Here is a 57,671-nt window from a genome sequence, read left to right as displayed (position 1 = left end):
GGACGTAGCCGTCGTCGCCCTGCGCGATCGAGAGGTGCGACTGGAGCCCGACGCCGGGGGCGACCAGCTCGGGCCCGGTCCACGCCCCGCCCGGCGCCGACTCGGTCCAGCGGGCGATGCCGCCCTCGGCGGGTGCGTACGCCGTGAGACGGCCGTCCTTGCCGAGCCGCAGCCAGCCGGTGACCGTGGGGCTGCCGTCCTCGGCCGCCACGACGGGGGTGGCCGGCGTCGGCGCGGTCCGGATGGTGCCCGATTTCGCCGGTCCCTGCTGCGATGCCTGTCGAGACCTCAGTGCCATGGCCCGCGACCACCTTTCCCCACCGGTTCCGCGCGAGGCGTCCGGGTCCAGCAAACAAGCGACTTTCTGCGACCATAACACTGCCCACGGCCCCCTATTTCCCCTGGTATTTCCGTCCCGACGTGGGGCTTTTCACCACCTGCGACGAGGCGTCGGAGCCGCCCGGACGAGGTACGCCCGGTCGGGTGAGGTCACCGGGCGCGGACGTAGAACACCGCGCCGTCCACCACCCCGCTCCGGTCGTAGCGTGCGGCGAGGAAGCGGCGCAGGGTGGGGAGCCGGTCGGGGGCGTAGGGCTCGCCGCGGGAGTCGTCCACGACGAGCGCCGGCGGCCGGTCGGCTAGCTCGGCGCGGAAGTCCCGCCAGGCGCCGTCGACGCCGTACTTCTCCCCCACCTGGGGTCCGTCGCGGCCGCCGCTGTAGTTGGTGAGCAGCCCGGCGGTCAGGAAGCGGCTCGCGGGTGCCCGCCCGGCCAGCCAGTAAGTCTCCGGGTGTATGCCCCAGACCAGGACCCGCTCGGCCGGCCCGGTGCGGGCCTCGACGGCGGCGGCGACGCGTTCGGTGTGGGCGAGGTCGGGGCGGGGCGCGAGCAGCCCCCATGCCAGGAAGAGGGCGCAGGCGCAGGTGGAGACGGAGAGCGCGTTGGTGAGCCGGTGGGTCGGCAGGATGTGCAGCGCGCCGGTGGCGAGCAGGACCAGGGGCGGGATGAGCTGGAGGTAGTAGTGGCCGAAGAAGTGGAAGCCGAGCAGGACCGCGCCCGCCGACGCGGCCAGCCACAGCCACAGGTCGACTGCGCCGGTCCGCGCGATCCGCAGGACCCGCACCACCGGTGGCAGCAGGCCCGCACATCCGGCGGCGAGCAGGGCGGTGTTGGCCAACCCCCGTGTCAGGACGTGGAGTTCGGACCCGGTGAAGGAGGCGTACGACGCCGAGCCGGTCACCGTCCAGAACAGGAAGTGGGCGGGCCCGGTGAGCCAGGCCACCGCCACGATCGGCACAGTGAGGCCAATCACCGTACGCAGTAAGGGAGTTCGGCGGGGCCCGGGATGGTGCCACAGGAGCCACAGGACGGGGGCGACGGCGGCGCCGCCGGTCTGTTTGGTGAGGCAGGCCCCGGCGACGGCGAGACCGGCCCGGGTCCAGGCGCCGCGGTCGGCGCAGAGCACGGCTGCCGCCGTGAAGGGCAGCATGAACACCTCGAAGGTGGCGGCCTGGGCGTCCTCGGGGTTGAGACCCACCGAGACCAGCAGGTACAGGACGCCCGCGGCGCGCCCCGCGCGCTCGCCCCAGCGGTGGCGCGCGGTGGCGGCGAGCGCGAGCGCGGTGAGCAGGTGGGCCCCGGCGGCGGCGATCCGCAGCGGGGTGAGGGAGGCGTCGCCGCACAGGGCGAAGACGGCTTCGTAGAGCCAGGGCAGGAGCGGCGGCTTGCGGTCGACGACCGTGGTGTAGAGGGTGCCGCCGCTCGCCAACAGCCGGGCCTGGACGGCGAGATAGCCCTCGTCCGGGTTCCACAGCGGGTGCCGGAAGGAGGGGAGGCGGGTGAGGAGCGCGAGGGCGGCGAGGACCGGGAGCAGCCGCCGCCAGTAGCGGCCTTCGGCGGTGGTGGGCGGCTCCGCGGGGCGGCGGCGCTGGCTCGGAAGGACGCATCCGGTGACGGATCGTAGCGAGGGCGGCGGCTCGGCGAGCATGCGGGCCACCCTATGCGGCCCCGTATGCCCCGATGGGCAGGGACATACGGAGCCGGGAGGAATCGGCGCCGATTACACGGAGTCGCGGTGTCGGGGGGCTTCGAGACGGCTGTGCCTGCGGCCGTACAGGAAGTAGAAGACCACACCGATCACCATCCAGATGCCGAACCTGAGCCAGGTCTCGGCGGGCAGGTTGATCATCAGCCACAGGGACGCGGCGACCGCGGCCGCGGGGACCCACGGCACCAGCGGGGTGCGGAAGGCGCGCGGCAGGTCGGGGCGGGTGTGGCGCAGGATGACCACGCCCACGGCGACGACGACGAACGCGAACAGGGTCCCGATGTTCACCAGGTCGGCGAGTTCGCTGAGGCTGGTGAAGCCGGCGACGATCGCGATGATGACGCCGAGCAGGACGGTCGGGCGGTGCGGGGTGCGGAACCGCGGGTGCACGCGGGAGAAGAAGATGGGCAGCAGCCCGTCCCGGCTCATCGCGAAGAACACCCGGGTCTGGCCGAGCAGCAGGATCATGCAGACCGTGGTGAGGCCGACGGCGGCGCCGAAGCTGATGACGCCCGAGTAGAACGGGTGCCCGGTGGCCTTGAAGGCGTCGGCGAGCGGCGCGTCCACGGAGAGCTGGGTGTACTTCTGCATGCCGGTGACCACGACGGAGACGGCCACGTACAGGACCGTGCAGATGAACAGGGAGCCGAGGATGCCGCGGGGGATGTCCCGCTGCGGGTTCTTGGTCTCCTCGGCGGCGGTCGCCACGATGTCGAAGCCGATGAAGGCGAAGAAGACGACCGAGGCGGCGGTGAAGATGCCCATCACGCCGAAGTTGGTGGGCGCGTAGCCGGACATCAGCTGGATGAGCGGGGCCTTGAGGTCGCTCCCCGCGGTCTGGGGCTGCGCCTTGGGGATGAACGGCGAGTAGTTGGAGGAGGTGATGAAGAAGGCGCCCGCGATGATCACGATCAGGACGACGGTCACCTTGATGGCGACGACGACCGAGGTGACCCGGGCCGACAGCTTCATGCCGAGCACGAGGACCCCGGTCAGGACCAGGACGAGGACGGCGGCCAGGATGTCGAAGCCGAAGCCGTGGGCGCCGTCGCGGCCGCTGAGGGCCTCGGGCAGGTGCCAGCCCGCGTTGTCGAGCAGCGAGCGGACGTAACCGGACCAGCCGACCGCCACCACCGCCGTGCCGAGCGCGAATTCGAGCACCAGGTCCCAGCCGATGATCCAGGCGGGCAGTTCGCCGAGCGAGGCGTAGGAGAAGGTGTACGCGGATCCCGCCACCGGCACCGTCGAGGCGAACTCGGCATAGCAGAGCGCGGCGAGCGCGCAGACGACGCCCGCGACGACGAACGCGATGGAGACCCCGGGGCCCGCGTTCTCCTTGGCGACCTTGCCCGTGAGGACGAAGATGCCGGTGCCGATGATGACTCCGACCCCGAAAACCGTGAGGTCGAGAGCGGACAGGGACTTCTTGAGCGCGTGTTCTGGCTCCTCTGTGTCCTGGATGGACTGCTCGATCGATTTGGTCCTGAACAGGCTGTTTCTGGCCACCCGTGCACCTCCGCTAGCTCATCGTCCTCGCCATGATCGGGAGGAGTGGCGGTACGAGTACCGGGCTGAGCGCGTTTTTCACACGAACGGGCCGGACCGATCACCCGTAGGGGCACATCGGTCCGGCCCGTTGGCCGTAGCCGCTGATCAGTCGCGGGCGGGCTCCACCGCCGCGCGGCTCTCCTCGTACCGTCCGTCCAGCTTGGAGACCAGACCGGTGACCTGACGGGCGATGTCGGGAGCGGTCAGACCGATCTCCGTCATGACCTCGCCGCGCGAGGCGTGGTCGAGGAAGCGCGGCGGAATGCCGAAGTCGCGCAGCGGCACGTCGACGCCCGCGTCGCGCAGCGCCTGGCTGATGGCCGAACCGACGCCGCCCACGCGGCTGTTGTCCTCGACGGTGACCACGACGCGGTGCTTCTCGGCGAGCGGCGCCATCGCCTCGTCGACCGGCTTGACCCAGCGCGGGTCGATGACGGTCGTCGAGATGCCCTGCGCGTCGAGCAGGTCGGCGATCTCCAGGCACATCGGCGCGAGCGCGCCGACGGAGACCAGGAGCACATCGGGACGGACGGCGGCCGTCGAGGGCTCGCGCAGCACGTCCATGCCGCCGACGCGGCCGACGGCCTGGACGGCGGGGCCGACCGCGCCCTTGGAGAAGCGCACCACGGTCGGCGCGTCCTCCACCTGGACGGCCTCGCGCAGCTGGGCGCGGACCTGGTCGGCGTCGCGCGGCGCGGCCATCCTGAGGCCGGGCACGACCTGGAGGAGCGACATGTCCCACATGCCGTTGTGCGAGGCGCCGTCGGTGCCGGTGACACCGGCCCGGTCGAGCACGAAGGTCACGCCGCACTTGTGCAGGGCGACGTCCATGAGCACCTGGTCGAAGGCGCGGTTGAGGAAGGTCGCGTACACCGCGAAGACGGGGTGCAGTCCGCCGGTGGCCAGCCCCGCCGCGGAGACCGCGGCGTGCTGCTCGGCGATGCCCACGTCGTAGACCCGCTCGGGGAACGCCTTGGCGAACTTGTCGAGGCCGACCGGCTGGAGCATGGCCGCGGTGATCGCGACGATGTCCTCGCGCTCCTTGCCGAGCTTGACCATCTCCTCGCCGAACACCGACGTCCAGTCGAGGCCGGAGGACGAGACGGGAAGGCCGGTGTCCGGGTGGATCTTGCCGACGGCGTGGAAGCGGTCGGCCTCGTCGGCGAGCGCCGGCTGGTAGCCGCGGCCCTTCTCGGTGAGGCAGTGCACGATGACCGGGCCGCCGAAGCGCTTGGCGCGCTGGAGCGCGGACTCCAGGGCCTCGATGTCATGGCCGTCGATCGGGCCGACGTACTTCAGACCGAGGTCCTCGAACATGCCCTGCGGGGCGATGAAGTCCTTGAGGCCCTTCTTGGCGCCGTGCAGCGTCTCGTAGAGCGGCCTGCCGACGACCGGGGTGCGCTCCAGGAGGTCCTTGCCCTTGGCCAGGAACCGCTCGTAGCCGTCGGTGGTGCGCAGGGTGGCGAGGTGGTTGGCGAGGCCGCCGATGGTCGGCGCGTACGAGCGCTCGTTGTCGTTGACCACGATCACCAGGGGGCGGTCCTTGGCGGCGGCGATGTTGTTCAGCGCCTCCCAGGCCATGCCACCGGTCAGCGCGCCGTCGCCGATGACGGCCACGACGTGGTCGTCCTTCTTCAGCACCTCGTTCGCCTTGGCGAGGCCGTCGGCCCAGCCAAGGACGGTGGAGGCGTGGCTGTTCTCGATGACGTCGTGCTCCGACTCGGCGCGCGCCGGGTAGCCGGAGAGGCCGCCCTTCATCTTCAGCCGGGAGAAGTCCTGCCGTCCCGTCAGGAGCTTGTGGACGTAACTCTGGTGGCCGGTGTCCCACAGGACCCGGTCCTTGGGCGATTCGAAGACGCGGTGCAGTGCGATGGTCAGTTCCACCACACCGAGGTTCGGACCGAGGTGTCCGCCGGTCTTGGAGACCGCGTCCACGAGGAAGGTCCGGATCTCTGCCGCCAGCTGGTCGAGCTGCTCCGGGCTGAGCCGGTCAAGATCGCGCGGTCCCCTGATTCGGGTAAGCAGCGGCACCCGTGCCTCCTTGCATCCGTGCTGGTCGAGCATGCCGATCCGATGAGTCTAATGTTCCGGCCCCGGCCGCGGTCGCAGGGCGGTGCGTTCTGTGTCACTCATATGGCTGACGTGCACCCGCGACGCAGCCGTGCCCGGCGCCACAGGGGCACCGGGCACGGCGGGAGCGGGGCAGGTCAGGCGCGGCCCGCGGACTTCTGGGTCTTCCGGGTGACGGCGTCGATGATCACGGTGATCAACAGCACGCCACCGGTGATCATCTGCTGGATCGCCGCGGCGACGCCTTCGAGGGCGAGGCCGTACTGGATCGAGGTGATCACCAGCACACCGAGGAGGGCGTTCCAGGTGCGGCCACGGCCACCGAAGAGGCTGGTGCCGCCGATGACGGCCGCCGCGATGGCGTTCATCAGGAGGTCGCCGCTGCCGGCGCCCTGGTTGGCCGCGCTGATCTTGGAGGCGAGGAAGAGGCCGCCGACGGCCGCGAAGGTGCCGGAGATCGCGTAGACCGAGGTGCGCACCAGCACGATGTTGATGCCGGCCCGGCGGGAGGCCTCGACACTGCCGCCGAGCGCGAAGATCTTGCGGCCGTACGAGGTGCGGCGGAGCACGAAGTCGGTGAGGATCAGCACCGCGAGGAAGATCACCACGGCGAGCGGGAGGCCCTTGTTCTGGTTGAACATGTACGCCACCGCGAACGCCACCACGGCGAGCAGCACCGTGCGCAGCGCGATCTCGCTGAGCGGCCGCGAGGGGACACCCGCGGCCTCACGGCGACGGCTGTCGAAGAACGCGGACAGGAAGTACACGGCGACGGCCACCAGCGCGGCGCCGTACGCCACCGCGACGTCACTGAAGAAGTAGTTCGACAGGTTGTAGAAGATGCCCGAGCCGTTGGTGTTGATCGTGCCGTTGTCGCCCAGGATCTTCAGCATGAAGCCGTTCCAGAACAGCAGACCGGCCAGCGTGACGGCGAAGGCGGGGACGCCGATGCGCGCGAAGATGAAGCCGTGGATGGCTCCGGCGATCGTGCCCGTGAGGATGGCCAGGATCAGCGCCAGCCACTCGGGCGTGCCGTGCAGAACGCTGAGCACCGCGAAGGACGCGCCCGCCACACCGCTGACCGAGCCGACCGACAGGTCGATCTCGCCGAGCAGCAGCACGAAGACGATGCCGACCGCGATCATGCCCGTGCCGACCATGGCGACGGAGATGTCGGAGAGGTTGCCCGCGGTGAGGAAGTTCGAGTTCAGGCTCTGGAAGACGATGCAGATGATGATCAGGCCGACGATGACGGGCAGCGCGCCCAGCTCACCGGCGCGCACCTTGCGCTTCAGCTCGCCGAGGTAGCCGCCGAAGCCCTGCTCGCGCACGAGAAGGCGGGGGTCGACCGCGGTGCTTGCGGCGTCCGCGGCGGGCGGCGCGTCGACGGGGGCGGCGGCCGCCTTGCCGAGGTCGGTCGGGGAGGTCTTGTCGGTGCTCACTTCTGAACCTCCGCGTTGCGCGCCGCACGGCGGGTCACGGCGTTGTCCGTGGCCCCGGTGATGGCGGAGATGATCTCTTCCTGCGAGGTGGTCTTCACATCGAAGACACCGTTGTTCCGGCCGAGCCGGAGCACCGCGACCTTGTCGGCCACGGCCTTCACATCGGCCATGTTGTGGCTGATGAGGACGACCGCGTGGCCGCGCTCGCGCAGCCGCTCCACGAGGTCGAGGACCTGCGCAGTCTGCTCGACACCGAGCGCCGCGGTCGGCTCGTCGAGGATGACGAGCTTGGGCTCGCCGAGCATCGAGCGGGCGATGGCCACGGTCTGGCGCTGGCCGCCGGAGAGCGAGGCGATCGGGATGCGCACGCTCGGGATGCGGATCGACAGCGTGGTGAGGAGCTCGCGGGAGCGGCGCTCCATCTCCACCTCGTCGAGGACGCCCCGCTTCTTCAGCTCGCGGCCGAGGTAGAGGTTGCCGACCACATCGATGTTGTCGCACAGGGCGAGGTCTTGGTAGACCGTCGCGATGCCCAGGTTCTGGGCGTCGTTCGGCTTGCCGATCTGGACGGCCTTGCCTTCCCACTCGATGACTCCGTCATCGATGGGGTGCACGCCGGCGATCGTCTTGACCAGCGTGGACTTTCCGGCGCCGTTGTCGCCCACCAGGGCGAGCACTTCACCGGCGTGGACCTCAAGCTCTACGTCGGTGAGCGCCTGAACGGCACCGAACCGCTTGGAGACCCCGCGCAACGCCAACACGGGCGTAGCGGACACGTGAACCATCTCCTTCGCCGCCTGACCGGCGGGGATGCCGCGCCCGGAGGGGTGGGGGCGCGGAGGTCGAGCAGAAGAGAACAGAAACTGCGAGGGGAAACGTTTTCTCCGGCGCCCCCGCCGCAGCGGGGCGAAAGGCGGGCGCGGGGCGCCGGAGGGTTTGGAGGCGGTCAAGCCCCTTGGGTTTCAAGGGACTTGGCGCGACACAGCGTGGGAGGCTACTTGAGGCCCGCCGCGTCGCAGGCGGCCTTGAAGGTGCCCGTGCAGATCTCGGCGACCGTGTAGATCTTGTCCTTGATGACCGTGTCGTTGATGTTGGCCTTGGTCAGCGAGACGACCGGGACGATGTTCGACGGGACGCCCTTGGTGGTCGGCGAGTCGAGCTTCTTCGGGGCGAGCGAGCCGAGGTCCTGGCCCTTGGCGAGCTTGACCGCCATCTCGGCGGCGATCGCGTCCTCCTGCGGGTACGACTTGTAGACGCTCATGTACTGGTCGCCCGAGAGGATCCGCTGCACGCCCGCGAGCTCGGCGTCCTGGCCGGTGACCGGGGGGAGCTTGGAGAGGCCGGCCGCCTTGAGGGCGGTGATGATGCCGCCCGCCATGCCGTCGTTGGCGGAGTAGACGCCGATGACCTTGTCCTTGCCCAGGGCGGAGAGCGCGCCCTCCATGTTGGCGTTGGCGTTCTCGGGCTTCCACTCCTTGGTGTCGTACTCCTTCCCGATGTTCACCTTGCCGTCGAGCTCGGCGTGGGCGCCCTTCTTGAAGAGCGCGGCGTTCGGGTCGGTGACGGCGCCGTTCATCATGACGATGTCGCCGGACTTGGCCTTGTCGCCCAGGGCCTGGAGGAGGGCCTTGCCCTGCACGTGGCCGACTTCCTCGTTGTCGAAGGACACGTAGGAGTCGATGGGGCCCTCGGCGAGGCGGTCGAAGGCGACGACCGGGATGCCGGCGTCCTTGGCCTTCTTGACCGAGCCGGCGATGGCCTTGGAGTCGACCGAGTCCACGATGAGCGCGTCCACCTTGTTGGTGATCATCGTGTCGGCCTGCTGGTTCTGCGTCGTCGCGTCCTGCTTGGCGTTCGCGTAGACGATCTGGCCCTTGCCGTTGGTCAGTTCCTTGACCTTGGCCTCGATCAGCGGCTTGTCGAACTTCTCGTAGCGCGCGGTCTGGTTCTCCGGGAGCAGCAGACCGATCTTGAGGTCGTCGCCCTTCTTGGCGCTGTCGGACGGCTTGGTGCCGCCGCCCGACTGCTTGGCGCTGCCACAGGCGGCGAGTGTGACGGCCATCGCGGTGGCGGCAACGGCAACAGCGGCACGACGCATGTTCGTGTTCACTTCAGAAACCTCCCTGACGAGGCCGCGACGTTGCGGCCGAGGTGGCTGGAAGTCAACTCGGCGTTAAGCCCACCGTCAAGGAGTAAATCCTTAACGAGATGACAACGGTGCCATCCGTTATCTAAGTGAAGACAGGAGCGGAGGACGGCAGGGCGCTGTCCAACAGGGTCGAATCCCCCATTTCGCTCAGGACGAGCGCGAGCGCGCCGAGCACTTCGGCGCGTCCGCCCAGAGCCCCGGGAAGGACCGACAACTGCCGCGCGGCGCTGGGGATCGCGTACCGCGACACCGAGTCCCTGATGGGCCCCAGGACGAGCTCTCCGGCCTCCGCGAGGTCGCCGCCGAGCACCACCCGGCTCGGGTTCAGGAGGTTGCACAGATTGGCCACGCCGCTGCCGATGTGGCGGCCGACGTCGGCGATGACACGGCGGCATCCGGGGTCGCCCTCGCGGGCCATCCGGACTACGCGCTCCATGCTCAGGTCGGCGCCGTGGCTGGATTGCAGCAGCGGCAGCACATAGCGCGCCGCGGTGAAGGTCTCCAGGCAGCCGCGGTTGCCGCAGCGGCAGACCGGGCCCGACTCGTCCAGGGTGATGTGCCCGATCTCGCCCGCGGTGCCGCCGGGCCCGCGGTAGATCTGCCCGTCTATGACCAGGCCGGCGCCCACGCCGCTCGCGACCTTGATGTACGCCAGGTCCCGCACCCCGCGCCCGCTGCCCCACACCAGCTCGCCGAGCGCGCCCAGGTTGGCGTCGTTGTCGACGTACACCGGTACGCCGAGGCGCCCGGAGAGCTCCTCGCTGGGGTTGATGCCGGTCCAGCCCGGCAGGATCGCGGTGGAGCCGAGCGTGCCGGACTCCACGTCGATGGGGCCCGGCACGCCGAGCCCGACGCCGATCACCTTGTCCTGGCCGATGCCGGTGGTCGCGATCAGCCGCTTGACCAGCTCTTCCGCCCGGTCGAAGCCCTGCGCGGACGAGGCGTCCACATCGAGCGGCTCGGCCTCCTCGGCGAGCACCTGGTGGGCCAGGTTGCCGACGGCGACCCGCAGGTGCGTATGGCCGAAATCGACGCCGATCACGATGCCGGCGGAGCCGCTGAGCGAGACGCTGCGGGCCCGGCGCCCGCCCGCGGAGGTGGGGGTGACCTCGACGGTGCCGCCGTCCTTCAGTTCCCGCACGATGTTGGAGACCGTGGCCGCGGACAGGCCGGTCGTTCTGGCGATCTCGGCCTGGGTGAGCGAGCCCGCCATCCGCACGGCGCGTACGACCCGCTCAAGGTTGGCCCGGTGCAGTGACGTCTGCGACCCCGGAGTCTCCATCGACTCATCCACTCCCGCCGTAGGCGGACGGCACGACGGCCGCCCCCGCACGGAGCCGCAGCATTGAGGCCCCGTCTCTTTTCTCCAACATGTGAACCCTAAGCTCAGCCTTCTGGGTGGTCTCCCGTCAAGACCTGAGCGGATGCGGAGCGGATCGGGAACGCGCGACCGCCCGTGGGCGCGGGGCCCACGGGCGGTCGGGAGGTGGAGGTGCGGCGGGGGTGGCGCTACGTGATCGCCCCCGAGGTGCGGGGGTGGCGCTACTTGATCGCCCCCGACGTCAGGCCCGCCTGGACCTGCTTCTGGAAGACGATGTAGACCGCGAGCACGGGCAGCATCGCGATGGACAGGCCCGCGAAGAGCGCGCCCCAGTCACCCTGGTACCCCTGCTGCACAGCGAGGTCCGCGAGACCCTGGGTGAGCACCCAGTTCTTGGTGTCGCCCTGGTTGAGCACCAGGGGCAGCAGGTACTGGTTCCACTGGCCCAGCACATTGAAGATGCCGATGCTGATGATGCCGGGCTTGGCCATCGGCAGCATGATCTGGAAGAAGGTGCGGGTGTGCGAGGCCCCGTCGATCAGGGCTGCCTCGGCGACCGTGGTCGGCAGCGTCCGGAAGAACGCCGTCATGAAGAAGACCGTGAACGGCAGCGAGTACGCGATGTAGATCAGGATCAGGCCGGGCAGCGTGTTGAGGATGCCCAGGTTCTTCGTGACGAAGAAGAGCGGGACGAGCACCATGACCACGGGGAAGGCCATGCCGCCGACGAACAGGAAGTAGATGAACCGGTTGCCGGGGAACTCGAACCGCGCGAGCACATAGGCCGCCATCGAGCCGAGCAGCATGGTGCCGACGGTCGAGAAGCCCACCACGAACGCGGTGTTGAGGAAGTACCGTCCGATGTTCGCCTTGGACCAGGCCCGCGACCAGTTGTCGAAGTGGAGCTCGCCCGGCAGCGACCAGGGGTGGGTGAGGATGTCGCCGGAGGTCTTGAACGAGCTCCACAGGGCCCACAGCAGGGGCACGCCCACCATGAGCGCCCAGACCAGGAGGAACACGTGCGAGAAGGCGTTGAGCACGCCGCCCTCGCTGCTGCGCCACTTCCAGCGGGCGGCGCTGGCCGTCGGCCGGGACGACTGCTCGCCGTCCACCTTCAGGGTTTCGGTCGTCATCGCGCCATCCCTAGAATTCGATGCGCTCGCGGCGCGAGAGCCGCATGCTGAGAATGGCGAACACCAGGGTCACGATCAGCATCGCGACACCCATGGCCGCGGCCATTCCGTACTGGCTGTTGTCCCGGAACGCCGTCTTGTAGAGCAGCAGCGGCACCACGTCGGTGGATTCGTCGGGGCCGCCGACGTTGACGGACATCAGCTGCACGTAGATGAAGGCGTCCATGGCGATGATGCCCATGTAGACCCAGGCGGTGGCCACCGTGTCGCGCAGCAGCGGCAGGGTGATCCGGAAGAACGTCTTGACCCGTGAGGCGCCGTCCAGGAGCGCCGCCTCGTAGATCTCGCCCGGGATGGAGGCCATGCCGGCGGAGAACAGCACGACGTAGAAACCGACGTTGGCCCACACCATGACGACCATGATGCAGATCAGCGCGATGCTGGAGTCGCCGAGCCAGGACTGCTGGAGCGAGCTCAGACCGATGCTCGAAAGCAACGAGTTGAGCATCCCGTTCTCGGTGTCGGGGTTGTAGATCTGCTGCCACAGGATCGCGATGATCGTGATCGAGAGGACCTGCGGGAAGAAGAAGATCACCTTGTAGAGGCCGGAGCCCCGCACGCCGGCGACCCCCGCAGAACCCCTGCGACGGCCGCCGACATTGAGCATGAAGGCGAAGAAGAGACCGAAGGCCAGCGTCACGACCGGCACGCAGAGGAGCAGAAGGACGTTGTGCCACAACGCCTTCCAGAAGAGGTCGTTGTGGATCAGCTTCTGGTAGTTGTCAAGACCGATGAAGTTCTTCTCGGGGGTCAGTCCGCTCCAGCTCGTCATCGAAATCTGGAAGTCCTGGAGGAACGGCGAGATCACGAGGACCCCGTAGAGCGCCAGGGGAATTGCCAGGAATCCGATGATGAACCGGTACTTGCCGTGTCGCATGTCGCCGGTCGCTCTCGTCTCAGCCAGTGGGGTTAAGCAGCCTCGTCAGAGGTGCTTGAACTTCGGGACGGAGGAATCCTTCTTGGTGTCGTCCGAGGCCTTCTGGGCCTTGTCCATCCACTCGGTGGCCTTGATCTTGCCGGTGAGCAGGTCCAGGGTCAGGTTGCCGATGGTCTCGTTGTTCAGCTTCTTGTACCAGTCCTGGATCCGTGCGTTGAGGACGTTGGGGCCTGCCGCCTTCAGCGCGGCGTTCGCCGAGGTCAGGCCCGGTGTCAGGGTGAGGCCGTCGGCGGCGCCCTGAACACAGGTCAGCGACTTGACGGCGTTGGTGAAGTTGGTGGTCTGCTTCTTGCTGAGCATGATGCGCAGCAGTTCCATGCCACCGGTGGGGTTCTTGCCGTCCTTGGCCACGATGAAGGGCTCGCCGGCCGCCGCGTACAGGGTACCGAAGGGCAGCTTGTCGCCCGGGCCGGAGCCGATGAGGGAGCCGACCGCGAGGTCGAAGTCCTTCGGCATGGTGGGCGCGGCCTCGTTCTCGACCCAGGAGCCGTCGGCCACCATCGCGGCGCGGCCCTGCGTCCAGGCGGTCTGCATCTGGATGTGCGTCATGCCCTCGGAGCCCTGCAGGAAGTACTTCTGCCCGGCGAGCTCCTCGTAGTACGAGACGACTTCCTTGACCGCGTCGGTCTTGAAGGCGCCGTCGTCGAGGTTGTCGATCGCGTTGAGCGCCTCCTTGCCGCCGACCTTGCCGATCTGGTGCAGCAGGTCGAACAGCACGTAGTACGGGTACTTGCCCGGGTACGTGAAGGGCGCGATGCCCGCGGCCTTGATCTTCTTGCAGAGCGCCAGCATGTCCGAGAAGGTCTGGGGGTACGTCCAGCCCTTGTCCTTGAACAGCTTGTTGGAATAGAAGGTGCCGTAGACCGTGAACGCGTAGTTGAACGCGTACATCTCCGGGGAACCGAACTGGCCCTGCTCGATGGTGCCGGCGATCAGGACGTCGCGGACCTTCTTCGAGGGGTCGTCGATGGTCGGCGCGTCCAGGAGCGGGGTGAGGTCCTGGAGCTTGCCGGTCTTGGCGAGGGCCGCGGTGTCGAGGTTGTCGGCGCCGGAGTTGTCCATGAAGTCCGGCGGGGTGCTGCCGGCGAAGCGCGGCTGGAGCTTCGGCCCGATGGCCTGCGTGCCGGTGTGCTTGACCGTGATGCCGTACTTGGCGTTGTAGTCGGCCTCGGCGGACTTGATGTAGTCGTCGCCGAAGCCGCCCTTGAAGACGAACGCCTCAAGAGCCGTGCCCTTGTTGACACCCAGCGGGTTGTCCGCCGACTTGGTCCCCTGCGAGCTGGGCTTCTTGGTGGTGTCACCGCTGTCGGAACTGGCACACGCGCTCAGCAGTGACGTCGCCGGCACTGCCAGCAGACCGATTGCCATGGCCCGCTTGAGTGCGTCACGGCGGTTGATCTCGGATCCCATGCTCAAGTCCTCGCCTTCTCCAGGACTCATGCGGTGCAGCGGAATCCGCCGGCGCCCGCGAACAGTTGAAGCGTGAGTGATGACGTACATCCATCGCGGAGGCTGCCCGGTCCCGGGCCGACCGGCCCGCACGCGGTTCCCCCCGCCCGCGTTCAGCGGGTTGCCCGGACGCCGACAGGTATAGTCCACTTCCCGTCAACTGAGCAAGATCGAAAGCAGGGTTGGCCGTCAGTCTTTCCCGAGTTGAGACCTCGCGGATATATCCGTTGGTACGTACCAATGCGGATGAGGGTGCTCCTTTTGCCGCGCATTACACACCTTGACGCCTGCATTGCCCCGTTGATTCAAGCCACCCATTCCGTCTCAACGCCCTTGACACCGCCTGGCACTTGCCGCGCTACTGGATCCTGCGTTTTCACTCTGACAACGTTGTCCACCTCGCATCCGCCGGTCACCTCCGGCGTGCGTCGAAGGAAAGGGCCCGCATGCTGCCCAGATCCCGGTACCGCCGAGGACCGGCGGCCGCCCTCGTGGCGGCCTCGTTCCTGCTCGTAGTGACGGCGCAGTCGGCCGTCGGCGCGCCGTCCGCGACGGCCCGGCCGCCCGCCGACGGCCGCTTCAGCACCTCGTTCGAAACCGGCCAACCCCAGCCCGACTGGACCAATTCCGTCGATACGGACCGTGCCGGGAACAAGCGGGCGTCGGGTGTCGACGGCGGCTTCGCCAGCGGCATACCGGGCAATGTGACCGACAAGGTCACCGCCGTGCGGGCCAGCGCCGAGAACACCGACGGCGGGGAGGTGAAGGAGAACCTCATCGACGGTCAGGCCGGCACGAAATGGCTGGCCTTCCAGCCGACAGCTTGGCTCGAATTCGATCTGTCCGAACGGGTGAAGACGGTCGCCTATGCATTGACGTCCGCCAACGACGCGCCCGAACGCGACCCCAAGAACTGGACCCTCCAGGGCTCGCTCGACGGCAAGGAGTGGAAGACCCTGGACAGCCGCACCGGCGAGAGCTTCAAGGACCGCGGCCAGACCACGACGTACGACGTCGCCAACACCACCGCGTACGACCACTACCGCCTGGAGATCACCGCCAACGGCGGCGCGCCCATCACCCAGCTCGCCGATATCCAGTTCTCCAACGGCGATACCAGCACCCCCGTCCCCCCGGACATGCTGACCGTCACCGGCCGCGGGCCCGGCGGTTCCCCCACCGCCAAGGCGAACGCGGGGTTCACCGGTGTCCGCGCGCTGCGGTACGCCGGTACCCACAAGCCCGGCGGCCGCGCCTACTCGTACAACAAGGTCTTCGACGTGAACACGCGCGTCGGCCGGGACACCGAGCTCGACTACAAGATCTTCCCGTCGATGACGGAGACCGACCTCACCTACCCGGCCACCAACGTGTCCGTGGACCTCGCCTTCACCGACGGCACCTATCTGAGTGACCTGAAGGCCGTCGACGCGCACGGCGGCCTCCTCTCCCCGCAGGGGCAGGGCACCGCGAAGACGCTCTACGTCAACCAGTGGAACCAGGTGTCCTCGGTGATCGGCGCCGTCGCCGCCGGCAAGACGGTCGACCGGATCCTGGTGGCGTACGACTCCCCCAAGGGCCCCGCCAAGTTCCAGGGCTGGCTCGACGACCTCTCCATCGCGCCGAAGAAGACCGAGAAGCCGCTCGCCCACCTCTCGGACTACGCGCTGACCACCCGCGGCACCAACTCCAGCGGCTCCTTCTCGCGCGGCAACAACTTCCCCGCGACGGCGGTCCCCAACGGCTTCAACTTCTGGACGCCGGTCACCAACGCGGGCTCGCAGGACTGGCTGTACGACTACGCCCGGCGCAACAACGCCGACAACCTGCCCACGCTCCAGGCGTTCAGCGCCAGCCACGAGCCGAGCCCCTGGATGGGTGACCGGCAGACCTTCCAGGTCATGCCGTCGGCGGCGGCCGGCACCCCCGACGCCTCCCGGACCGCCCGCGCGCTGCCCTTCCGGCACGAGAACGAGACCGCCAAGCCGTACTACTACGGCGTCACCTTCGAGAACGGCCTCAAGACCGAGATCACGCCCACCGACCACGCGGCGATGATGCGGTTCACCTATCCCGGTGACGACGCGAGCATCGTCCTCGACAACGTCACCAACCAGGGCGGCCTCACCCTGGACCCGGCGACCTCCTCCTTCACCGGCTACTCGGATGTGAAGAGCGGCCTGTCGGCCGGGGCCGGACGGCTCTTCGTGTACGGCGTCTTCGACGCGCCCGTCACCGCGAGCGGCAAGCTGCCCGGCGGCGGGGGCGCCGACGTCACCGGCTACGCGCGCTTCAAGCCGGGCAAGGACCGCACCGTCACCCTGCGCCTGGCAACCTCCCTCATCAGCGTGGACCAGGCGAAGGCGAACCTCGCCGCCGAGATCCCCGCGAAGGCCCGCTTCGACACGGTCAAGGACCGGGCACGGCAGGCCTGGGACACGATCCTCGGCCGCATCGAGGTCGAGGGCGCCTCGCACGACGAGCTGACCACCCTCTACTCCTCGCTCTACCGCCTCTACCTCTACCCCAACTCCGGTTCGGAGAAGGCCGGTTCGAAGCTCCAGTACGCCAGCCCGTTCGTACCGAAGACCGGCGAGGACACCCCGACCCACACCGGGTCGAAGGTCGTCGACGGCTCCGTGTACGTCAACAACGGGTTCTGGGACACCTACCGCACGACGTGGCCGGCCTACTCGCTGCTCACTCCCAAGAAGGCCGGCGAGATGGTCGACGGCTTCGTGCAGCAGTACAAGGACGGCGGCTGGATCTCCCGCTGGTCCTCGCCCGGTTACGCGGACCTCATGACCGGCACCAGCTCGGACGTGGCCTTCGCCGACGCCTATGTGAAGGGCGTGAAGTTCGACGCGGAGGCCGCCTATGAGGCGGCCCTGAAGAACGCCACGGTGGCGCCGCCCTCCTCGGGCGTGGGCCGCAAGGGCATGGACACCTCCCCCTTCCTGGGCTACGCCCCGACCTCCACACCGGAAGGCCTGTCCTGGTCGATGGAGGGGTACGTCAACGACTACGGCCTGGCGAAGATGGGCCAGGCGCTGTACGAGAAGACCCAGAAGCCCCGCTACAAGGAGGAGTCGGCGTACTTCATGGGCCGCGCCCAGAACTACGTCAAGCTCTTCGACGCCAAGGCCGGGTTCTTCCAGGGCAAGGACGCGAACGGCAAGTGGCGTCTGGGCAGCGCCAGTTACGACCCCCGCGTATGGGGTTACGACTACACCGAGACCGACGGCTGGGGTTACGCCTTCACCGCCCCGCAGGACTCCCGGGGTCTGGCCAACCTCTACGGTGGCCAGGACGGTCTCGCCAAGAAGCTCGACACCTACTTCTCGACGCCGGAGACCGCCTCGCCCGAGCTGGCCGGCTCCTACGGCGGCGTCATCCACGAGATGACCGAGGCGCGGGACGTGCGGATGGGCCAGTACGGCCACTCCAACCAGGTCGCGCACCACGTCACGTACATGTACGACGCGGCGGGACAGCCCTACAAGGCGCAGGAGAAGATCCGCGAGGTGTTGCGGCGCCTCTACAACGGCAGTGAGATCGGGCAGGGTTATCACGGCGACGAGGACAACGGCGAGCAGTCGGCCTGGTATGTGTTCTCCGCGCTCGGCTTCTACCCGCTGGTGATGGGCAGCGGTGAGTACGCGATCGGCTCGCCCCTGTTCACCAAGGCGACCGTGCATCTGGAGAACGGCCGCGACCTGGTCGTGAAGGCGCCGAAGAACAGCACGTCCAACGTGTATGTGCAGTCCCTGAAGGTGAACGGGAAGGCGTGGAAGTCCACGGCGCTCCCGCACGACCTACTGGCGCGCGGCGGCACGCTCGACTTCACGATGGGCCCGAAGCCCTCGGCGTGGGGCACCGGCAAGAACGCGGCTCCGGTCTCCGTCACCCAGGACGACAAGGTGCCCACGCCGCCAGGCGACGCGATCACCGGCTCCGGCCCGCTGTTCGACAACTCATCGTCCACATCAGGTGAGGTGACCTCGGTGGAGCTGCCGGTGGCGGGGCCGACGCGGGCGCTCCAGTACACGCTCACCTCGGCGGACCGCGCCAAGGCACCGGCCTCCTGGACGCTGCAGGCATCCGCCGACGGCTCGACGTGGAAGGACGTCGACCGGCGGTCGGGCGAGTCGTTCGGCTGGGACCGCCAGACCCGGGTCTTCTCGGTCCGCTCCCCCGGCGCGTACCCGCACTACCGGTTGGTGAGCGGGGGCGGCGCGGCGACGCTCGCGGAGGTCGAACTGCTGTCCTGACCCGTCGCACGGCGTTCGCACCGCGTTCGCACACCTCATCTCCCTTGTGTCCCAAAGCGGTTGAGTTGTGAAGATGCCGTGCGGTGCAGGCGGTGGTGCGGTACGACTCATGGGTCGTACCGCATTCAACCGTGATGCGCTTTTCACCGAAGGAGCACTACGTGGCCCACCTCAAGGTCCGTACGAGTGGCAGGGCACTCTCCCGCTTCGCCGCGGCCGCGATAGCCACCGCCCTGGTCGCCGCGGGCGCCGGCGCGGCGTCGGCCGACGGCTCCGCCCCGGCCCACCCGCTGCCGAACATGCCGGCACTCACCGTCCCGCACGCCAGGAGCCTCGCGGTCGCGGCCGATCCGGCCCCCGCCGCGAGCCCGGTCTTCCCGCTCCTCGGCTTCGACAACACCGGGGACGAGTGGGCGTACGGGCCCGACGGCAACGGCGGTCTGACGGCCCGGGTGGAGGAGGGCAGCCTGCCGAACGTACGCAACGACGCGTTCGTCGACAACAACGCGGACGGCTACCTCGACGGCGAATGGCAGTGGAACAACGACGGGACGCTGCACTACCTCGTCGACTACAACACCCCGGACCAGCTGATCGGCGGCGGCTGGAACATCTACGACACGGAGCTCTCCCCGGGCAACCTCGGCGGCGCCCAGGGGTACGACATCATCGCGCGGGACAGCGCGGGCGTCCTGTGGATCTACCTCGGCTACGGCGACGGCACCGTGACCAGCCGCACCAAGGTCGGCGCCGGCTGGGACGCCTACACCCAGATCGCCGGCAAGGGCGACCTCGACGGCGACGGCAAGGCCGACATCGTCGCCCGCGACACGGCGGGCGTGCTCTGGTTCTACAAGGGAACGGGCAACTACAACGCGCCCTTCGCGCCCCGTACGAAGATCGGCGCCGGGTGGAACATGTTCAACACCCTCGTCTCCACCGGCGATGTGGACCTGGACGGAAAGACCGACCTGCTCGCCCGGGACACCAACGGCGGCCTGTGGCTCTACAAGGGAACCGGCAACGCCGCGGCCCCCTACCAGCCCCGCGTACAGATCGGCACGAGCTACAACATCTACCGTCTGATGACGTCCTGACGCATCGGCGCACCCGCACACCCACAGACGGCAGGGCCGCACCCCCACCCGGGAGTGCGGCCCTGCCGTCGTCAGGCCGGGCGGGGGTGACTACCACGGTCGCGGAGCCCGAACCGCCGCTCCGGCCCCTCATGCAACGTGTTAAACATCCAATTTCCTTGCACCTTAAACCCGTTGACTAGTGAAGATGCTGTGCAACGATCAAGGCGGTGCGGTGCGGCTTTCGGGGCGTACCGCATCCATGGTTGATGCGATCCATTGAAGGAGCATTTTCGTGGCCAAACTCAAGGGCCTCAAGCGCGGCAAGGCGCTCTCCCGCTTCGGCGTGGCGGCGATAGCCGCGGCGCTGGTCACCGCGGGCGCCGGCACGGCGTCGGCCGACGGCGTCTCTGCGGCTCACTCCCTGCCGAAGGCGCCGTCGCGCGCCTCTCAGGCCCCGCACGCCAAGAGCCTCGCCGCCACGGCCGCGGCGGCGAACGCCTCCAACCCGGTCTTCCCGCTGCTCGGCGTCGACAACGCCGGGGGCGCCTGGGCGTACGGTCCCAACGGGACCGGCGGCCTGGGGAGTCGTGTGTACGCGGGCTCCATGCCCTACCTCGTCAACGACGCGTTCGTCGACAACAACGGCGACGGCAACCTCGACGGCGAATGGCAGTGGGCCAACGACGGAACGCTGATCTACTTCGCCGACGAGAACGCCCCCGCCAAGGTGATCGGCGGGGGCTGGGGGATCTACAACAAGGAGCTGTCCCCCGGCAACCTCGGCGGCGCCCAGGGGTACGACATCATCGCGCGTGACAGCGCGGGCGTGCTCTGGCTGTACCTCGGCTACGGCGACGGCACCGTGACCAGCCGCATCAAGGTCGGCGCGGGCTGGGACGCCTACACCCAGATCGCCGGCAAGGGCGACCTCGACGGCGACGGCAAGGCCGACATCGTCGCCCGCGACACTGCCGGCGTGCTGTGGTTCTACAAGGGCACCGGCAACGCCACGGCACCCTTCGCATCCCGCACCAAGATCGGTGCCGGCTGGAACATGTTCAACACCCTCGTCTCCACCGGCGACGTCGACCTCGACGGCAAGACCGACCTCATCGCCCGCGACACCAACGGCGTTCTGTGGCTCTACAAGGGAACCGGCAACGCCGCATCCCCCTTCCAGCCCCGCGTCCAGATCGGCACCAGCTACAACATCTACCGCCTGATGACGTCCTGACGCCGAGGCTTCCTGACGCCATGGCGTCGTGATGCTCTGGCGCTTCGGCGTACATGCGGCAGGGCCGCACTCCCCAACCCGGGGGGTGCGGCCCTGCCGTCGTTCTGTTCCTGACTGACTGACCGGCTCGGCTGACTGACTGACTACCAGTCAGCCGGACCTGCCTGGCCCTACTTGCGGATCAGGCTGCGCAGCACGTACTGCATGATGCCGCCGTTGCGGTAGTAGTCAGCCTCACCGGGGGTGTCGATGCGGACGACCGCGTCGAACTCCACGCCCGTGTCAGTGGTGACCTTCACGGTGCGCGGGGTCGAGCCGTTGTTCAGCTCCTCGACACCGGTGAAGGAGAAGGTCTCCTCGCCGGTCAGGCCGAGCGAGGAGGCGGTGGCGCCCTCGGGGAACTGGAGCGGCAGGACGCCCATGCCGATGAGGTTCGAGCGGTGGATGCGCTCGTACGACTCGGCGATGACGGCCTTGACGCCGAGGAGCGCGGTGCCCTTGGCTGCCCAGTCGCGAGACGAGCCCGAGCCGTACTCCTTGCCCGCCAGGATGACCAGCGGGACGCCGGCGGCCTGGTAGTTCTGGGAGGCGTCGTAGATGAAGGAGACCGGGCCGCCCTCGACGGTGAAGTCGCGGGTGAAGCCGCCCTCGGTGCCCGGCGCGATCTGGTTGCGCAGGCGGATGTTGGCGAAGGTGCCGCGGATCATGACCTCGTGGTTGCCACGGCGCGAGCCGTAGGAGTTGAAGTCACGGCGCTCGACGCCGTGCTCCGTGAGGTACTTGCCGGCCGGGGTGTCGGCCTTGATCGCACCGGCCGGGGAGATGTGGTCGGTGGTGACCGAGTCGCCCAGCTTCGCGAGGACGCGGGCGCCGGAGATGTCGGAGACCGGGGTGGTCTCCATCGTCATGCCCTCGAAGTAAGGGGGCTTACGGACGTACGTCGACTCGGCGTCCCACTCGAAGGTGTTGCCGGTCGGGATGGACAGCGACTGCCACTGCGCGTCACCCGCGAAGACGTCCTGGTAGGACTTGTTGAACATGTCCTCGCCGATGGCGTTGGCCACGACGTCGTTGACCTCGGCCTCGGTGGGCCAGATGTCCTTGAGGTAGACCGGATTGCCCTCGGTGTCGTTGCCGATCGCCTCGGTCGTGATGTCGACCTTCATCGAACCGGCGATGGCGTACGCGACGACCAGCGGCGGCGACGCCAGGTAGTTCATCTTGACGTCGGGGTTGATCCGGCCCTCGAAGTTGCGGTTGCCGGAGAGCACCGAGGTGACCGCGAGGTCGTGCTCGTTGATCGCCTTCGAGATCTCCTCGTCCAGCGGACCGGAGTTGCCGATGCAGGTGGTGCAGCCGTACCCGACGAGGTTGAAGCCCATCTTGTCGAGGTACGGGGTGAGGCCGGCCTTGTCGAAGTAGTCGGTGACGACCTTCGAGCCCGGGGCGAGGGTGGTCTTGACCCACGGCTTGCGGGTCAGGCCCTTGTCCACGGCCTTCTTCGCGACGAGGGCCGCGGCGACCATGACGTACGGGTTCGAGGTGTTGGTGCACGAGGTGATCGCGGCGACGGTGACCGCGCCGTGGTCGATCTCGAAGGTGGTGCCGTCGGCGAGGGTGACCGGGGTGGGGCGGCTCGGCACGCCGTTGGTGGTGGCCGGGGCGTCGGAGGCCGGGAAGGACTCCTTGCCCGCCTCGTCGTCGTCCTCTACGTAGTTGCGCACGTCCTGGCCGAAGCGCTCGGCGGCGTTGGCGAGGACGATGCGGTCCTGCGGGCGCTTGGGGCCGGCGATGGAGGGGACGACCGTGGAGAGGTCGAGCTCCAGCTTCTCGGAGAAGTCGGGCTCGGCGGCCGGGTCGAGCCAGAGGCCCTGCTCCTTGGCGTACGCCTCGACGAGCGCGACCTGCTGGGCGTCGCGGCCGGTCAGGCGCAGGTACTTCAGCGTCTCGTCGTCGATCGGGAAGATCGCGGCGGTGGAGCCGAACTCCGGCGACATGTTGCCGATGGTGGCGCGGTTGGCGAGGCTCGTGGCCGCGACACCCTCGCCGTAGAACTCGACGAACTTGCCGACGACGCCGTGCTTGCGCAGCATCTCGGTGATGGTGAGGACGAGGTCGGTGGCGGTGGTGCCCGCGTTCAGCTCGCCGGTCAGCTTGAAGCCGACGACGCGCGGAATGAGCATCGAGACCGGCTGCCCCAGCATCGCGGCCTCGGCCTCGATGCCGCCGACGCCCCAGCCGAGCACACCGAGCCCGTTGACCATCGTGGTGTGCGAGTCGGTGCCGACGAGGGTGTCGGGGTAGGCCTGGCCGTTGCGGACCATGACCGTACGAGCGAGGTGCTCGATGTTGACCTGGTGGACGATGCCGGTGCCCGGCGGGACGACCTTGAAGTCGTCGAACGCGGTCTGGCCCCAGCGCAGGAACTGGTAGCGCTCCTTGTTGCGCCCGTACTCCAGCTCGACGTTCTGCGCGAACGCGTCCTTGGTGCCGAACTTGTCGGCGATGACGGAGTGGTCGATGACCAGCTCGGCCGGGGAGAGCGGGTTGACCTTCGCGGGGTCGCCGCCGAGCTCCTTGACGGCCTCACGCATGGTGGCGAGGTCCACGACACAGGGCACACCGGTGAAGTCCTGCATGATCACGCGAGCCGGCGTGAACTGGATCTCCTCGCTGGGCTGGGCCTGCGAGTCCCAGGTACCGAGCGACCGGATGTGGTCGGCGGTGATGTTCGCGCCGTCCTCGGTGCGGAGCAGGTTCTCCAGGAGAACCTTCAGGCTGTAAGGGAGGCGTGCGGAGCCCTCGACCTTGTCCAGCTTGAAGATCTCGTACGACTCGTCGCCCACGCGCAGCGTGCTGCGGGCGTCGAAGCTGTTCGCCGACACGACAGTCTCCTTCATTGATGTGCGCGTTCCACCACAATCCTGCCGCCACGACGTGTTGTCGATCCGCTGAGGTAAGGCTAAGTTAGGTAACCCTTACCGAGCGTCGGCTGCGATGGGCCCGCGGGGTGCCCCGTAGATATCTCGATGTCGAGATAACTCTAGTACATGGCCGCGGGTAGGTCATGCGCGGGCGAGCCGTACCGCTCCCGCGCGGGGCCCTGGCGGCGCAGGGGGGCCGCTCGGCTCGGCTCGATACGACCGCCGCCGCTCACCCGCGGTCGGCCGTGTGCGGCTGCCGCATCGCGTGCGAAGGCGCACGAGGCGCCCGCGGGCCCGGCCAGGCTGGCCCGGCCAGGCCGGCCTGGCCGCGCGCGCCTGCTGCACCGCGCACGAAGGCACACGGCTGGGCGCCGGGGGCGCTTTCGGGGCCCCGATTGGGCGCACCCGGCCGGGGAGGGCGGCCGGAAGCCGCGCATCGACCCCGTGATCCACTGCCGCTCATGCCACTCCTGCTGCTCGACCTCGACAACACCCTGGTCGACCGCGACGCGGCCTTCCGCGCAGCCGTCGCCTGCTTCCTCGCCGAGCACGGGCTGCCCGCCCGCGACCTCACCTGGGCGATGGACACCGATGCCGGCGGCTACACCCCGCGTCACGAAGTCGCCGACGACGCGGCCGCGGCGATCGAGCAGGCCGTGCGGGCGTCGCGATAACGCCCAGCCGGCCGCACCGGGGCCCCCGCCGAACCAGCCGCACCGGCCGTACCCGGCCCTCCGCCGAACCGGCCGCCCCCGGCCGCACCCGGACCCCCGCCGAACCAGCCGCACCGCCCGCACCGCCCGAATGCACCCCCCGCCCGCCCGCTTGACGGATCGACACGCCTCCGAGCCGGCCACGCGGACACCTCGCGTGCGACACGTACGACACGCCCAAAATCCGTAAAACATCTCATCCCGAACGGACCACTCCATTTGCCGCCCCCGCAGGGAAAGCGCAGGATCGGAGGTGACGGGCCCTCACCCCGATGGCCCAGCCCGGCGCGAGCGGCATCTCATATCTGAGATAACCTGCCCCTATGGCAGACGACTACCTCGTACGCATCGGCAAGCTCATCCGTGACGCCCGGCAGCACCGGGGCTGGACACAGACACAGTTGGCCGAGGCTCTGGGCACCAGCCAGAGCGCCGTGAACCGCATCGAGCGGGGGAATCAGAACATCAGCCTTGAGATGATCGCGCGCATCGGGGAAGCGCTCGACAGTGAAATCGTCTCGCTCGGCTACGCCGGCCCCATGCACCTGCGGGTCGTGGGCGGCCGCCGCCTGTCGGGCTCGATCGACGTCAAGACGAGCAAGAACGCCTGTGTCGCGCTCCTTTGCGGCTCGCTGCTCAACAAGGGCCGCACCGTGCTGCGTCGCGTGGCCCGCATCGAAGAGGTCTACCGGCTCCTGGAAGTCCTCAACTCCATTGGTGTGCGCACCCGTTGGATCAACGAGGGCACCGACCTGGAGATCGTGCCGCCGGCCCGGCTCGACCTCGACGCGATGGACGCGGACGCGGCCCGCAGGACCCGCTCGATCATCATGTTCCTCGGCCCGCTGCTGCACCGCGAGGACCGCTTCCGGCTGCCGTACGCCGGCGGCTGCGACCTCGGCACCCGCACCATCGAGCCGCACATGATCGCCCTGCGCCGGTTCGGCCTCGACATCACGGCGACCGAGGGGATCTACCACGCCGAGGTGGAACGCACCGCACCCGACCGCCCGATCGTCCTGACCGAACGCGGCGACACCGTCACCGAGAACGCGCTGCTCGCGGCCGCCCGCAACGCGGGTGTCACGGTCATCCGCAACGCGTCCTCCAACTACATGGTCCAGGACCTGTGCTTCTTCCTGGAGGCGCTGGGCGTTCGGGTCGACGGCATCGGCACCACGACGCTGACCGTGCACGGCATCGCCGACATCGACGTGGACGTCGACTACTCCCCCTCGGAGGACCCGGTCGAGGCGATGAGCCTGCTGGCCGCGGCCGTCGTCACCGAGTCCGAGCTGACGATCCGCCGGGTCCCGGTGGAGTTCCTGGAGATCGAGCTCGCGGTCCTGGAGGAGATGGGCCTCGACCACGACCGCACCGAGGAGTACCCCGCCGACAACGGGCGCACCCGCCTGATCGACCTCACCGTACGGCCCTCCAAACTGGAGGCGCCGATCGACAAGATCCACCCGATGCCGTTCCCCGGCCTCAACATCGACAACGTGCCGTTCTTCGCGGCGATCGCGGCGTCGGCCCAGGGCCAGACGCTCATCCACGACTGGGTCTACGACAACCGCGCGATCTACCTCACGGACCTCAACCGCCTCGGCGGCCGTCTCCAACTCCTCGACCCGCACCGCGTCCTGGTGGAGGGCCCCACCCGCTGGCGCGCCGCAGAAATGATGTGCCCCCCGGCCCTGCGCCCCGCCGTGGTGGTCCTCCTCGCCATGATGGCGGCCGAGGGCACGTCGGTGCTGCGGAACGTGTACGTCATCAACCGCGGCTACGAGGACCTGGCGGAGCGCCTCAACTCGGTGGGCGCGCAGATCGAGATCTTTCGCGACATCTAGGGAACTGGACATCCCCAGAAAATCGCGATCATTCGCTTTGAGTGTGCAACGCGTCCTCTGACCTGCGCAGACGCCTGCTCCTGGTATCCCGTGGCCAACCCCGCCCAGGAAAGCACTCCGTGAAGACCGCGAAGTAACAGATCCTGCGTAAAAACCGGCGGAGATATCCACAAGGACGTCTCCGCCGGTTTTGTGTGCCCCGTCTGCGGCTGAGGAAGGATCACGAAGGGCAGGTCGCCGGCCTCGGCCCTGTCCTGGCCGATGGACAGACCGCCGTAATTGTCAATGGCGGTGAACCGAACAGGGGGGCACCCGTTCGAATAACTCTGCTTCGGGAAACGACACAGGTACAGGCCATACGAGGCGCCCTGTACAGGGGTTTGCGCGCCTCTTAATCTGAGGCAGAACCCCACGAAGGAGACGCAGATGCGCCGGAAGATCGCCTCCACGCTCGCCACGCTCGCCCTGCTGGGGGGCGCGACCCTCGCCACCACTACCCCGGCCCACGCCGCCAACTGCGGGTACTTCGTAAGCTACGGCAACTCGTACTACAACCACTGCACTTCGGACGGCAGCATCATCGACATTCACATCGATGTCGTCCTGGGCTGGGACAAGAACCGCTGTGTCTCCCCCGGCGTGACCTACCTCGGCCCGGCGACGAAAATCCGCAACGCCTGGTACACCGGCCACCTCTGCTGATGGCTCCCGCGCCTTAACGGGCGGCGCACGTCGAACGGCGGCCGGGACTACCGGCCCGACCAGGTGACGGCCAACGCCCAACCCGACTGGTACATGGGCTACTCCGAAGGTCTGATCCGCATCATGCCGGGCTGGGAGATCAACCTCTGGGGTCATACTCTCCAACTCGGCGTGTTCATCCCGCTGATCATCTTCCCGACCATCCTTCTGACGCTGTGGCTGTATCCGTTCCTTGAGGCCTGGATCACCGGCGACCATCGCGAACACCACATCACGGAGCGCCCCCGCAACAATCCGACACGTACCGCGTTCGGTGCTGCCTGGACCGCCGAATACCTGCTCCTGCTGCTTGGCGGCGGCAACGACTTGCTGGCGACGCACGTCCACCTCTCGATCAACGTGATCACGTGGGCCGCCCGGATCGGCTTCTTCGTAGTACCGGTCCTGACGTTCGTCATCGCCAAAAGGGTCTGCCTCGGGCTCCAGCGCCGCGACAAGGAAAAAGTGGAGCACGGCCGGGAGACCGGCCGCATCAAGCGCCTGTCGCACGGCGAGTTCGTCGAGCTCTACTTCGGTGACGAGTCCCAGATCACCAAGACCACTCCTGAGCAGTACAGGAAGCACGTCACCAGCGATCACCACTGATCGAACACCACACGTGGTCGAGCCCGGGGCGCCGAAGACGACCTGCGTAACCTCGGCGTACCACGGGCAGCCGTGACAGCCGGCGGCCGCTCGGCGGAGCGCGGGATGCCGCCGGGCGCAGGCACGGAGGGGCGCGCCCCTCCGGCTTCGTCCTTGTCCGGTTCCGTCACGGCGCCTCCTCCTCGAAGCAGCTTCGCACCGCTCCGGGACAGGGGCATGGGAGGCCCCACCGAGCTCGTCTGACGAGTTCGGGCTCGCCGAAGCGCCGCCGCTCCCTGGGCGGCTGGGGCCTGTCCGCGGAGGCCTACGCCATGGCGGCGCCCCAGCCGGGCGGCCTCGCGCAGCGGCGGCGAGGCCACGCGAATCCACCTTGACCAGGCCTCTTGCGCGGGCGATAGTTGCGCGCCGAACCGAATCGAGCGGTCGGTGGATTCATCTGGGGTGGGGAAACCATGCAGGCCGAGCACGACATAGTCATGTCCGCGTACGCGGAGGAGCACCTTCGGGCGGGGCGGTTCGCCGCGGCGCGGCGCGTCGCCCGGAGCGCGCTGACCGCGGAGGGGCCCGACGCCCGGCTGTTCCTGGTGCTCGGCCGGGCCCACGCGGGCGAGAACGACGACGAGCACGACGACCGGGCGGAGGCCGCCTACCGCGAGGGCCTGGAAGCCTTCCCTGACGACCTCGACCTCTTGGCCGCCTACGCCGAACTGTGCCTGGCCAGCGACTACATGGACCGTCCCGTCCGGCATCGGCGCGGCCCCGAACTGGCCGCCCGTATAAGCGAGTTGGCTCCGGGCTCGGCCCAGGCGCTGCGCGTGGAGCAGCGCGGGCCAGGGGGCCGGGGCCCGAGGCCGCCGTCGGCGTCGCGGACGCAGCTGCATGACGTCCGTCTGGCCCTGGCCGCCGTCGGCGACCCCGCCTCGGCGGCCGCGCGGGCCGCGATCCAGGCGCAGGCCCGCCCCGGGGACGACCGCCTGGCCGTTCTCGCCGAGACCCTCGCCGCGCTCGACCGCCCGGGACGCGGGCCGCTGCGCTGGATGGTGCGGGCCCCCGTGCGCAGGGCACTTGTGCACGGCGCCTGGTGCATCGCGTGGCTCCTGGCCGTCCCGGCGCTGCACCTTCCGGGCTGGACGAGACTCGCCGTCTTCGCCTTCCTCCCGGCGACCTTGTCACTGAACGCCCTCCTGCGGGGCGCCCGCGCCCGAGCGGCCGCCCGTCCTCCAACGCCTGCGGCCGACACCCCCGTGGCCCCGGCGTTCCCCGCGTTGCCGCCCGTCCCGACGTACAGCCGGCGTGAACTGACGGCCGGTATCGCGATCCTCGTCGCCGTGGTGGCGACGGGCACGGTGTCGGGCATCTGGAGCTACCGGCAGTACGCCGCATACCCCCGCTACACCGTGTCGGCGCCCGACCGCTTCCAGGGGGTGGAGCGCCAGGACACGAGTCCGGCCCGCGTCCGCCTGCAGGCGATCGCGCCGGATCTGGCGGAGGGCGGCGGCCAGTCGTTCGCCTACGTGTACGGGCCGGATCCCGATCAGCCGGCGCTCATGGTGTGGGGTGCGACGGGCGACTTCCACGACGCACCCGCCGACACGTTCGGCGACATGCAACGGTTCACGGACGCGACCGGGCGCCCGGTGCACGCGACGTGGACCGCCGACCCCGGCCGCCTCGGCGGTTCGGTGCGGTGCGTCTCGTACGACGTGGCCACCAGCCCCATGGTGAACTGCACCTGGGTGGACAAGGGCAGCGTGGGCGCCGTGTACTTCGCCGACGAGGGCCTGTCCCACGAGGCGGCGGCGGCGCTCGCCCGTTCGGTGCGCGAGGCCGTCCTGCATTTGGAGTCCGACAGCGGGACCGAGGCGTAGCCGCCCGCCCGGTGAAGGCGCGTGCGGCGAGGAGGCGCGCGGGGCACCAACAGCTGGCCTACATTAGGTTAGGCTTAGCTAAGTTACGCGGCGGGCTTTCCGCGCTCCTGCGTCGGTGAACCCACAGAATGGACGAACATGACCGTACGGGTCGCGGTGGCCGGGGCCAGCGGATACGCGGGAGGGGAGCTGCTGCGCCTGCTGGCTTCGCACCCCGGCGTCGAGGTCGGCGCGGTGACCGCGCACAGCAGTGCGGGGCGCCGACTCGGGTCCGTACAGCCGCAGTTGGCGGAGTTCGCGGATCGGGTCCTGCTTGACACCCACGCCGAGTCGTTGCGCGGGCACGACGTCGTCTTCCTCGCACTCCCCCACGGCCAATCCGCCGCTCTGGCCACCGAGTTGGAGCCCAGCACGCTCATAGTGGACTGCGGGGCCGACTTCCGGCTGCGCGACCCGGCCGCCTGGGAGCGTTTCTACGGCTCCGCCCACGCCGGGACCTGGCCGTACGGGCTGCCCGAACTCCCGGGCGCCCGGGCCGGGTTGCGCGGTGCTACGCGCATCGCGGTGCCGGGCTGCTATCCGACCGCCGTCACCCTGGCCCTGTTCCCCGCCTTCGCCGCCGCCCTCGTCGAACCCGAGGCCGTCGTCGTGGCCGCCAGTGGGGCCTCCGGCGCCGGGCGTTCGCTCGCGCCGCACCTGCTCGGCTCCGAAGTGATGGGCTCCATGAGCCCGTACGGAGTCGGCGGCGGCCACCGGCACACCCCGGAGCTGGCGCAGAACCTGTCGCTCGCGGCCGGCGAGCCCGTGACGGTGTCCTTCACCCCGACCCTGGCTCCCATGCCGCGCGGCATCCTCGCCACCTGCTCGGCCCGGCTGCGCCCCGGAGTCGCCGCGTCGGGACGGGACGACGAGGTGCGCGCGGTGTTCGAGGCCGCGTACGCCGACGAGCCGTTCGTACGGATGCTGCCGCCCGGCCAGTGGCCCTCCACCGCCGCCGTCCTCGGGTCGAACACCGCCCAGGTGGCGATCGCCGTGGACCCCGACGCCCGCAGGCTGATCTGCGTGAGCGCCATCGACAACCTGACGAAGGGCACCGCCGGTGGCGCCGTGCAGAGCATGAACATCGCCCTCGGCCTGCCCGAAGAGCTGGGCCTGCCCACGAATGGAGTGGCTCCGTGAGTGTCACCGCCGCCCGCGGATTCCTCGCCTGCGGAGTACGCGCAGGCCTGAAGGAATCCGGTGAACCGGACCTCGCCCTGGTCGTGAACCGGGGACCCGCACGCGCCGCGGCCGGTGTCTTCACCTCCAACCGCGTGCAGGCCGCACCCGTCCGCTGGTCGCGCCGCACGCTCGCCGCCGGCCGGATATCCGCCGTCGTGCTCAACTCCGGTGGCGCGAACGCCTGCACGGGGCCCGGTGGAGCCGACGACACCCGGCTGATGGCCGAACGGACCGCGCACGAGGTGGGTGTCGACCCGGACGAGGTCGCGGTGTGTTCCACGGGCCTGATCGGGGTCCGGCTTCCCATGGACCGGGTGACGGCCGGCATCACCACCGCCGCGACCCGGCTCTCGGCGCGGGGCGGCGAGGATGCTGCCGTCGCGATCAAGACGACGGACTCCGTCCACAAGACCGCGGTGTCCACGGGCGACGGCTGGACGGTGGGCGGCATGGCGAAGGGCGCGGGCATGCTCGCCCCTGGCCTGGCCACCATGCTCGTCGTCCTGACCACGGACGCCGACGCCGGCGCCGACGTCCTCGACTCGGCACTGCGCGAGGCGGTACGCACCACCTTCGACCGGGTCGACTCCGACGGCTGCATGTCCACCAACGACACCGTGCTGCTGCTCGCATCGGGCGCCTCGGGCGTCACGCCCGATCCCGTGGCGCTCACCGCGGCCGTGCACTCCGTCTGCCAGGACCTGGCGCGTCAGTTGATCGCGGACGCCGAGGGCGCGTCCAAGGAGATCGAGGTGGCGGTCGTCGGCGCGGCATCGGAGGCGGACGCCGTCGAGGTGGGCCGCTCCGTGGCCCGCAACAACCTTCTCAAGTGCGCGTTGCACGGCGAAGACCCCAACTGGGGACGGGTGTTGTCCGCCATCGGCACGACGTCGGCGGCCTTCGACCCGGACCGCCTCGACGTGGCGATCAACGGCGTGTGGGTGTGCCGGGACGGCGCCGAGAACGAACCCCGCGACCAGGTCGACCTGACCGGCCGTCACATCGGCATCACCGTGGACCTCCGCTCCGGCGACTCATCGGCCGTCCTCTGGACCAACGACCTGACGGCCGAGTACGTCCACGAGAACAGCGCGTACAGCTCGTGAGCGGGACGGGGACGGCGAAGCCCGCCGCCATACCTGGTGCCAAGCCCGGCATACGGGCTCTCGCAGCCGAGGCGTCGGCGCCGGCGCCCGGGTTGTCGACAGCGATCGCGGCGCCGGCGCCCGCGCCGGACGCACCCGCCATGCCATGGCTGGAGGAACTCCAGGGGCGCACGGTCGTCGTGAAGTTCGGCGGGAACGCCATGGTGGACCCGGCGCTGCACCGTACGTTCGCCCAGGACGTGGTGGAGCTGTGGCACGCGGGGCTGCGGCCCGTGGTGGTGCACGGCGGCGGACCGCAGATCAGCGCGTTGCTCGACCGGCTCGGCCTGGAGGTCCGCTTCGAGGCGGGGCTGCGGGTGACCACGCCGGAGACGATGGACGTCGTCCGCATGGTGCTCACCGGCCGGGTCCAGCGGGATCTCGTCGGAGCCATCAACGCCCACGGACCGTTCGCCGTGGGCCTGTCGGGCGAGGACGCGCACACGATGACCGCCGTGCGCCGGGCGGCCCTGGTGGACGGCCGGCCGGTGGACATCGGTCTGGTCGGCGACATCGTGGCCGTGGAGGCCGCGACGATCAGCACGCTCCTCGAACAGGGCCGCATCCCCGTCGTCTCGCCCGTCGCGCGCGGCGAGGACGGTCAGATCTACAACGTCAACGCCGACCTCGCGGCCTCGGCGCTGGCCGTGGCCCTCGGCGCGGACCGGCTGATGGTCATGACCGACGTCGAGGGTCTGTACGCGGACTGGCCGCACAGCACCGACGTCGTCGGCCGCCTGAACGCGACCGAACTGGCCGCGCTGCTCCCGGAGTTGGCCAGCGGCATGCTGCCCAAGATGGAGGGCTGCCTGCGGGCGGTCCGGGCGGGGGTCGGCCGTGCGCAGGTCATCGACGGCAGGGTGCCGCACGCGCTGCTGCGCGGCCTCTTCGCCGAGGACGCACCCGGCACCACGGTGGTGCCGGACGAAGCCGCCGGGCCCGAAACACCACACGGCGAGCAGAAGCCCAATCGTGCAGGTCCGGGCGCCAAGCACAGGCCCGGCCCCACAAGGCCGGGCGGTAAGCGGGGCGGCGCGTGACCACCGACCGCACGACCGCGCTCACCGACCGCTGGCGCGCGGTGATGATGGACACCTACGGCACGCCGCCGCTCGCCCTCGTCCGGGGTGAGGGCAGCACGGTGTGGGACGAGGCCGGCCGCGCGTACACGGACTTCACCGGCGGGATCGCGGTCAACGCGCTCGGGCACGCCCACCCCGGTCTGGTCGCCGCCGTACTGGCCCAGGCCGCCCGGCTCGGACATGTGTCGAACCTGACCCAGCGACGGGCAGTCTGCTGGTGCTCGACGAGGTGCAGACCGGGATCGGCCGCACCGGCCACTGGTTCGCGCACCAGGTGGAGCCGGGCCTGGAGCCCGACGTGATCACGCTCGCCAAGGGCCTCGGCGGTGGCCTGCCGATCGGCGCCACGATCGCCTTCGGCGCCGCCGCCGAGCTGCTGACCCCCGGCCAGCACGGATCGACCTTCGGCGGCAACCCGGTCGCGTGCGCGGCCGGGCTGGCCGTACTGGACGCGATCGGGAAGGAGAGGCTGCTCCCCCGGGTCACACGGGTGGGCGAGCGGCTGCGCACCGGCATCGGCAAGCTGGAGCACCCCCTCGTCCGCGAAGTGCGGGGCGCGGGGCTGCTCCTGGGCATCGTGCTCGCCGAGCCGTATGCCGCACACGTCCAACGAGCCGCACAGGACGCCGGGTTCCTCGTGAACGCGGCCGGCCCCGGAGTCGTACGCCTCGCCCCCGCACTCAACATCCCCGAGGAGAGAGCCGACGCCCTCCTCGCAGCCCTGCCCTCGATCCTCGACGCCGCGTACGGCACCGGCGGCGCGGCCTGATCGCGCGCGGGAGCGGTCGTGTCGAAAGGGGCGGGCCCTGTGCGGGGCCCGCCCCTTTCCCTTGCGGGGCTTACGCGATCTACAGGGTGCGGGCCAGGACGCGCGCACCACGGCCGGGGTCCAGGGTGCGCGCCCAGGCGGCCGGGGCTAGGTCCGGGCGGGACGGGACGAAGCCGTGGCCGAGGAAGAGCCGGCCGCTCCCGGTCGTCGCGGTGAACAGCATCGTCAGCGCACGGCCGCGGGCCCGGACGAAGGCCGCCTGCAAGAGGCGGCCGCCCATGCCGGAGCCCTGCCGGTGCGCGGCGACGCAGAAGTTGTAGAGGACGCCGTCCGTGGAGTGCCGGCTCAGGCCGAGACTGCCCTCGATGGTGCCGTCGGGGGCCTGGGCGACGAGGAAGTCGGTCGCCCGGGACAGGTACAGGGACAAGGGGCGCTCGCGGAGCGCGCCCAGGCGGACGAAGGGCCGGGAGAGGGCGGCCAGCGCGGGGCCGTCGCTCGCACACGCCGGCCGCACCATGAAGTCGGCGGATTCCCGCCGTCGGACGGCGTGGGTGCGGTGCGGCAGCGCGGCGAGGGCGGCAGGGGGCAGCGTGGCCGTGGTCAAGGCGTTCCTTCCTGGGGTCGCACCGTTCACGGGCGCGGGGCCGCCCCGGACGCGGCAAGGTCCAGGTGGCCGCAGTGTGCCGCCGCCCCGAGGGAACCTTCGAAGTGGGGCGGCTACCTGATCAGATGGCCAAGCCGGGTGCAGGGTTCCGGCAACGAGCGAGCTCGGCGCGGTCAGTGACGGGCCGTCAACTCACCGCACTCTCGCCGGGGTTACCCGCACGGGCGCCCGGGGTAGACGTGCGTCTCCGGGGTGCCGGCCTCGCGCATGCGGCGTACCACCTCGCCCAGCATCGTCCCGTCCACGTCACCCGCCTCATCGACGTCGTACGGAACGTTCAACTCCCGGTCGAAGACGACGCATTCGAAGGGTTCGGAGGTTTCGGCCGTGGCCCGGTGCCAGATCACCCAGCGCGTCGGGGCGTCGGCCGCCCCCCACAGCGGGGAGAGGCGTTCCAGGGTGTCCGTCCGACTGCTCACAATTTTTGTGCCTCCATTGCTTCTTGTCCCCGGGCGAAGGTCGCCACGGTCTCGATACCCCCCGATCCGATGGATCCTGGGTTGCCGGACGTGCGACACGTCAGGGCCACCGGACCCGTCATGCGCACCCGTCGGCGCCGGGCGTCAGGCGTCGACGGCCGTCGCGAGGGAGCGCGGGCGCAGGTCGGTCCAGTTGGACTCGATGAACTCCAGGCACGCGTCACGGCTCGACTCCTCCTTCGCGATCGTCCACCCTCCGGGGACCGCCGCGAAGGACGGCCACAGGGAGTGCTGGCCCTCCTCGTTCACGAGGACCAGAAAGCGGCCGTCGGCGTCGTCGAACGGGTTGGTGCTCATACGGGGTTCCTCCTGGAGCCCGGTGGGACCCGGCCCGCGGCCCGGACGCAGATGCGTATCCGGGCGGCAAGGGCCGCGCCCGTGGGGATGGTTGGTCGGGACGAGGTCGACCCTACGGCGAGCAACACTTAGGTTAGGCTCACCTAATAGTGGAGTTTAACGTTTCCCCTTCGTCGTCACAAGGAGGCCCCGATGCACGCACCCGGACCACGGCCGCCGAGCCCGGGCCCGGCCGAGGTCGCGGCCGACGTCGCGGCTGGCGTCGCGGCTGACGTCGCGGCTGACGTCGCGGCTGACGTCGCGGCCGGTTCCCCGGCCGGCCCGGAAAGCCCGTTCGACGCGTACGGTCTGCCCGGCCGGCCCGGAACCGATGCGTTCTGGGCGGCGGCGACCCCCGCCTATGTGCCCTCCGGCGACGGTGGTTGGGTCGCCCTGTTCCGGTGGCGGGGCGGCCCGGCGGTCGTCGAGTTCGAGAGCTGGTCGGATCCGGTGCCACTGGTGCGGTGGCGCTCCACGGAGTGCTGGTACGCCGAGGTGCGCATGCCCGCCCGGCTCCGGGTGACGTATCGGTTCCGGACGGACGACGGATCGTACGCCGACCCGTACAACCCGGCCGGGGCCGGCGGCGAGCGGTCCGTCACCGCCACCCCGGACGCGCCGCCGCAGCCGCACTGGCCGGCCGTCGACGCCGACGATGTGCTGCCGCTGCCCCGCGCCCGTCTCCGCTGGGCCAGTGCGCGGCTGGGCGGACGGCGCACCGTGCGGGTCCACCCGGTGGGCGGCGGCGGGCCTGCGGTGCTGCTGCTCGACGGGGACGACTGGCTCCATCTGCACCCGGCGATGACCGCGTTCGACACCGCTTTCGCCGCCGGCGAGATGCCCCCGGCCACGCTGGTCTTCGTGCCGGCCAAGGACCGGCTCGCCGAGTTCGGGTGCCGGCCGGAGTGGTGGGAGGCGGTACGGGACGAGCTGCTGCCACTGCTGGCAGAGGCCGAAGTCCCTGTGGATGCGGGCAAGTTGGTGGTTGTCGGGCAGAGCCTGGGGGGCCTGAGCGCGATGTACGCGGCGCTGGAGTTCCCGGAGTTGGTGAACCGTGTCGCCTGCCAGTCACCGTCATTCTGGTGGGCCCCCGGGGCCGAGAACCTGCCGGATCCGCTGGGCGGCCCGGTCGGCGGCGCCATCGCCGCGCGGCTGCGGGAGCGTCCCGCCCCGGCCGGGCTGCGGATCGCCTTCGACCTGGGCGAGCACGAGACGCGTATGCGGCCCCACTGCGAGCTGGTCGAGGCGCTCACCGAGCGGGCCGGGGCGTCCGTACGGATCTCGCGGTCGGCGGCGGGCCACGACCGGGCGGGCTGGCGCCAGGCGCTGCTCAGGGACGTCGCCTGGGCGCTGGGCTGACGAGCGGTCACGCTTGCAGCCTTGAGGGAGTTTGAGGACGAGCGCCCTCAAGGCGCGAACGGGGGTCCGGGGCGGAGCCCCAGGCAACCCCGTCGGCTACCGCGTCACCGCCAGACCGTACGCCTCGTCCGTCGCCAGCAGATTACGGTGGGTACCCTCGGCCGTGACGACTCCGTCGTCCACGACGAGGACCCGGTCGGCCGCGTCGAGGAGGGCCGGACTGCTGGTGATCACGACGGTGGTGCGGCCCCGGCGCAGCTCGGCGATGTTGCGGGCGATGAGCTGCTCGGTGACCGCGTCCACCGCCGTCGTCGGGTCGCGCAGCACGAGCACGTCCGTGGAGGCGGCCAACGCCCGCGCCAGGGACAGCCGTTGGCGCTGGCCTCCGGAGAGGTTGGAGCCCCGGTCGCGTACCTCGTAGTCGAGGCCCTCGCGGTGCAGGGCGACGACATCGGTCAGCAGGGACGCCCCGACCGCCTCGGGCAGCGTCCGGCTCGTGCCCGACGGGTCGATGTTGGAGCGGAGGGTCCCGGCGAAGATCTCCCCGTCGTAGGGGTTCACCAGGAGGTGCTCGCGGACCGAGTCGACCGTAAGACCCGCGAGCGGGCGGCCGCCGACCCGCACCACACCCTCGTACGCTTCCGGCGGGACCCGCACGGCGAGGATGGCGGCGAGGTCGGCCGCAGCGCGGGGCTCATACGCCGCGATCGCCGTGAACTCCCCCGCCGGGACATGGAACTTCAGCCTCTGCAAGGCCCCGTACCGGACGCAATCGATCTCCAAGTCCCCGCCCGGAGTGGCTTGTTCCGTGCCCGGCGCCGCCACCTGCGGGGCGGCGAGCACCAGGGCCATCCGCTCGGCCGACGCCCGCGCCATCATCACGTACTTCGGCATGTCCGAGAACTGCTTCAGCGGCTCCATGATGAACTGCGCGAGGCCCACCGCCATGACGAGCTGTCCCACGTCGATCCGCCCGTCGAAGGCGAGCCAGCCGGCCGTCAGGGTCACCGAGACGGCGAGGACCGCGTTCAGGCCGAGCGCGGTGCCCGCATACACGCCGTTGACGCGCGCGACGGTGATCGACTGCTCCTTGGCCTCCGTGCTGACCGTCCGGTACGAGCGGAACGCGGCGTGGTTGCCGCCGAAGCCGTGCAGCGGGCGCAGGCCGGTGATCAGGTCGGCGACCTTCGCACCCGCCCGGGCCACCCGGGCCTGCTGCTCCTTGGTGCTGCTGCCGATCCGCCGGGACATCAGGCTGAGGACCGAGAGGATCGCGACGGTTCCCACCATGACGAGCAGTCCGAGCCGCAGGCTCGCCGTGCCGAGCGCGACCGCCGCGATGACCAGCGAGATCATCGAGCTGACCAGGATCGGCACCACCTCCACGATGTCGGCGGTCTGGTCGGCGTCCTCGGTGGCGATGGTGAGCACCTCGCCGGACTTCAGACCGGTGTCCCGGGCCACCGGCTGGAGGCCGCAGGCCGCGACCCGCACCCTCCAGCGGTGCGCCTCGGTCGTGTTGGCCTTCTGCAGGATGCGCATGCCGAACCGCCACGACAGGGACACCGTCGTGATGATCACGGCGAGCGCGCCGATGGACAGGGCGAGCGACGTGGTGCTCCGCTCGCGCATCGTGTGCTCGACGATGAGCCCGAGCGCGATCGGGAAGGCGGTCTCACCGGCCTGGTAGAGGCTCATGAGGACGGTGCCCCAGGCCATGGCGCCGATGTTGCGGCGGATCGCCGTCCGGAGGATGCCGGATCCCGGGCGGCGGGATCGCTGGGCGTCAGGCATTGTCATCAAGGTGGCGGGCTATCGCTTCCGGGGTTCGCAGGGTCAGCAGATCACGGATCGTGATGACGGGGCCGAACTCCCGGCGCAGGAGCCCGACGAGCCGTACGGCCAGCATGGAGTGGCCGCCCAGGGAGTGGAAGTCCCCCACCGCGCTCACCTCGTCGTCGTCCAGGTCCAGGGTCTCGGCGAAGTACGCGCAGACCACGGTCTCGGTCTCGGTGTCCGGGCCGCGCTCACCGCCGGTGGTGAGCGCTCCCAGCGGCTTGGGTTCGGGAAGGGCCTTGGTGTCGGCCTTGCCGTTCACGGTCAGCGGGATGGCGTCCACCTGGGCGTAGTGCGTCGGGCGCAGGAAGTCCGGGAGCCCCGAACCGACCTCGGCCGCCACATCCGCGAGGTCGGCGCCGTCGAGCACGAGGTAGGCGGCCAGCCGGTGGGCGCCGTCGACCTGCGGGTCGCGCTGGGCGACGGCGGCGGCGAACCGGACCGCCGGGTGCGCGGCGAACGCGGCCTCGACTTCGCCCAGTTCCACCCGGTGCCCGCGGATCTTGACCTGCTGGTCGGTGCGGCCCAGGTACAGCAGGTTGCCGTCGGGGCGCCGGATCACCAGGTCGCCCGTGCGGTACATCCGCTCGCCGGGCTCGCCGAAGGGGTTCGCGACGAACCGGTGCGCGGTCTGGGCGGACTGCCCGAGGTAGCCCCGGGCGATGCCGATGCCCGAGACGTAGAGCTCGCCGGGCACGCCGTCCGGAAGGGGCCGCAGCCACGGGTCGAGTACGTACACGTCGGTGTTGTCGATCGCCACGCCCACCACCGGGTCGTGGCACTCGAAGGTGCCGACGCCCAGGGTGTTGATGGTGTATTCGGTCGGGCCGTACAGGTTGTAGCCCATGGTCCCCTCGGTGGCGGCGAGCCGATGCCACAGGGCCGGGGTGACCGACTCGCCGCCGAGCAGCACCAGCGCGGGGCGCCGGGCCGGGTCGGCGAGCAGGCCCTCCGCCACCAGTTGCTGGGCGTAGGTCGGGGTCACGTTGACGACGTCGATGCCGTGCTCTCCGCAGTACTCGACCAGGGCGGGCGCGTCGCGGCGCAGTTCCTCGTCGCAGATGTGCACCTCGTGGCCGTCGGCCAGCCACAGCAGCTCCTCCCACGACATGTCGAAGGCGAACGACACGGTGTGCGCGATCGTGAGGGTGCGGTGGCCGTGCTGGGCCAACACCGGTTCGAAAATGCGCTGCTGATGGTTGATCAGCATGTTGGTGAGTCCGGCGTACTCGGTCACCACGCCCTTGGGCTTCCCCGTCGAACCGGAGGTGTAGATCGTGTACGCGGGGTGGCGCAGACGGTGCGGGTCGTGGGGTGCGAAGGTCGTGAACGGCTCGGCCGCCGGCAGCGGCCGGTCCAGTTCGATCAGCTCACCGGTGAGCCGTCGCGATACGGCGCTGACGGTGAGGACCACGTCCGGGCGGGCGTCCTCGACGATCGCGGCGATCCGCTCGTCGGGGTGGTCCAGCTCCAGGGGTACGTAGGCGGCTCCCGTGCGCAGCACCGCGAACAGCGCCACGATCGAGTCGAGGGAGCGCGGGACGGCGATGCCGACGGTCCGCTCGGGGCCGATGCCCCGCCCTGCGAGCACACCCGCCAACTGGCGGCTGCGGTCGCGGAGTTCGGCGAAGGTCATACTCCGGCCGTGGGAGACGAGCGCGGTGCGTCCGGGGGCCTTGTCGGCGGCCAGGTCGAAGCGGTCGACCACGGTGTCGGTGCCGATGTCCGTGCGGACGGCGGGCTCGGGTGACGCCCCGAGGCCGGGGAGCGCGCCCACCGGCCCGGTCGATGCGGCGAGGTCCGCGAGGACGCGCACATAGTCGTCGAGGAGGCGGCGGGCGCTGTCGCTGTCGCCGTGGCGGTGCTCCAGTTTGACCGTGAGGTGCTCGCCCGGGGTGACGACCCAGGTGAACGGGTAGTGGGTGGAGTCGTCGGACTGCACTCCGGTGATGCCGTGGTGGGCGTTCATCTCGGCGAACGCGTCCATGTCCAGGAAGTTCTGGAGCACGAAGAGGCTGTCGAACAGGGTGTCGTGGCCGGCGGCCCGCTGGATCTCGCCGAGGCCGAGGTGCTCGTGCTCCATGGCCGCGACGCGGGCGCTCTGCACCGCCGTCAGGTACGCCCGGACGGTGTCACCCGGCCGGGGCCGCGTCCACATCGGCACCGTGTTGAGCAGCACGCCGACGACGTCGGACAGGCCCTCGCCCTCACGGCCGGAGACGGTCACGCCGAACACCGCGTCACTGCGGCCCGTATGCGCGCCGAGGAGCAGTCCGAACGCGCCGGTCAGGACGGAGTTCAGGGTGACGCCGTGGGTCTTGGCCGCCTCCCGCAGGAGGGCCGACTGCTCGGCGGAGAGGGTGTGGACGAGCGCGGGCGGCAGATCGTCGCGGAGGGCCGGCGCCGGCCCGGCGAGCAGGGTCGGGCCGGAGAGCCCGGCCAGGTGGTCGGCCCAGAACCGCTCCGAGACCACCTGGTCCTTGGCGGCGATCGCCCGGGCGTACTCCTCGAACCCGGGCGTCGCGGGATCGGTCACCGCCCGCTCGCCGGCGAGGACGGCCTCGTACGCGGTGAACAGGTCACGCAGCACGATCTCGCGGGACCAGCCGTCCCACAGCAGCAGGTGGTAGCTGAGGAGCAGGCCGTCGCGGCCGTCCGGGAGCCGGATCACGGTCAGCCGGATCAGCGGTGGTTCGGCCGGGTCGAATCCGGTGGCGCGGTCGCGGACGCGCAGGGCCGCCACGTCGGCGTCGGTGGACAGCTCGACGGTGTGGACGTCGATGCGCCGGCCCGCCGTGAGGAGCTGGACCGGGTTGCCGTCGGCGTCGGTGCCGAAGCCCGCGCCGACCACCGGGTGCCGGGCGATCACCGCGGCCATGGCCTCGGCGAGCGCGTCGGTGTCCAGGCGCCGGTCGAAGGCGAAGTAGCTCTGCGCGACGTACTGTCCGGCCGAGCCCGCGAGCTGGGCCTGGAAGTACAGGCCCCGCTGGAGCGGGGTGACCGGTGCGGTGCGCTCGGCGGTCACGGCCCGGCCCGCGATGGTCTCCAGGGCGCGCGTCCAGTGCGCGGTGATCGCGTCGGGAATCTCGTCGGCGAGGGTGAAGGCGGCGTGCAGGCTGCCGGTGGCCGCGTCGGTCCAGGCGTTGACCTCCACGGCGTACGGGCTGCCCTGATCGCCGCCGGTGATGTGGGGTACGTCCGATTCGCCGCCCCGGCCGAGGTAGTTGAACAGCACTTGCGGGCGGGCCGTGAGGAGCGGCGCGGTCTGCGGGTTGAGGTGGCGCAGCCGGCCATAGGCGAGGTGTCCGGCCTCGTCGGGCTGGCGCTCGGCGAGTTCGCGGGCGGCGGCGACGGGGTCGGTGTGCGCGGTGAGCCGGACGGGCGCGATGGCGGTGAACCAGCCGACGGTACGGGTGTAGTCGTGGTGCTCCGCCACCGGCACGCGGCCGTGCCGTTCCAGCTCGATCGCGAGGTCGGAGGGTGTTGCCTGGACCTCGGTCAGGGCGGTGCGCAGGGCGCCGCACAGCAGCTCGGTCGGAGCCACGCCGAGGGCGGCGGGCGCGGTACGCGTCACCTGGTCGCTCACCTCGGGCCCGAGCACCACCGTGGTGGAGCGCAGGGCGCCCACCGAGGGCAGCAGCGCGGGCGCCCGGAGCGTGTCGATCCAGTGCCCGAGGTCCCTGGTGTCGGCGGCGGCGCGCAGGGCCCCAGCCTCGGCGTACTCGGCGTAGGAGGTGGTCGCAGGGGCGAGGGGCTCCCCGCGCAGGGCGGCGGCCATGTCGTCGAGCAGGATCAGCCAGGACACCGCGTCGACCGCGATGTGGTGGACGGTGATCACGAGGGTGCCGGTCGCGGTGAGCCGGGAGAACGCGATGACGTTCCCCGACTCGGGGTCGAGGGTCGCCGCGGCCTCGTTGGCGGCGGTGTCGGCGTCCGCCGCGTCGGTGTCGACGAGGACAGCCGCACGGGCGGGTTCGGTGCGCAGGCTCCACACGCCGTGCTCGGTGGTCAGCCGCATCCGCAGCGCGGGGTGGGCGGCGAGGACCGCGGTGGCGGCGCGCTCGATGTCGGCGGGCGTGGTGCCCTCGGCGGGCTCCAGCGTCCGGGCCTGGGCGAACCGGTCGAGGGAGCCGCCCAGTTCACGCTGGCGCAGGATGATCGGCGTGGCCGGCAGCGGGCCGTCCTCGCGGGGCGCGGGCCCGGCCGGGGCCTTCTGCGGGGTCCGGGTGCCGAGGAGCTCGGCGAGAGCGCGCGGCGTCTTGTGCAGGAACACGTCGCGGGGCGCGATCGGCAGGCCGAGCGCCCTGGCCCGGTTGACCACGGTGATGGCGACGATGCTGTCGCCGCCGGCGCCGAAGAAGTCGGTGTCGGCGTCCGCGCCCGGGTGGTTCAGCGTGTCGGCGAAGACGCCGACGAGCACGGACAGGGCGGAGGCGGCCAGGACGGAGTCGCGGACGACGGAGGCGGGCGGGGCGGAGGCGGTGCCGACGGAGGCGGGCGGGGCGGAGGCGGTGCCTGCCGCCGGTGTCCCGCCACCGACCGCCGGTGTCCCGTCACCGGCCAGGAGTGGCCCGTCGCCGGCCACCGGCGTCTCGGCCCGTGCGGCCCGCGCGGCCCGCGCGATCAACGCCCTGCGATCGAGCTTGCCGTTGACGGTCAGCGGCAGCGCGTCCAGCCTCAGGACCCGGCCCGGCACCATGTGCACGGGCAGCTTCGCGGCCAAAAGCGCGGAGAGTTCGCCCGGCACCCGGCCCACGACATGCGCGACCAGGTGGTCGCCGCTGTCCGCGACGGTGACGGCCACATCGGTCACGCCCGCGAGGCCGCGGATCGCGGACTCGACCTCGCCGAGTTCGATGCGGAAGCCCTTGAGCTGGACCTGGTCGTCGGCGCGGCCGATGAACTCCAGCCGGCCGTCGAGGGTGCGGCGGGCCAGATCACCCGTGTGATACATGCGGGTGCCGTCGTTGGTGAACGGGTTCGCCACGAACCGGCCTGCGGTGAGGCCCGGCCGGCCCAGATAGCCGAGCGCCACCTGGTCGCCCGCCACGTAGATGGCGCCCTCCTGCCCCGGCGGCACCGGCGCGAGCCGGTCGTCGAGAAGGTGGGTGACCAGGCCCGGCAGGGGGCCGCCGATCGGGCTGACGTCGTGACCGTGCGCACAGTCCTCGCCCTGTACGAAGCCCTGGCCGTGCACGGAGTCCTCGCTGTGCACACCGTCCTCGCCGCGCACGCAGCCCTCGCCGTGCGCGAAGTCGTCGTCGGTCAGTACCCGGTGGGTCACATGGACGGTGGTCTCGGTGATCCCGTACATGTTGACGAGTTCGGGCGAGGCGGTGCCGTACCGCTCGACCCAGCCGCGCAGCCGCCCGAGATCGAGGGCCTCGCCGCCGAAGACGACCCTACGCAGCCGGGTGAGGAGTTCGGCGGCGAGCCGGTCGGCCTCGATGAACTGGTAGAAGGCCGACGGGGTCTGGTTGAGCACGGTGACGCCGCGTTCGCGGACCAGGCGGTGGAAGTCCACGGGTGAGCGGGTCAACCCGTAGTCCGGAACGAGCAGTTCGGCGCCGCGGGCCAGGGCGCCCCACAGCTCCCAGACCGCGAAGTCGAAGGAGTACGAGTGGAACTGCACCCACACGTCACCCGGGCCGCAGTCCATGTCCGGCCGGGTGTTGGCGAGCAGGGTCACCACGCTGGAGTGCGGAACGACAACGCCCTTGGGCCGGCCGGTGGAGCCGGAGGTGTAGATGACGTACGCCGGGTCGTGCCAGGTTACGGAGGGAGCTGCCAACTCCGAGTCGCCGGACGGTACTTCATCGCCCTGCACCAGGACACGGGCCGTGACGCCGGCCTTCGCCAGGAGTTCCGTGAAGCGTTCCCGCTGCTCCGGGTCGACGAGGACGACCTGCGGCGCGGCGTCCGCGAGGACGTACGCGAGGCGCTCGTCCGGGTAGGCCGTGTCGAGCGGCACGTAGGCGCCGCCCGCGCTGACGATCGCGACCAGCGCGGTCACCTGCTCGATGGTGCGCGGGACCGCTACGGCGACCCGCCGGCCGGGCCGGACGCCGGCCGCGCGCAGGGTGGCGGCCAACTCGTCCTTGGCGGCGGCGAGTTCGCCGTAGGTCAGCGACCGGGTGGCGCCGTCGAGCGCGCACTGGGTGACGGCGGTGGCGGCCGGGTCGCGGCGGGCCGCCGCGTCGAACAGCTCCCCGAGCGTGGCCGGGGGGACCCTCGCCGGGCTGCGGGTTCCGCTGGGCACGAGGTCGGCGGCCGGTGCGTCGGGCCGGTCGAGGAGGCCGGTGAGGGTGTCACTGAAACGGCGGAGGATGTCCTGCGCCGCGCCCTCCCGCAGTAGTGCCCCGTCGTAGATCAGGTTGAAGCGGGGCCGCCCGTCCAGGGCGCGCTCCACGACCAGTGTGAGCGGGTAGTGCGGGGCCCCCTCGTTGACGAGGCCGGTGACGGCGAGGGTGTCGCCGGGGCGGCGCAGGGCGGTGACGTCGGTCGCCACGTCGAAGACCACGAGGGTGTCGAAGAGGGAGCCGACGCCGGCCTGCCGGCCGATCCGGGCCAGCGAGACGTGCTGGTGGGCCACGACCGCGCCCTGGTGGTCGCGCACCGAGGACAGCAGCTCGCGTCCCGTGGTGTCGGCGTCCCAACGGGCGCGCAGCGGAACGGTGTTGATGAACAGGCCGACCATCTCGCCGATGCCGGGTACGTCCGCGTCGCGGCCGGAGACCGTGGAGCCGAACAGCACGTCCGGGGAGTTCAGAAGGGAGCCCAGGGTCAGGGCCCAGGCGCTGTGCACGGCCACGCTCAGCGTGACGCCGGCGGCCCGGGCGGCCGCGTCGACGTCGAGCGCCGGCTCCACGCATGTGTCGGCGAACCGTTCCGAGGGGGTGTGGCCCTTCGCGACGAGGGAGGGGCCGGTCAGCTCCGCGAGTTCGGCGGCCCATGCGCGGTCGCTCTCGTCGGCGTCACGGCCGGCGAGCCAGGCGACGTAGTCGGGGAAGCCGCTCAGCGGGTACGCGCCGCCCGGCGTGTGGTACTCGGCGAGCAGCGCGCGCAGCATCGGCGGCACCGACCAGCCGTCGGCGATGATGTGGTGCACGGTCTGCACCAGGACGGCGCGGCCCGCCGCCGGGTCGCGGAAGAGCGTGAACCGCATGAGCGGGCCGGTGGCCAGGTCGAAGCCGGCCCGGCGGTCCCGCTCGGCGTGCGCGCGGATCTCGTCGTCGGTGATGCCGGGGTGGTCGATCGTGGTGAAGGGTGCCTCTGCGCCGCCATCCAGGACGGAGACGACACGGCCGTCGGCGAGCGCGGTGAACCGTGCGGCGAGGTTGGGGTACAGGGCGAACAGCCGGGTCGCCGCCGACGCGAGGCGGCCGGTGTCCACTTCGCCTTCCAGCGTGAGGAGTTGCTGTTCGACGTAGCTGCCGGAGGAGTCGTCGTCGAAGACCGAGTGGAAGTACAGGCCTTCCTGGAGCGGGGTCAGCGGAAGGACGTCGCGCAGCTCGGGTCCTTCCAGGGCGTCGACGTCGGCCTGGCTCAGCCGGACCAGCGGGAAGTCGCTGGGCGTGTGGCCGCCCTGGTCGAGCGCGGCGAGACCGGCGAGGGCGGCCCGGTAGTGGCCGCCCAGCGTTTCCACGTCCGCGTCGTCGAACATCCCCTCGGGCCAGGAGACGGTGGTGACGAGTTCGTACGCTCCGCAGGCGGCGGGCTCGGCGATGGCGTTGAACTCCAGGGCGCGCGGCAGGCGCATCCGTGGGTCGCGCTTCTCACCCAACTGGCCGGTGGCGGCCGCCGGTTGCCAGTCCTGGGCGGTGCCGGCGTCGAAGCGGCCCAGGTAGTTGAAGAGGATCTGGGGGGCGGGGGTGGTGAAGGCGGCGCCGGCCAGGTGGCGCAGGACCCCGTAGGAGAGGCCGTTGCCGGGGACGCGCGCGAGGTCCTCCTTGACGGCCTTGAGGGCGGCGGCGAGGTAGTCGGGGGCGGTGAAGTCCTCGGTGGCGCCCGGGTCCACGGTCACCGGGAAGAGGGTGGTGAACCAGCCGACGGTCCGCGACAGTTCGGGTTCCACGCCGGCGGCGGCCGTCACGGGGCGGGTTTCGCGTCCGTGGCCTTCGAGTTCGATGTGCGCGAACGTCTGCTCCTGCCCCCGGTCGCGGCGCCATCGGGCGAGGGCGACGGCGAGCGCGGTGAGCAGCACGTCGTTGACGCCCGCGTGGAACCTGGCGGGGACCTCGCCGAGCAGCGCCGCCGTGGGGCCGGCGCCGAGCGTGAACGTCCGCTCCCGCTCCCGTGCGACGGTGTCGGTCTCGGCCGGCTCCCGCCTGCCGAGCCGCTCGTCCGGTCCGGGCAGGGGGCGCTCGTAGAAGGAGCGGTCCTCGTCGAAGGACGTGCTTTCCAGGAGCTGGGTCCAGCGCCTGAACGACGTTCCCACCGGGGGCAGTTCGATGGCCTCGCCCGCGGATGCCTGACGCCAGGCCGTGGCCAGGTCGTCCATCAGGACGCGCCAGGAGACCCCGTCGATCACGACGTGGTGGACGACGACGACCAGCTGGCGTGCCGCGCGGCGCCAGACGGCCCGCAGCATGACGCCGTGGTCCGGGTCGAGCCCGGCGGCGGCGAGGGCCACACAGGCGTCGAGCGGGCCCTCGCTCTGCTGCCAGTCGGCCTGCGCACCGTCGGCCGCCGGGATGTCGAAGCTCCAGTGGTCCCCGCGTACCAGGCGGGCGCGCAGCATGTCGTGCCGGGCCACGACGGAGGCGAGGAGGGCGTCGAGGGTGTCGGCGGTGAGCTCCGCCGGGGTGTTCAGGACGACCGACTGGACGAAGCCGTCGATGGCGTCGGTGGTCTCGCCGAGCCACCGCACGATGGGCGACCCGGTCACGGGGCCGGTGGCCACGTCGTCGTGGTCCACGCGCGCCGTGTCCTCGCGGCCGGCGACCGCGGCGAGGGCGCCGAGGACGCTGTTGGCGAAGATCTGCCCCGCGGAGACGTAGAGGCCCGCCTCGCGCAGTGTGCTCAGGAGGGAGATCGCGAGGATGCTGTCGCCGCCGAGCGCGAAGAAGTCCTGGTCGACGCCGACTTCGTCGAGGCGCAGGACGGCGGCGACGGCCGTGCACACGGCACGTTCGTTGTCGGTGGAGGGCCGCAGGGACGAGCCGGTGCCGATCTCGGGTTCGGGCAGCGCGCGCCGGTCCAGCTTGCCGTTGGCGGTGAGCGGGAACTCCCTCATCACGACGATGTGGGCGGGCACCATGTACGCGACCATGTGGCCGGCGGCCCAGTCCTTGAGCTCGTCCGCCCGCAGCCCTTCGCTGCCGGCGGCGGGGATCACGTACCCCACGAGGTAGGTGCCGCCCGCACTGTTCTGTTTCGCTACGACACAGGTGTGCCGCACGCCGGGGTGCTCGGCGAGAGCGGCCTCGACGTCTTCGAGTTCGAGGCGCATGCCGCGGATCTTGACCTGGTTGTCGGCGCGGCCGAGGAAGTCGAGGGAGCCGTTCGGGGCGTACCGGGCGAGGTCGCCGGTCCGGTAGAGCCGCGAGCCGTCGTCGGCGAAGGGGTTGGCCACGAAGCGTGCGGCGGTCAGGCCCGGTGCGTTCACGTAGCCGCGCCCCAACAGGAAGCCGCCTACGTAGAGTTCGCCGCCGACGCCGACCGGGACCGGGCGCAGCTCGTCGTCGAGGACGTACAGCTGGGTGTTGGGATTGGCCTTGCCGATCGAGGTCGACAGGCGTTCCGCCGTGTCCCGGTAGATGACGTGGGAGACGCCGATGGTCGTCTCGGCCGGCCCGTAGCCGTGGTACATGGGGATGCCGAGGCGGGTACGGAAGCGTTCGTACAGCTCGGGGGTGAGCACTTCGCCGCCGCACCACACGTGCCGCAGGCTGTCCAGGCGGCCGGAGTCGCCCGCGATCTCCAGGAGGACGTCGAGCATGGACGACACGAGGTAGGTGAAGGTGACGCGCTGCTCGGCGATGACGCTCAGCATGTGGTGCGGGTCGCGTTCGCCGCCGGGGCGCAGGACGACGAGACGGCCGCCGCACACCAGCGGCAGGAAGATCTCGTTGATGGATATGTCGAAGGACAGCGGCGCCTTGAAGAGCGAGGCGTCGTCGTGGCCGAAGCCCAGGATCTCCTCGACCTGCCACAGCAGGCGCTCGCTGATCGCCTCGTGGCGGATCATCGCGCCCTTGGGCCGGCCGGTCGAGCCGGACGTGAAGATCACATAGGCGAGGGCGTCACCCCGGACGGCGATCTCGGGGCCCTCGGCGGGGTGGTCGTCGTAGCGCCACTCGTCGAGGTCGACGGCCGCGGCGGCCGGTTCGGCGGGGTCGTGGTCGCCGGTGGCGTTGAGCTGGAGCGCGACGCGCGCGTCGTCGATGACGACGGCGCGGCGGGCGGCCGGCCACTGCGGATCGAGCGGTACGAACGCGCAGCCGGCCTGCACCACACCGAGCAGGCCGATCACCATGTCGGCCGAGCGGCCGAGCGAGATGCCGACGACCTGCTCGGCACTGAGCCCGCGCCCTCGCAGGTGGTGAGCCAACTGAGCGGACTTCTGCGCTACTTGACGGTACGTCAGTGAGCGGCGCTCGTCGACGACGGCGATCGCGTCCGGCCTCAGCCGGGCCTGTTCGCGGAACATCTCCACGATGGTCGGCCGGACCCGGTCGGCATCGGTGTCGTTCCACCGGGCGAGGGTGGTGAGCCGCTCCCGCGCATCGCAGGGGCCGATGGTGCCCAGGGACCGGTCCGGGAAGTCGGCCAGGTCGTCGAGGGCGAGCTGCGCTTCGGAGACCGGGATGCCTTCGGGGACGGTGATGCGGATGCCGTCCGGGGTGGGCTTTCCGACCTCCCAACCGCCGGGCGCGGCGCTGCCGTTGTCGACCCAGCCGATGAGGTCCGTGAACAGTGTGCCGGGTGCGAGCTCAAGGCCCTCGGGGCTGCGCCCCGTCGCCCAGTACGCCAGGCCGATGGCTGCCGCTTCGGCGATGGTCCGGTCGGGGATGGTCCGGTCGGGGATGGTCCGGTCGGCGAAGGTCCGGTCGGCGAAGGTCCGGTCGGCGAAGGTCCGGTCGGGGGTGGTCTCGCCGGCCAGGCCCGGGCCGGCCACGGCCCCGTCGGCCGCGGCCCGGTCGGCGTGGCCACCCAAGCGCCGTTGCACGTCAGCCAGGCGCGCGGGAGAGAACAGCACGAGACGAGCGCTCGGTTCCATCATCGAAGACTCAACACCCTTCCAAGGCACGAAGGTAACCCTAACCTAAATTAGGGTTACCTAACTACCCTCTCTCCAGGCCCTCCAGAGGCGCGCGTAGCGGCCACCCAGGGCCACCAACTCCGCGTGTGTGCCCTGCTCCACGACCCGCCCCGCATCCAGCACGGCGATCCGGTCGGCGGCCATCGCCTGGGTCAGCCGGTGCGCGACGAACAGCGTGGTGCGGCCCGCGCAGGCCGCCCGGACGGCGCGTTCCAGTTCGGCGGCGCCCTCACTGCCGGCCTCCGCGTTCGACTCGTCGAGCACCACCACCGGTGTCCGGCCCAACACGAGCCGGGCCAGGGCGACATGGGCGACCTGCATGCCGTCCAGGCGCTCACCACCCTCGCCGACCGCCGTGTGCAGCCCGTCGGGCAGCGCCTGGACCCATCCGTCGGCGCCCACCGTGCGCAGCGCGTCCACGAGTTCGGTGTCGCTCGCCCCCGGTGCGGCGAGCCGCAGATCGTCGGCGAGGGGACCGGAGAACACATGCGTCTCCTGGGTGAGGACGCTCACCAGGGCTCGCGCGCCCACCTCGTCGAGATCGGCGAGGTCGGCCGGTCCGATGCGCACGGAACCGGAGTTCGGGGTCTCGATGCCCGCGATGAGCGCGGCGAGGGTCGACTTGCCCGCGCCGGTCGCACCCACGAGAGCCAGCGATCCACCGGCCGGGATCGTCAGCGTGACGTCCCGCAGGACCGGTTCGCCGGCGCCGGGATAGGAGAACGTCAGCCCCTCCACCGTCACCGGGTACGACGTGCCGTCCGGCGGGGCCGCGTCGGCCTGCCCCACCAGGCGCTCGGCGGCCGGCTCGGTGAGCACCCCCACGAGCCGGGTCAGGCTCGCGCCCGACTTCTGCGCCTCGTCGAAGGTGAACATGATCGCGCCGAGCGGCGTGAACAGCCGGTGGAAGACGAGCGGGGCCGCCGATACGTCGCCGAGGCTCGCGGACCCGGTCTCCAGGAGGACGTAACCGACCACGAGGATCAGCACCAGGCCGATGAACTCCGCGCGGTTCTCCCGGCCGACGAAGCGGCCGAAGAAGCGGAACACCTCGATCCCGTAGTCCCGCACCCGCCGCGAGTCGCCTGCGACCTGCTCGCGGAACGCCCCCTCCAGGCGGTACGCGCGCACCGTGTCGATGCCGTTCAGGCCGCTGATCAGCGCCTGCGCGCGATCGGCCTGGGCGAGCCGCTGCTTGCGGTAGAGGGGAGCCGAGCGCGGCAGGTACCAGCGCAGGGCCAGCGCGTAGGCGGGCAGTGCGCAGGCGCCCGCGAGGCCGAGCCGCCAGTCGAGGCCGAACATGCCGATCGTGGCGACGGCGACCAGGACGCCCGCGGAGAACACCGTGGGGATGGCCGAGCGGATGCCCTTGGACAGGACGGCCACATCGTCGCCCACCCGGGACAGCACATCGCCCCGGCCGACTTGTTCGACCCGGGCGATGGGCATCCCGAGGACGGCCCGGACGGCGCCTTCGCGCAACTGGGCCAGCAGGTCGGCGCCGAGCCGCCCGATCAGATAGGTCGACAGGGCGGTGGCCGCCGCGCCGAGAAGCGCGGCGGCCACCATCACCACCCCGGTCGTGAGCAGGGCCGAGCGCTCCTCGCCCGACACCACCGCGTCGACCACCCGGCCGAGCAGCAGCACCGGAAGCATCTGGAGCGCGGCCCCGGCCACCGTGCTGGACACGGTGGCCGCCGTCAGCCACGGCATCGTGCGGCAGTGCGCCGCCACCCACCGGGCCGCCTCGCGGCCGCCCGTGGTGCGCAGGGCGGCCGGGGCGGCGCGCGTTTCGGTGGCGCTCACCGCTAGCCGGCCGACTTGACGAGCTGGTCGATCGCGTACGGCAGGGAGAGCAGCGTGGCCTGCGACATCGCCGCGCCGGCCGCCGGGCCCTCGCTGTCCAGGAGGTAGGACACCTTGTTCGCCTTGGTGACCTTCAGGTTGGTGAAGAGCTTGTCCTTCTTGAGGGCCTCGGTGTCGGCCTTGTCGTTGATGGCGAAGACACGGTCCACGTCGACGAGATCCATGCGCTCAGGGGAGAGCTGGGTGGAGAAGTTGGAGCCGGCGATCTTGTCGATCTCGCTCTGGCCCTTGAAGCCCATGCCGGTCAGGAGCTGACCGCGTACGTCGGTGGTGGTGAACGGCGTGACCGAGTTCTTGTACCAGGACAGCGCGACAGCCGTCTGCCGGGCGAACTCCGGGTGTGCCTTCTTCACGGCGGCGAGCTTGTCCTGGATGCCCTGGACCATCTGCTTGCCTTCGTCGGCCTTGCCGAGCGCCGTCGCGATCTGGAGGGCGTTGTCCTGCCAGGGAGCGCTGAACGGCTCCTTCTCGGCCTTGGTGCGGCCGACCGTGGGGGCGATCTGGGAGAGCTTGTCGTAGGCGGCCTTGTCGATCTCGGAGTAGACCGCGACGATCAGGTCGGGGCGCAGGGCCGCGATCTTCTCGAAGTTGGGCCCGGCGTCACCGTTGTTCATGATGACCTCGGGCTTGGCGCCGCCCCACTTGTCCTTCACCCAGGGCCACTGCGTGTTGACGTCGGGGCTGTGGCCGGGCGGGTTGGGGTACTGGTCGACCATGCCGACGGGCTTGATGCCGAACGCGAGGACTTCCTGGTCGTCGGTGTAGCCGACGGTCACGACACGCTGGGGCGCCTTGTCGATCTTCGTGGATCCGAACGCGTGCTCCACGGTGACCGGGAACGCACCCGAGGCGGCCGGGGTGTTGGCGCCGTCGCTCGCGTCCTTGTCCGACGCGTTGGAGCCGCACCCGGCGAGGAGCCCGACGCCGAGTGCCGCGGCGGCCGCCGTCGCCGCCAGGCGCCGCCAGGGCTTCATACGTGTCGTTCGGTCGAGGAGCATCCGGGATCCCTTGCTTTCGAACAGGCCGCCGCGCCCCCGCATCGGGGCAGGCCGGGCTCAGGTAAGTAAGGTAAGCCTAGCCTAAGTTCCAGGAGAGGGGTACGTCAGCCGTCCAGGCCCGGTACGTGGGTGCGGCCGATCGGCACGATGAGCGGCCGCTCCCCCACCGGATCGTCGACCACATGGGCCCGGAGGCCGAATGCCTCGTGGAGCAGTTCGGGGGTCACCACGTCGCGCGGGTGGCCCTGCGCGAGGACCGAACCCGCCTTCATCACGATGAGGTTGTCGCTGTAGCGCGTCGCCAGGTTCAGGTCGTGCAGCACCATGACGACCGTGCAGCCCGACTCGTGCAGATCGTCGACGAGGTCGAGTACGTCGACGGCGTGCGCCAGGTCCAGGTAGGTGGTGGGCTCGTCGAGCAGCAGGAGGTCGGTGCCCTGAGCGAGTGTCATCGAGATCCAGGCGCGCTGGCGCTGGCCCCCGGAGAGCGAGTCGACGGGCCGGTCGGCCAGGTCGGAGATCCCGGTCAGAGTCAGCGCGCGCTCCACGACCGACACGTCGTCCGACGACCACTGGCGCAGCCAGCTCTGGTGCGGATGGCGGCCCCTGGCGACGAGGTCCGCGACGGTGAGGCCCTCCGGTGCGACCGGCGACTGCGGCAGCAGACCGAGCTCCTTGGCCACCTCGCGGGTCCTGAGCCGGGCGATGTCCTCGCCGTCGAGGACGATCGACCCCGAGGTGGGCTTGAGCAGCCGCGTCAGGGTCCTCAACAGGGTCGATTTTCCACACCCGTTGGGGCCGATGATCGTTGTCACCACGCCCGGCGGGATCGTCACGTCGAGGGAGTCGATGACGGTCCGGTCGCCGTACCCGACCGTGACGCCCCTGGCCGCGAGGCGCGGAACGCCGACAACCCCGGGCTCGGTCGCGGTGATGGACTCGACGGCCATGACTCCCCCTCTGTTAGGTATGCCTAACCTTTCTATCATTAGGGGGTGCCGTGCCAGACGCCGCGTCCCCGGCCATGTTCCGCCAGACACCTCCTAACGGCGATTGGCCCGCACGAGGAGGTGGATGAGGAAGGGACCGCCGATCGCCGCGGTGACCACGCCCACGGGCAGGGTGACGGGCAGGGCGGTACGGGCGACGAGGTCCGAGCCGAGCAGCAGGAGCGCCCCGGCCAGGGCCGAAGCGATCAGCGGCGGCGTCGGATGCTTCGTCAGACGCATCGCCACCTGCGGCGCGACCATGGCGACGAACGGGACAGGTCCCGCCGCGCTCACGGCGAACCCGGCGAGCAGCACCGCGCACAGCAGCAGGACCGCGCGCACCAGGGCGTGCCGGACGCCGAGCCCCGCCGCGACGTCGTCACCAAAATGCAGCGGCTTGAACTGGAAGGCCGCGCAGCCCACGACGACCAGGACGGCGAGGGTGCCCCAGAGCGCCACCCACACGTCGTCCCACGACCGGTTGTCCAGCGAACCGACCAGCCACGCCTGGGCCCTGGCCACGTCCTTGATGTCGGCGGTGACGAGCAGCCAGGTCGTGATCGCCTGCATCACGGCGCTCACCGAGATGCCGATGAGGATGAGCCGGAACCCGTCGACCCCGCGCCGCCACGCCAGGAAGTAGACGAGCAGCCCCGTGGCGAGGCCGCCTAGGAGCGCCGCCCCGGACAGGCCGACGGAGCCGGTGACGGCGGTGGCGGCGCCGCCCGACACCGTCACGAGGAACACCGCGACCGCGCCGGCGCCGCCGGTGATCCCGAGGATGTCCGGACTGGCCAGCGGATTGCGGGCGATGGACTGGGTGAGCGCCCCCGACACCCCCAGGGCGATGCCCACGACGAGCCCGGCCAGGGCCCGCGGCATGCGCAGGTCCATGATGACGAAATGGTCGACCTGTGCGCCGCCTCCGAAGAGCGAGGCGATCACCTTGGGCACGGCAAGGGGGAAGTCCCCGAGGGACAGGGAGAGACAGAACAGGAAGAAGACTGCGGCCGCCATGAGCAGCGTGACCAGGACGACCCTGGGCCGCCAGACGAACGACACGCGGCCGATCCGCACACCCGGCGCCACCGCCGGCTTCACCACCGTCATGTTCACGCGCTCCTGACCTTTCCCCGCCACACCAGGACCGCGAAGAACGGGGCACCGATGAGGGCGACGAGGACGCCGGCGTCCAGCTCGCCCGGCCGCACCACGACGCGCCCCACGATGTCGCAGACGAGGAGGACGACCGCGCCGAGCAGTCCCGCGTACGGCACGAGCCAGCGGTAGTCGGGTCCGGCCAGGTACCGGGCCACGTGCGCCACCATCAGTCCGAGGAAGGCGATGGGGCCGCACGCCGCGGTCGCCGCGCCCGCGAGCAGGGTGACGGCGACGATGCCGGCGGTCCGGATCAGGGTGATGTGCACGCCGAGCCCCCGCGCCACGTCGTCCCCCAGGTTGAGCAGGTTGACCGAGGGCAGGACGGCCAGGGCCAGGACGAGGCCGACCACGATGAAGGCGGTCATCGGCCAGATGACGCGGAACGGGACACCGGCCACCGAGCCTGCGTTCCAGAACCGCAGGGCGTTCAGGGCCGCCTTGTCCGACAGGGCGACCGCCGTCGTCATCGCCGCGAGGAACACCGCGACGCCCTGCCCGGCCAGGGCGAGGGTGAGCGGGTTTCCGGCGCCGCGGCCGATGCTGGAGAGGCCGAACACGACGCCGCCGGCGAGCGCGGCCCCGAGGAAGGCGAACCACAGGTACTGGAACGGGTCGCTGAGCCCGAACACGGATATCGCCGTCACCACGGCGAACGAGGCGCCGGTGTTCACCCCCAACAGGCCGGTGTCGGCGATGGGGTTGCGGGTGAAGCCCTGGATCAGCGCGCCGCCGACGCCCAGCGCGATGCCGGCGACGATCGCGAGCACCGTCCGCGGCAGCCGCACGGTCTCCACGATGAGTCGGATGTCCGTCGCCTTCTGGTCGTGGCCCTGCCCCGCGAACAGGCCGTGCCACACCTCGGCCGGGGTCAACGCCCGCGCGCCCACGGCGATGGAGACCACCGAGGCGACGACGAGGACCGCGAGGACGGCCGCGAGCCCGCCGATCCGCCGTCGCCGTGCGCCGGTGATCCGGGACGGCGCCGGTCGTTCCACCGCGATCGCGCCCACGCCGGCCGGGGCCACCCGGGCCGGGGTGCCGCACGGCCGGGGCATCCTGCCCTTGCCGGGGGGAGGTTCACCGGTGGGGCGGCGCGTACCAGGGAGCACAGGCCTTTCCTCTCTCGTGTCTCACGCGTACCGCTCTCATGGCTCACGCGTACCGCGGACGCGCCGCCGCCGCGCCTGTACGGAGCGAACGCCCGGCAGGCACGGCGGCGGTGCGGTGGGGGGAACCCGGTCAGCGGGCCGGCTGGCCCAGGGCGGCGTCGGTCTCCTCGGCGACGGACCACGCCGCGCCGGCCGCGCCCGTGAGGTCACGGCCGAGGATCGAGTCGAGGATCTCGCCGACGCGTATCGCGGTGTTGGACAGCAGGGAGGAGGTGATGCCGTGGGTGTGCTCGGTGCCACCCTGGAGGTAGATGCCGCACCGCAGTTCGGGGTCGGTCGCCACGCGGTAGTCGCGCTCCACGCGGACGCGCCCCTGCTCGTCGCGGTGGCACAGGCCGGCGACGTCGCCGAGCAGACCGAGCCCGTCGGCCTGGAGGTATCCGGTCGCGCAGACGACGACATCGGCGTCGACCACGCTCTCCTCGCCCGTGACCAGGGAGGTGACGGTGGCGCGGACCCCGTCGGGGGACTCCTCGACGCCGGTGAGGCGCGAGATGTTCAGGAAGCGCAGCCGTTCCTCGCCGAGCACCTTCTCCTGGTACGCCTGGCGGTACAGGTCGTCGATGAGGTCGATGTCCACCACGGAGTAGTTGGTGTTGCCGTGATAGTCCATCAGGCGGCGCTTGACGTCCTCCGGCGCCGTGAAGTACTCGTCGACGGCCTGCGGGTCGAAGATGCGGTTGGCGAAGCTGCTGTCGTCCGCCGGGCTGTAGCCGTAGCGCGAGAAGACCGCGCAGACCTCGGCGTCGGGGAAGCGGCGGTGGAGGTAGGCGACGTTCTCCGCGGCGCTCTGGCCGGCGCCGACGACGACGAAGCGCCGGGGCTCGGTGCCCTCCAGGGCGTCGACCTTCCTCAGGAGGTCCGAGTTGTGCCAGACGCGGTCGGTGCGCTCGATGCCCTCGGGCATGACAGGGCGCAGTCCGGTGCCGACGACGAGGTTGCGGGCGCGGTGCACGACGACCTCGTCGCCCGAGCGGGCCGTCACGTCGACGTACTCCACCACGCCGTCGCGCAGGACGGGTTCGACGGCGACGACCTGGTGGCCGTACGAGACCATGTCGTCGACCTTGGCCGCGGCCCACTCGAAGTAGTCGTGGAACTCGACGCGGAGCGGGAACAGGTTCTTGTGGTTGACGAAGTCGATCAGGCGTCCCTTGCTCTGGAGATAGCAGAGGAAGCTGTACTCGCTGGTCGGGTTCCGCAGCGTCACCAGGTCCTTCATGAAGGAGACCTGCATCGTCGCGTCGTCGATGAGCATCCCGCGGTGCCATCCGAAGCCCGGCTGCTGCTCGAAGAAGTGAGCGGTGACCGCCTCCTGCCTTCCGACGCGCGCGTTGTGCTCGCTGAGCGCGATGGCCAGGGCCACGTTCGACGGCCCGAAGCCGATGCCGATCAGATCGTGGATCACTGGGGCGTCGCCGGGAAGAGCCTGTGACATGTCACTCCCATTCGTGCGGGACAGCCGCCCGTGGGGCGTCGTGTCGAGGGTGGGAAAAAGGGGGAGTCCAGGCGCACCGGTGACCGGCAGCCGAGTGGAACTTAGGTGAGGCTAACCTGATGCGTGCGGCACTGTCGACCGGACAAAGAGGTCATTTGGCTCGCCTCAGGGTCAATCGGCCCCAGAATCGGGGTCGTTGCGTTGTTAGGTAAGCCTTGCTTTACTTGCCCCTGATTGTTTCGCTCTACGAGGAGGAACCCGATGCGGGTCGTCATGTTCGGCTATCAGACCTGGGGCCATCGGACCCTGAAGGCGCTCCTGGACTCCGAGCACGAGGTCGTGATGGTCGTGACGCACCCCAAGAGCGAGCACGCCTACGAGAAGATCTGGAGCGACTCGGTCGCCGAACTCGCCGAAGAACACGGCGTTCCGGTCGTCATCCGCAACCGGCCCGA

The 57,671-nt window shown here is 70.6% G+C and carries 35 protein-coding genes and 2 pseudogenes (2 of these 37 cut by a window edge); 14 read left to right on the top strand and 23 right to left on the bottom strand.

What is annotated here, in order from left to right:
* The 11 genes from AB0D31_RS08955 to ngcE all read right to left on the bottom strand — a co-directional run.
* Nucleotides 1–298, bottom strand: the beginning of a protein-coding gene (locus AB0D31_RS08955; protein ID WP_362719077.1) for a hypothetical protein. It extends 857 nt beyond the left edge of the window; only the first 298 of its 1,155 coding nucleotides appear in the window; its start codon is at nucleotides 296–298; its stop codon lies beyond the left edge, outside the window.
* Between the two features lie 191 nt (nucleotides 299–489).
* Nucleotides 490–1,986 (bottom strand): glycosyltransferase family 39 protein, encoded by a 1,497-nt coding sequence (locus tag AB0D31_RS08950; RefSeq protein ID WP_362719074.1) that lies wholly within the window; start codon nucleotides 1,984–1,986, stop codon nucleotides 490–492.
* 72 nt (nucleotides 1,987–2,058) lie between these two features.
* Nucleotides 2,059–3,552, bottom strand: coding sequence for an amino acid permease (locus AB0D31_RS08945; protein ID WP_362719071.1), 1,494 nt, complete (start codon nucleotides 3,550–3,552; stop codon nucleotides 2,059–2,061).
* A 147-nt stretch (nucleotides 3,553–3,699) separates the two neighbouring features.
* Complete coding sequence (gene dxs / locus AB0D31_RS08940) at nucleotides 3,700–5,625, bottom strand: 1-deoxy-D-xylulose-5-phosphate synthase (RefSeq protein ID WP_362719068.1); 1,926 nt, start codon at nucleotides 5,623–5,625, stop codon at nucleotides 3,700–3,702.
* A 176-nt stretch (nucleotides 5,626–5,801) separates the two neighbouring features.
* Nucleotides 5,802–7,106 carry a sugar ABC transporter permease gene (locus AB0D31_RS08935; RefSeq protein ID WP_362719066.1) on the bottom strand — a complete coding sequence of 435 codons (1,305 nt, stop codon included), beginning with the start codon at nucleotides 7,104–7,106 and terminating at the stop codon, nucleotides 5,802–5,804.
* Nucleotides 7,103–7,891 carry an ATP-binding cassette domain-containing protein gene (locus AB0D31_RS08930; RefSeq protein ID WP_267056962.1) on the bottom strand — a complete coding sequence of 263 codons (789 nt, stop codon included), beginning with the start codon at nucleotides 7,889–7,891 and terminating at the stop codon, nucleotides 7,103–7,105. Before AB0D31_RS08930 ends, AB0D31_RS08935 begins: the two co-directional genes overlap by 4 nt.
* Nucleotides 7,892–8,100: 209 nt before the next feature.
* The gene (locus AB0D31_RS08925; RefSeq protein WP_362719159.1) at nucleotides 8,101–9,204 is read right to left on the bottom strand and encodes a sugar ABC transporter substrate-binding protein; all 1,104 of its coding nucleotides are present in this window, start codon (nucleotides 9,202–9,204) and stop codon (nucleotides 8,101–8,103) included.
* 133 nt (nucleotides 9,205–9,337) lie between these two features.
* Complete coding sequence (locus AB0D31_RS08920; RefSeq protein ID WP_362719064.1) at nucleotides 9,338–10,537, bottom strand: ROK family transcriptional regulator; 1,200 nt, start codon at nucleotides 10,535–10,537, stop codon at nucleotides 9,338–9,340.
* Nucleotides 10,538–10,797: 260 nt separating this feature from the next.
* A complete protein-coding gene (locus tag AB0D31_RS08915) occupies nucleotides 10,798–11,709 on the bottom strand; it encodes a carbohydrate ABC transporter permease (RefSeq protein WP_362719061.1) in 912 nt (303 codons plus the stop codon).
* 10 nt (nucleotides 11,710–11,719) lie between these two features.
* Nucleotides 11,720–12,646, bottom strand: a complete 927-nt coding sequence (locus AB0D31_RS08910) for a sugar ABC transporter permease (RefSeq protein WP_362719059.1) — start codon at nucleotides 12,644–12,646, stop codon at nucleotides 11,720–11,722.
* A 45-nt stretch (nucleotides 12,647–12,691) separates the two neighbouring features.
* Nucleotides 12,692–14,116, bottom strand: coding sequence for an N-acetylglucosamine/diacetylchitobiose ABC transporter substrate-binding protein (gene ngcE / locus AB0D31_RS08905; RefSeq protein ID WP_362719057.1), 1,425 nt, complete (start codon nucleotides 14,114–14,116; stop codon nucleotides 12,692–12,694).
* A gap of 485 nt (nucleotides 14,117–14,601) precedes the next feature.
* Here ngcE and AB0D31_RS08900 point away from each other — a divergent pair, with 485 nt between their 5' ends.
* The 3 genes from AB0D31_RS08900 (at nucleotide 14,602) to AB0D31_RS08890 (ending at nucleotide 20,739) form a co-directional block, all read left to right on the top strand.
* Nucleotides 14,602–18,426: a GH92 family glycosyl hydrolase gene (locus tag AB0D31_RS08900; RefSeq protein ID WP_362719054.1), complete on the top strand. Its 3,825-nt coding sequence runs from the start codon at nucleotides 14,602–14,604 to the stop codon at nucleotides 18,424–18,426.
* A gap of 161 nt (nucleotides 18,427–18,587) precedes the next feature.
* The gene (locus AB0D31_RS08895; protein ID WP_362719051.1) at nucleotides 18,588–19,523 is read left to right on the top strand and encodes a VCBS repeat-containing protein; all 936 of its coding nucleotides are present in this window, start codon (nucleotides 18,588–18,590) and stop codon (nucleotides 19,521–19,523) included.
* Nucleotides 19,524–19,797: 274 nt separating this feature from the next.
* Entirely contained in the window at nucleotides 19,798–20,739 is a 942-nt protein-coding gene (locus tag AB0D31_RS08890; protein WP_362719049.1) for a VCBS repeat-containing protein, read from the top strand.
* 170 nt (nucleotides 20,740–20,909) lie between these two features.
* Here the strand turns inward: AB0D31_RS08890 and acnA are convergent, their stop codons facing one another.
* A complete protein-coding gene (acnA, locus tag AB0D31_RS08885; RefSeq protein ID WP_362719047.1) occupies nucleotides 20,910–23,624 on the bottom strand; it encodes an aconitate hydratase AcnA in 2,715 nt (904 codons plus the stop codon).
* A 500-nt stretch (nucleotides 23,625–24,124) separates the two neighbouring features.
* On the opposite strand from acnA, the gene AB0D31_RS08880 reads away from it, so the two are divergent.
* The 9 genes and pseudogenes from AB0D31_RS08880 to AB0D31_RS08840 all read left to right on the top strand — a co-directional run bounded on the left by AB0D31_RS08880 (nucleotide 24,125) and on the right by AB0D31_RS08840 (nucleotide 33,658).
* Nucleotides 24,125–24,337, top strand: a complete 213-nt coding sequence (locus AB0D31_RS08880; protein ID WP_362719044.1) for a hypothetical protein — start codon at nucleotides 24,125–24,127, stop codon at nucleotides 24,335–24,337.
* 362 nt (nucleotides 24,338–24,699) lie between these two features.
* Nucleotides 24,700–26,226: a UDP-N-acetylglucosamine 1-carboxyvinyltransferase gene (locus AB0D31_RS08875; protein ID WP_362719042.1), complete on the top strand. Its 1,527-nt coding sequence runs from the start codon at nucleotides 24,700–24,702 to the stop codon at nucleotides 26,224–26,226.
* 426 nt (nucleotides 26,227–26,652) lie between these two features.
* On the top strand, nucleotides 26,653–26,928 hold the full coding sequence (locus AB0D31_RS08870; protein ID WP_362719040.1) for a DUF6355 family natural product biosynthesis protein: 276 nt from the start codon (nucleotides 26,653–26,655) through the stop codon (nucleotides 26,926–26,928).
* A 48-nt stretch (nucleotides 26,929–26,976) separates the two neighbouring features.
* Nucleotides 26,977–27,573, top strand: a pseudogene (locus tag AB0D31_RS08865) (ubiquinol-cytochrome c reductase cytochrome b subunit); the annotation flags it as partial.
* A 452-nt stretch (nucleotides 27,574–28,025) separates the two neighbouring features.
* Nucleotides 28,026–29,441 carry a hypothetical protein gene (locus tag AB0D31_RS08860; RefSeq protein ID WP_362719037.1) on the top strand — a complete coding sequence of 472 codons (1,416 nt, stop codon included), beginning with the start codon at nucleotides 28,026–28,028 and terminating at the stop codon, nucleotides 29,439–29,441.
* Between the two features lie 138 nt (nucleotides 29,442–29,579).
* On the top strand, nucleotides 29,580–30,620 hold the full coding sequence (gene argC / locus AB0D31_RS08855; protein WP_362719034.1) for an N-acetyl-gamma-glutamyl-phosphate reductase: 1,041 nt from the start codon (nucleotides 29,580–29,582) through the stop codon (nucleotides 30,618–30,620).
* Complete coding sequence (gene argJ / locus AB0D31_RS08850) at nucleotides 30,617–31,768, top strand: bifunctional glutamate N-acetyltransferase/amino-acid acetyltransferase ArgJ (RefSeq protein ID WP_362719031.1); 1,152 nt, start codon at nucleotides 30,617–30,619, stop codon at nucleotides 31,766–31,768. Before argC ends, argJ begins: the two co-directional genes overlap by 4 nt.
* 140 nt (nucleotides 31,769–31,908) lie before the next feature.
* The gene (argB, locus tag AB0D31_RS08845; protein WP_362719028.1) at nucleotides 31,909–32,847 is read left to right on the top strand and encodes an acetylglutamate kinase; all 939 of its coding nucleotides are present in this window, start codon (nucleotides 31,909–31,911) and stop codon (nucleotides 32,845–32,847) included.
* Nucleotides 32,848–32,891: 44 nt separating this feature from the next.
* Nucleotides 32,892–33,658, top strand: a pseudogene (locus AB0D31_RS08840) (aminotransferase class III-fold pyridoxal phosphate-dependent enzyme).
* Nucleotides 33,659–33,737: 79 nt separating this feature from the next.
* Here the strand turns inward: AB0D31_RS08840 and AB0D31_RS08835 are convergent.
* The 3 genes from AB0D31_RS08835 to AB0D31_RS08825 all read right to left on the bottom strand — a co-directional run bounded on the left by AB0D31_RS08835 (nucleotide 33,738) and on the right by AB0D31_RS08825 (nucleotide 35,098).
* Nucleotides 33,738–34,262 carry a GNAT family N-acetyltransferase gene (locus AB0D31_RS08835; RefSeq protein WP_362719025.1) on the bottom strand — a complete coding sequence of 175 codons (525 nt, stop codon included), beginning with the start codon at nucleotides 34,260–34,262 and terminating at the stop codon, nucleotides 33,738–33,740.
* A 212-nt stretch (nucleotides 34,263–34,474) separates the two neighbouring features.
* Nucleotides 34,475–34,741 (bottom strand): hypothetical protein, encoded by a 267-nt coding sequence (locus tag AB0D31_RS08830; RefSeq protein WP_362719022.1) that lies wholly within the window; start codon nucleotides 34,739–34,741, stop codon nucleotides 34,475–34,477.
* Nucleotides 34,742–34,885: 144 nt separating this feature from the next.
* Entirely contained in the window at nucleotides 34,886–35,098 is a 213-nt protein-coding gene (locus AB0D31_RS08825; RefSeq protein WP_362719020.1) for an MbtH family protein, read from the bottom strand.
* A 192-nt stretch (nucleotides 35,099–35,290) separates the two neighbouring features.
* Here AB0D31_RS08825 and AB0D31_RS08820 point away from each other — a divergent pair, with 192 nt between their 5' ends.
* Entirely contained in the window at nucleotides 35,291–36,496 is a 1,206-nt protein-coding gene (locus AB0D31_RS08820; RefSeq protein WP_362719017.1) for an alpha/beta fold hydrolase, read from the top strand.
* Nucleotides 36,497–36,592: 96 nt separating this feature from the next.
* Here AB0D31_RS08820 and AB0D31_RS08815 read toward each other — a convergent pair whose 3' ends face one another.
* The 8 genes from AB0D31_RS08815 to AB0D31_RS08780 form a co-directional block, all read right to left on the bottom strand.
* Nucleotides 36,593–38,296: an ABC transporter ATP-binding protein gene (locus AB0D31_RS08815; protein WP_362719015.1), complete on the bottom strand. Its 1,704-nt coding sequence runs from the start codon at nucleotides 38,294–38,296 to the stop codon at nucleotides 36,593–36,595.
* A complete protein-coding gene (locus AB0D31_RS08810) occupies nucleotides 38,283–49,361 on the bottom strand; it encodes an amino acid adenylation domain-containing protein (protein ID WP_362719156.1) in 11,079 nt (3,692 codons plus the stop codon). Before AB0D31_RS08810 ends, AB0D31_RS08815 begins: the two co-directional genes overlap by 14 nt.
* Nucleotides 49,362–49,613: 252 nt before the next feature.
* The gene (locus AB0D31_RS08805) at nucleotides 49,614–51,401 is read right to left on the bottom strand and encodes an ABC transporter ATP-binding protein (protein WP_362719012.1); all 1,788 of its coding nucleotides are present in this window, start codon (nucleotides 51,399–51,401) and stop codon (nucleotides 49,614–49,616) included.
* Nucleotides 51,402–51,403: 2 nt separating this feature from the next.
* On the bottom strand, nucleotides 51,404–52,459 hold the full coding sequence (locus AB0D31_RS08800; RefSeq protein ID WP_362719009.1) for an iron-siderophore ABC transporter substrate-binding protein: 1,056 nt from the start codon (nucleotides 52,457–52,459) through the stop codon (nucleotides 51,404–51,406).
* A 104-nt stretch (nucleotides 52,460–52,563) separates the two neighbouring features.
* Nucleotides 52,564–53,409: an ABC transporter ATP-binding protein gene (locus AB0D31_RS08795; RefSeq protein ID WP_362719006.1), complete on the bottom strand. Its 846-nt coding sequence runs from the start codon at nucleotides 53,407–53,409 to the stop codon at nucleotides 52,564–52,566.
* A gap of 93 nt (nucleotides 53,410–53,502) precedes the next feature.
* A complete protein-coding gene (locus tag AB0D31_RS08790; RefSeq protein WP_362719004.1) occupies nucleotides 53,503–54,558 on the bottom strand; it encodes an iron chelate uptake ABC transporter family permease subunit in 1,056 nt (351 codons plus the stop codon).
* Between the two features lie 2 nt (nucleotides 54,559–54,560).
* On the bottom strand, nucleotides 54,561–55,664 hold the full coding sequence (locus AB0D31_RS08785) for an iron ABC transporter permease (protein WP_362719154.1): 1,104 nt from the start codon (nucleotides 55,662–55,664) through the stop codon (nucleotides 54,561–54,563).
* Between the two features lie 184 nt (nucleotides 55,665–55,848).
* The gene (locus tag AB0D31_RS08780) at nucleotides 55,849–57,216 is read right to left on the bottom strand and encodes a SidA/IucD/PvdA family monooxygenase (RefSeq protein ID WP_362719002.1); all 1,368 of its coding nucleotides are present in this window, start codon (nucleotides 57,214–57,216) and stop codon (nucleotides 55,849–55,851) included.
* 261 nt (nucleotides 57,217–57,477) lie between these two features.
* Between AB0D31_RS08780 and AB0D31_RS08775 the strand changes: the two genes are divergently transcribed.
* Nucleotides 57,478–57,671, top strand: the 5' portion of a protein-coding gene (locus tag AB0D31_RS08775) for a methionyl-tRNA formyltransferase (protein WP_362718999.1). It continues 754 nt past the right edge of the window; the window shows 194 of its 948 coding nt (coding positions 1–194); its start codon is at nucleotides 57,478–57,480; the stop codon falls past the right edge of the window.

Source organism: Streptomyces sp. NPDC048361, assembly GCF_040651795.1.
In the GTDB taxonomy this organism is placed as follows: domain Bacteria; phylum Actinomycetota; class Actinomycetes; order Streptomycetales; family Streptomycetaceae; genus Streptomyces.
Note: the sequence above shows the minus strand (reverse complement) of the source record. Positions and strands in the feature narration are given on the sequence as shown.

Bases quoted from the DNA above. Each gene is read 5' to 3' on its own strand.
- AB0D31_RS08950 (WP_362719074.1), bottom strand. From the start codon at position 1,986: ATGCTCGCCGAGCCGCCGCCCTCGCTACGATCCGTCACCGGATGCGTC.
- AB0D31_RS08815 (WP_362719015.1), bottom strand. From the start codon at position 38,296: ATGACAATGCCTGACGCCCAGCGATCCCGCCGCCCGGGATCCGGCATC.
- AB0D31_RS08930 (WP_267056962.1), bottom strand. From the start codon at position 7,891: ATGGTTCACGTGTCCGCTACGCCCGTGTTGGCGTTGCGCGGGGTCTCC.
- AB0D31_RS08790 (WP_362719004.1), bottom strand. From the start codon at position 54,558: ATGACGGTGGTGAAGCCGGCGGTGGCGCCGGGTGTGCGGATCGGCCGC.
- AB0D31_RS08875 (WP_362719042.1), top strand. From the start codon at position 24,700: ATGGCAGACGACTACCTCGTACGCATCGGCAAGCTCATCCGTGACGCC.
- AB0D31_RS08795 (WP_362719006.1), bottom strand. From the start codon at position 53,409: ATGGCCGTCGAGTCCATCACCGCGACCGAGCCCGGGGTTGTCGGCGTT.
- AB0D31_RS08800 (WP_362719009.1), bottom strand. From the start codon at position 52,459: ATGCTCCTCGACCGAACGACACGTATGAAGCCCTGGCGGCGCCTGGCG.
- AB0D31_RS08860 (WP_362719037.1), top strand. From the start codon at position 28,026: ATGCAGGCCGAGCACGACATAGTCATGTCCGCGTACGCGGAGGAGCAC.
- argC (WP_362719034.1), top strand. From the start codon at position 29,580: ATGACCGTACGGGTCGCGGTGGCCGGGGCCAGCGGATACGCGGGAGGG.
- AB0D31_RS08880 (WP_362719044.1), top strand. From the start codon at position 24,125: ATGCCACTCCTGCTGCTCGACCTCGACAACACCCTGGTCGACCGCGAC.
- AB0D31_RS08915 (WP_362719061.1), bottom strand. From the start codon at position 11,709: ATGACGACCGAAACCCTGAAGGTGGACGGCGAGCAGTCGTCCCGGCCG.
- ngcE (WP_362719057.1), bottom strand. From the start codon at position 14,116: ATGGGATCCGAGATCAACCGCCGTGACGCACTCAAGCGGGCCATGGCA.
- AB0D31_RS08910 (WP_362719059.1), bottom strand. From the start codon at position 12,646: ATGCGACACGGCAAGTACCGGTTCATCATCGGATTCCTGGCAATTCCC.
- AB0D31_RS08870 (WP_362719040.1), top strand. From the start codon at position 26,653: ATGCGCCGGAAGATCGCCTCCACGCTCGCCACGCTCGCCCTGCTGGGG.
- argB (WP_362719028.1), top strand. From the start codon at position 31,909: ATGCCATGGCTGGAGGAACTCCAGGGGCGCACGGTCGTCGTGAAGTTC.
- AB0D31_RS08780 (WP_362719002.1), bottom strand. From the start codon at position 57,216: ATGTCACAGGCTCTTCCCGGCGACGCCCCAGTGATCCACGATCTGATC.
- AB0D31_RS08900 (WP_362719054.1), top strand. From the start codon at position 14,602: ATGCTGCCCAGATCCCGGTACCGCCGAGGACCGGCGGCCGCCCTCGTG.
- AB0D31_RS08925 (WP_362719159.1), bottom strand. From the start codon at position 9,204: ATGCGTCGTGCCGCTGTTGCCGTTGCCGCCACCGCGATGGCCGTCACA.
- AB0D31_RS08785 (WP_362719154.1), bottom strand. From the start codon at position 55,664: ATGCCCCGGCCGTGCGGCACCCCGGCCCGGGTGGCCCCGGCCGGCGTG.
- AB0D31_RS08920 (WP_362719064.1), bottom strand. From the start codon at position 10,537: ATGGAGACTCCGGGGTCGCAGACGTCACTGCACCGGGCCAACCTTGAG.
- AB0D31_RS08825 (WP_362719020.1), bottom strand. From the start codon at position 35,098: ATGAGCACCAACCCGTTCGACGACGCCGACGGCCGCTTTCTGGTCCTC.
- AB0D31_RS08820 (WP_362719017.1), top strand. From the start codon at position 35,291: ATGCACGCACCCGGACCACGGCCGCCGAGCCCGGGCCCGGCCGAGGTC.